Origin of the sequence: Achromobacter arsenitoxydans SY8 (assembly GCF_000236785.1) — a bacterium.
Taxonomy (GTDB): domain Bacteria; phylum Pseudomonadota; class Gammaproteobacteria; order Burkholderiales; family Burkholderiaceae_B; genus Achromobacter; species Achromobacter arsenitoxydans.
Map to the genome: position 1 here is coordinate 1 of NZ_AGUF01000043.1, position 55524 is coordinate 55524.

Annotated in this window: 54 protein-coding genes (1 of these 54 only partly in view); 35 read left to right on the forward strand and 19 right to left on the reverse strand. The window is 67.9% G+C overall.

What is annotated here, in order from left to right:
- From KYC_RS11415 to KYC_RS11435, 5 genes are all read left to right on the forward strand, one after another.
- Positions 1-364 (forward strand): helix-turn-helix domain-containing protein (locus KYC_RS11415; RefSeq protein WP_008162178.1); only part of this gene is annotated, 364 nt, incomplete at its 5' end.
- A 75-nt stretch (positions 365-439) separates the two neighbouring features.
- Positions 440-922 (forward strand): YbaK/prolyl-tRNA synthetase associated domain-containing protein, encoded by a 483-nt coding sequence (locus tag KYC_RS11420; RefSeq protein WP_008162180.1) that lies wholly within the window; start codon positions 440-442, stop codon positions 920-922.
- Between the two features lie 21 nt (positions 923-943).
- Positions 944-2701 (forward strand): FUSC family protein, encoded by a 1758-nt coding sequence (locus KYC_RS11425; RefSeq protein ID WP_008162182.1) that lies wholly within the window; start codon positions 944-946, stop codon positions 2699-2701.
- A 3-nt stretch (positions 2702-2704) separates the two neighbouring features.
- The gene (locus KYC_RS11430) at positions 2705-3520 is read left to right on the forward strand and encodes an NRDE family protein (protein WP_008162183.1); all 816 of its coding nucleotides are present in this window, start codon (positions 2705-2707) and stop codon (positions 3518-3520) included.
- A gap of 115 nt (positions 3521-3635) precedes the next feature.
- A complete protein-coding gene (locus KYC_RS11435) occupies positions 3636-4070 on the forward strand; it encodes a carboxypeptidase-like regulatory domain-containing protein (RefSeq protein ID WP_008162185.1) in 435 nt (144 codons plus the stop codon).
- 48 nt (positions 4071-4118) lie between these two features.
- Here KYC_RS11435 and KYC_RS11440 read toward each other — a convergent pair whose 3' ends face one another.
- A complete protein-coding gene (locus tag KYC_RS11440) occupies positions 4119-4493 on the reverse strand; it encodes an MAPEG family protein (RefSeq protein WP_008162187.1) in 375 nt (124 codons plus the stop codon).
- Positions 4494-4687: 194 nt separating this feature from the next.
- On the opposite strand from KYC_RS11440, the gene KYC_RS11445 reads away from it, so the two are divergent.
- Positions 4688-5530, forward strand: a complete 843-nt coding sequence (locus KYC_RS11445; protein WP_043518179.1) for a CPBP family intramembrane glutamic endopeptidase — start codon at positions 4688-4690, stop codon at positions 5528-5530.
- Here the strand turns inward: KYC_RS11445 and KYC_RS11450 are convergent.
- The 4 genes from KYC_RS11450 to arfB form a co-directional block, all read right to left on the reverse strand.
- Positions 5512-6564, reverse strand: a complete 1053-nt coding sequence (locus KYC_RS11450; protein WP_008162190.1) for an alkene reductase — start codon at positions 6562-6564, stop codon at positions 5512-5514. The two genes, KYC_RS11445 and KYC_RS11450, sit on opposite strands and share 19 nt — an antisense overlap.
- A 52-nt stretch (positions 6565-6616) precedes the next feature.
- Positions 6617-6964, reverse strand: coding sequence for an ArsR/SmtB family transcription factor (locus tag KYC_RS11455; protein ID WP_008162192.1), 348 nt, complete (start codon positions 6962-6964; stop codon positions 6617-6619).
- A gap of 75 nt (positions 6965-7039) precedes the next feature.
- Positions 7040-7723: a DUF2238 domain-containing protein gene (locus KYC_RS11460; protein WP_008162198.1), complete on the reverse strand. Its 684-nt coding sequence runs from the start codon at positions 7721-7723 to the stop codon at positions 7040-7042.
- Positions 7723-8139, reverse strand: coding sequence for an alternative ribosome rescue aminoacyl-tRNA hydrolase ArfB (arfB, locus tag KYC_RS11465; RefSeq protein WP_008162200.1), 417 nt, complete (start codon positions 8137-8139; stop codon positions 7723-7725). Before arfB ends, KYC_RS11460 begins: the two co-directional genes overlap by 1 nt.
- 177 nt (positions 8140-8316) lie before the next feature.
- Between arfB and queE the strand changes: the two genes are divergently transcribed.
- Both queE and queD read left to right on the forward strand, forming a co-directional pair.
- A complete protein-coding gene (queE, locus tag KYC_RS11470; protein WP_008162202.1) occupies positions 8317-8949 on the forward strand; it encodes a 7-carboxy-7-deazaguanine synthase in 633 nt (210 codons plus the stop codon).
- Between the two features lie 28 nt (positions 8950-8977).
- The gene (gene queD, locus KYC_RS11475; RefSeq protein ID WP_008162204.1) at positions 8978-9421 is read left to right on the forward strand and encodes a 6-carboxytetrahydropterin synthase QueD; all 444 of its coding nucleotides are present in this window, start codon (positions 8978-8980) and stop codon (positions 9419-9421) included.
- 72 nt (positions 9422-9493) lie between these two features.
- On the opposite strand, the gene KYC_RS11480 is transcribed toward queD, so the two are convergent.
- Complete coding sequence (locus tag KYC_RS11480) at positions 9494-10447, reverse strand: hypothetical protein (protein ID WP_008162206.1); 954 nt, start codon at positions 10445-10447, stop codon at positions 9494-9496.
- Between the two features lie 150 nt (positions 10448-10597).
- Between KYC_RS11480 and KYC_RS11485 the strand changes: the two genes are divergently transcribed.
- The 7 genes from KYC_RS11485 (at position 10598) to KYC_RS11515 (ending at position 22522) form a co-directional block, all read left to right on the forward strand.
- A complete protein-coding gene (locus KYC_RS11485; RefSeq protein ID WP_008162212.1) occupies positions 10598-11767 on the forward strand; it encodes an efflux RND transporter periplasmic adaptor subunit in 1170 nt (389 codons plus the stop codon).
- Positions 11768-11791: 24 nt separating this feature from the next.
- Positions 11792-14872, forward strand: a complete 3081-nt coding sequence (locus tag KYC_RS11490) for a multidrug efflux RND transporter permease subunit (RefSeq protein ID WP_008162215.1) — start codon at positions 11792-11794, stop codon at positions 14870-14872.
- Positions 14869-17976, forward strand: coding sequence for an efflux RND transporter permease subunit (locus tag KYC_RS11495; protein WP_008162216.1), 3108 nt, complete (start codon positions 14869-14871; stop codon positions 17974-17976). The genes KYC_RS11490 and KYC_RS11495 overlap by 4 nt, the downstream gene beginning before the upstream one ends.
- Before the next feature lie 263 nt (positions 17977-18239).
- Complete coding sequence (locus tag KYC_RS11500) at positions 18240-19796, forward strand: efflux transporter outer membrane subunit (protein ID WP_008162218.1); 1557 nt, start codon at positions 18240-18242, stop codon at positions 19794-19796.
- On the forward strand, positions 19793-20953 hold the full coding sequence (locus KYC_RS11505) for an HlyD family secretion protein (RefSeq protein ID WP_043518182.1): 1161 nt from the start codon (positions 19793-19795) through the stop codon (positions 20951-20953). The genes KYC_RS11500 and KYC_RS11505 overlap by 4 nt, the downstream gene beginning before the upstream one ends.
- Complete coding sequence (locus tag KYC_RS11510; RefSeq protein WP_008162221.1) at positions 20943-22028, forward strand: DUF2955 domain-containing protein; 1086 nt, start codon at positions 20943-20945, stop codon at positions 22026-22028. Before KYC_RS11505 ends, KYC_RS11510 begins: the two co-directional genes overlap by 11 nt.
- Positions 22025-22522, forward strand: a complete 498-nt coding sequence (locus KYC_RS11515) for a transporter suffix domain-containing protein (RefSeq protein ID WP_008162223.1) — start codon at positions 22025-22027, stop codon at positions 22520-22522. The genes KYC_RS11510 and KYC_RS11515 overlap by 4 nt, the downstream gene beginning before the upstream one ends.
- A 100-nt stretch (positions 22523-22622) precedes the next feature.
- On the opposite strand, the gene KYC_RS11520 is transcribed toward KYC_RS11515, so the two are convergent.
- Positions 22623-23543 carry a LysR family transcriptional regulator gene (locus KYC_RS11520; RefSeq protein ID WP_008162225.1) on the reverse strand — a complete coding sequence of 307 codons (921 nt, stop codon included), beginning with the start codon at positions 23541-23543 and terminating at the stop codon, positions 22623-22625.
- A 111-nt stretch (positions 23544-23654) separates the two neighbouring features.
- Between KYC_RS11520 and KYC_RS11525 the strand changes: the two genes are divergently transcribed.
- Positions 23655-25070, forward strand: coding sequence for a M20 family metallopeptidase (locus KYC_RS11525; protein WP_008162227.1), 1416 nt, complete (start codon positions 23655-23657; stop codon positions 25068-25070).
- 18 nt (positions 25071-25088) lie between these two features.
- Entirely contained in the window at positions 25089-26069 is a 981-nt protein-coding gene (locus KYC_RS11530) for a Bug family tripartite tricarboxylate transporter substrate binding protein (RefSeq protein ID WP_008162229.1), read from the forward strand.
- A gap of 25 nt (positions 26070-26094) precedes the next feature.
- Here the strand turns inward: KYC_RS11530 and KYC_RS11535 are convergent, their stop codons facing one another.
- Entirely contained in the window at positions 26095-28485 is a 2391-nt protein-coding gene (locus tag KYC_RS11535; RefSeq protein ID WP_008162231.1) for a catalase, read from the reverse strand.
- 10 nt (positions 28486-28495) lie between these two features.
- Positions 28496-29110: a hypothetical protein gene (locus KYC_RS11540; RefSeq protein WP_008162233.1), complete on the reverse strand. Its 615-nt coding sequence runs from the start codon at positions 29108-29110 to the stop codon at positions 28496-28498.
- A 292-nt stretch (positions 29111-29402) separates the two neighbouring features.
- Between KYC_RS11540 and KYC_RS11545 the strand changes: the two genes are divergently transcribed.
- From KYC_RS11545 to KYC_RS11560, 4 genes are all read left to right on the forward strand, one after another.
- Entirely contained in the window at positions 29403-29753 is a 351-nt protein-coding gene (locus KYC_RS11545) for a DUF3325 domain-containing protein (RefSeq protein WP_008162234.1), read from the forward strand.
- A gap of 174 nt (positions 29754-29927) precedes the next feature.
- Complete coding sequence (locus KYC_RS11550; protein WP_043518192.1) at positions 29928-31922, forward strand: ribonucleoside triphosphate reductase; 1995 nt, start codon at positions 29928-29930, stop codon at positions 31920-31922.
- 57 nt (positions 31923-31979) lie between these two features.
- The gene (nrdD, locus tag KYC_RS11555) at positions 31980-32162 is read left to right on the forward strand and encodes an anaerobic ribonucleoside-triphosphate reductase (RefSeq protein WP_008162238.1); all 183 of its coding nucleotides are present in this window, start codon (positions 31980-31982) and stop codon (positions 32160-32162) included.
- Positions 32128-32970, forward strand: a complete 843-nt coding sequence (locus tag KYC_RS11560) for an anaerobic ribonucleoside-triphosphate reductase activating protein (RefSeq protein WP_081478019.1) — start codon at positions 32128-32130, stop codon at positions 32968-32970. Before nrdD ends, KYC_RS11560 begins: the two co-directional genes overlap by 35 nt.
- Here the strand turns inward: KYC_RS11560 and KYC_RS11565 are convergent.
- Entirely contained in the window at positions 32961-34379 is a 1419-nt protein-coding gene (locus KYC_RS11565; RefSeq protein ID WP_043518196.1) for an aminotransferase-like domain-containing protein, read from the reverse strand. The genes KYC_RS11560 and KYC_RS11565 overlap by 10 nt on opposite strands.
- A 131-nt stretch (positions 34380-34510) precedes the next feature.
- Between KYC_RS11565 and KYC_RS11570 the strand changes: the two genes are divergently transcribed.
- From KYC_RS11570 to KYC_RS11585, 4 genes are all read left to right on the forward strand, one after another.
- The gene (locus tag KYC_RS11570; protein ID WP_043518198.1) at positions 34511-35800 is read left to right on the forward strand and encodes a hydroxymethylglutaryl-CoA reductase, degradative; all 1290 of its coding nucleotides are present in this window, start codon (positions 34511-34513) and stop codon (positions 35798-35800) included.
- Positions 35801-35869: 69 nt separating this feature from the next.
- The gene (locus KYC_RS11575; RefSeq protein WP_008162246.1) at positions 35870-36349 is read left to right on the forward strand and encodes a hypothetical protein; all 480 of its coding nucleotides are present in this window, start codon (positions 35870-35872) and stop codon (positions 36347-36349) included.
- Positions 36346-37734 carry a tripartite tricarboxylate transporter permease gene (locus KYC_RS11580; RefSeq protein WP_008162247.1) on the forward strand — a complete coding sequence of 463 codons (1389 nt, stop codon included), beginning with the start codon at positions 36346-36348 and terminating at the stop codon, positions 37732-37734. Before KYC_RS11575 ends, KYC_RS11580 begins: the two co-directional genes overlap by 4 nt.
- Before the next feature lie 127 nt (positions 37735-37861).
- Complete coding sequence (locus KYC_RS11585; protein WP_008162248.1) at positions 37862-39019, forward strand: NAD(P)H-dependent flavin oxidoreductase; 1158 nt, start codon at positions 37862-37864, stop codon at positions 39017-39019.
- Positions 39020-39064: 45 nt separating this feature from the next.
- On the opposite strand, the gene KYC_RS11590 is transcribed toward KYC_RS11585, so the two are convergent.
- Together KYC_RS11590 and KYC_RS11595 are read right to left on the reverse strand one after the other, a co-directional pair.
- The gene (locus KYC_RS11590; protein ID WP_008162249.1) at positions 39065-40543 is read right to left on the reverse strand and encodes a sensor histidine kinase; all 1479 of its coding nucleotides are present in this window, start codon (positions 40541-40543) and stop codon (positions 39065-39067) included.
- Entirely contained in the window at positions 40540-41259 is a 720-nt protein-coding gene (locus KYC_RS11595; protein WP_008162252.1) for a response regulator transcription factor, read from the reverse strand. The genes KYC_RS11590 and KYC_RS11595 overlap by 4 nt, the downstream gene beginning before the upstream one ends.
- Before the next feature lie 142 nt (positions 41260-41401).
- Between KYC_RS11595 and KYC_RS11600 the strand changes: the two genes are divergently transcribed.
- From KYC_RS11600 to msrA, 5 genes are read left to right on the forward strand one after another with little or no spacing between them, the layout of a single operon-like run.
- Positions 41402-42049 (forward strand): cytochrome b/b6 domain-containing protein, encoded by a 648-nt coding sequence (locus KYC_RS11600; RefSeq protein ID WP_008162254.1) that lies wholly within the window; start codon positions 41402-41404, stop codon positions 42047-42049.
- A 10-nt stretch (positions 42050-42059) separates the two neighbouring features.
- Complete coding sequence (locus KYC_RS11605) at positions 42060-42851, forward strand: molybdopterin-dependent oxidoreductase (protein WP_008162256.1); 792 nt, start codon at positions 42060-42062, stop codon at positions 42849-42851.
- 41 nt (positions 42852-42892) lie between these two features.
- Positions 42893-43249 carry a pentapeptide MXKDX repeat protein gene (locus tag KYC_RS11610; protein ID WP_008162258.1) on the forward strand — a complete coding sequence of 119 codons (357 nt, stop codon included), beginning with the start codon at positions 42893-42895 and terminating at the stop codon, positions 43247-43249.
- 56 nt (positions 43250-43305) lie between these two features.
- The gene (msrB, locus tag KYC_RS11615) at positions 43306-43806 is read left to right on the forward strand and encodes a peptide-methionine (R)-S-oxide reductase MsrB (protein WP_008162261.1); all 501 of its coding nucleotides are present in this window, start codon (positions 43306-43308) and stop codon (positions 43804-43806) included.
- Between the two features lie 34 nt (positions 43807-43840).
- On the forward strand, positions 43841-44557 hold the full coding sequence (msrA, locus tag KYC_RS11620; RefSeq protein WP_008162263.1) for a peptide-methionine (S)-S-oxide reductase MsrA: 717 nt from the start codon (positions 43841-43843) through the stop codon (positions 44555-44557).
- On the opposite strand, the gene KYC_RS11625 is transcribed toward msrA, so the two are convergent.
- Both KYC_RS11625 and KYC_RS11630 read right to left on the reverse strand, forming a co-directional pair.
- Complete coding sequence (locus KYC_RS11625) at positions 44554-45498, reverse strand: sensor domain-containing diguanylate cyclase (RefSeq protein WP_008162265.1); 945 nt, start codon at positions 45496-45498, stop codon at positions 44554-44556. The genes msrA and KYC_RS11625 overlap by 4 nt on opposite strands.
- A gap of 124 nt (positions 45499-45622) precedes the next feature.
- Positions 45623-46525 (reverse strand): LysR substrate-binding domain-containing protein, encoded by a 903-nt coding sequence (locus KYC_RS11630; protein ID WP_008162267.1) that lies wholly within the window; start codon positions 46523-46525, stop codon positions 45623-45625.
- Between the two features lie 149 nt (positions 46526-46674).
- Here KYC_RS11630 and KYC_RS11635 point away from each other — a divergent pair, with 149 nt between their 5' ends.
- Both KYC_RS11635 and KYC_RS11640 read left to right on the forward strand, forming a co-directional pair.
- Complete coding sequence (locus KYC_RS11635; protein ID WP_008162269.1) at positions 46675-47070, forward strand: RidA family protein; 396 nt, start codon at positions 46675-46677, stop codon at positions 47068-47070.
- A gap of 1 nt (position 47071) precedes the next feature.
- Positions 47072-48232: an oxidoreductase gene (locus KYC_RS11640; RefSeq protein ID WP_008162270.1), complete on the forward strand. Its 1161-nt coding sequence runs from the start codon at positions 47072-47074 to the stop codon at positions 48230-48232.
- Positions 48233-48242: 10 nt separating this feature from the next.
- Here the strand turns inward: KYC_RS11640 and KYC_RS11645 are convergent, their stop codons facing one another.
- Positions 48243-48764: a GNAT family N-acetyltransferase gene (locus KYC_RS11645; protein ID WP_008162272.1), complete on the reverse strand. Its 522-nt coding sequence runs from the start codon at positions 48762-48764 to the stop codon at positions 48243-48245.
- A gap of 84 nt (positions 48765-48848) precedes the next feature.
- Between KYC_RS11645 and KYC_RS11650 the strand changes: the two genes are divergently transcribed.
- On the forward strand, positions 48849-49400 hold the full coding sequence (locus KYC_RS11650) for a helix-turn-helix domain-containing protein (protein WP_008162275.1): 552 nt from the start codon (positions 48849-48851) through the stop codon (positions 49398-49400).
- 60 nt (positions 49401-49460) lie between these two features.
- Here the strand turns inward: KYC_RS11650 and KYC_RS11655 are convergent, their stop codons facing one another.
- Complete coding sequence (locus KYC_RS11655) at positions 49461-50234, reverse strand: hypothetical protein (RefSeq protein WP_008162277.1); 774 nt, start codon at positions 50232-50234, stop codon at positions 49461-49463.
- 154 nt (positions 50235-50388) lie between these two features.
- Between KYC_RS11655 and KYC_RS11660 the strand changes: the two genes are divergently transcribed.
- A complete protein-coding gene (locus KYC_RS11660; protein ID WP_008162280.1) occupies positions 50389-50889 on the forward strand; it encodes a hypothetical protein in 501 nt (166 codons plus the stop codon).
- Between the two features lie 63 nt (positions 50890-50952).
- Here KYC_RS11660 and KYC_RS11665 read toward each other — a convergent pair whose 3' ends face one another.
- Positions 50953-51504 carry a Dps family protein gene (locus KYC_RS11665; protein WP_008162282.1) on the reverse strand — a complete coding sequence of 184 codons (552 nt, stop codon included), beginning with the start codon at positions 51502-51504 and terminating at the stop codon, positions 50953-50955.
- Positions 51505-51666: 162 nt separating this feature from the next.
- On the opposite strand from KYC_RS11665, the gene KYC_RS11670 reads away from it, so the two are divergent.
- Entirely contained in the window at positions 51667-52845 is a 1179-nt protein-coding gene (locus KYC_RS11670; RefSeq protein WP_008162283.1) for an MFS transporter, read from the forward strand.
- 1220 nt (positions 52846-54065) lie between these two features.
- Here KYC_RS11670 and KYC_RS11675 read toward each other — a convergent pair.
- The gene (locus tag KYC_RS11675) at positions 54066-54278 is read right to left on the reverse strand and encodes a YbdD/YjiX family protein (protein ID WP_085945451.1); all 213 of its coding nucleotides are present in this window, start codon (positions 54276-54278) and stop codon (positions 54066-54068) included.
- 21 nt (positions 54279-54299) lie between these two features.
- Positions 54300-55524 carry the 3' portion of a carbon starvation CstA family protein gene (locus KYC_RS11680; protein ID WP_008162288.1) on the reverse strand. Its footprint extends 863 nt past the window's final position, so 1225 of the gene's 2088 nt are visible here — the last part of the coding sequence; its start codon lies off the right edge, out of view; it ends in the stop codon at positions 54300-54302.

Consider the following 55524-nt stretch of genomic DNA (forward strand, 5'->3'; position numbering starts at 1 on the left):
GCCGGCCGCCGGCCGCCGCGCGGCCGACGCCGATCCGCGGGCGCCGGCCGCCCCCGTTGCGGCCGGCGAGCCCACCGGCAAATGGCAATTCCTGGATGCGGCGTGGACGCTGCTCAGCCCGCAGGGCGCACGCCTGTCGCTCACGCAGGCGGAACGGGAGTTCCTGCTCAAGCTGACCGGCTCGCCCGACAAGCGGATGCCCCGCAGCGACCCGCCGGGCATCGACCCCCAAGCGGGGCGCGAATCCGTGCGCCGCACCGATGTCGTCGTCAGCCGCCTGCGGCGCAAGGCGCAGGACCTGAACATCGAGCTGCCGATCCGCACGGTCTGGGGCTGGGGCTACGCCTTCACCGGCGATATCTAGCGGGGCGCGCGGGCGTATCATTTCGCGTACGGGGCCGATTCCCGGCTCCCGCCCCCTTACGCCCGCCGCTGCCCCATGGAAGTCTTTGATCGCCTGCAAGCCCTGCTCAGCCAGAACCAGGCCCGCTACCGCCTGCTGGAACACGTCGCCGCCGGCCGTTCCGTCGAAGTCGCAGCCATACGCGGCACTGAAGTCAGCCAGGGCGCCAAGGCGCTGGTGTGCCGCGTCAAGATCTCGTCGAACCAGCGCAAGAACGTGCTTGCCGTGTTCCCGGCCGACAAGCAGGCCGACCTGGACGCGATCGCGCGGGCCGCGGGCGGCAAGAAGGCGTCCCTGGCGTCGCAGGACCTCGCGCGCGAGCTCACCGGCTGCGAAATCGGCGCCATTCCGCCCTTCAGCTTCAATCCCGACCTGTCGCTGCTGGTCGACCCCAGCCTGCGCGAACGCCACGACGAAATCGTGTTCAACGCCGGGCGCCTGGACGCTTCCATCCTGCTGAACACCGAAGACTACTTTCGCCTGGCCGCGCCCGAAGAAGCGCCGCTGATCAAGGCCTGACCGCCGCCCCATGAGGCCACCGTGTCCCGCCCATCGCTGAGCCGCGGCGCGCGCGCCTCCAACATGCGCTGGCTGATGAGCCTGGCGCACATGGAGCCCTCGCCCGTGAATCCCTGGGTGATGCTGCGCGCGGCGCTGGCCATCGGCCTGCCGTCGGCCGCGGGGCTGGCCCTGGACCAGAGCGCCGCCGCCGCGCTGGTGGCGCTGGGCGCGCTGCCGGCCATCACCGGCGACAACGGCGGCCCCTACCGCAACCGCGCGCTGTCGATCGGATCCACCGTGTTCGGCGGCGCGCTGGGCTACCTGCTGGGCAACCTGGCGGCGGGCCACGGGCTATGGACGTCGGCGGCCATGATGCTGCTGGTGCTGGCCGCCAGCCTGATCGGCACCTTCAACAACATCGCCGCCGTGGCCACGCTGCAGTTCGCCACCTACGTGATCGTCGGCTCCAGCCTGACCTCGCCCCTGCCCGCCTGGCTGCCGCCGGTGCTGGTGGGCGCGGGCGGCCTGTTCGGGCTGGCGCTGACCCTGTCCGGCTGGATCGTCAACCCGGTCGCGCCCGAACGCGCTGCCGTCGCGCAGGCCTACCGCAAGCTGGCCGCGATGTTCGCGGCCACCGGCACCTCGCGCGTCATGACCGCGCGCCGCGACATGGAAGCGGCCATGGCCGCCGCCTACGACGCCGTCCTGGCCGCCCGCGGCCGGGCGGCCGGCCCGTCGCCCCGGCTGGCGCGTCTGGCGGCGCAGTTGCAGGCCTGCACGCCGCTGACCAACGCCGCGCTGTCGCTGGCGCGGGCCGGACGCGTGCTGCCGGCCGAATGCGCCCGCGTCATGAATCGCCTGGCCGACCGGGTGGAGAACGACGCCGAGCCGGACGCGCGCGACGACATCGCCGCCCTGCGCGCGGCGGACATGCCGCGGTCCTATTGGGTACCGCTGATCGTCGTGGTCATTTTCAAACCCAACTTCGGATCGGTCTTCGCGCGCGCCCTGCAAAGCTGCGCGGGCAGCGTCGTGGGCGTGGCGATCAGCGCCACGGTGCTGGCGCTGGACAACGGCGGCATCGCCAGCCTGCTCACCGTGGCCGCGCTAGCCGCGCTGCTGCCGTGGTCGATACGCCGCAACTACGGCCTGTTCTCGGCCATCCTGCTGCCCATCCTGATGCTGCTGATCGGCGCCCTGCAGCCGGGCAGCTGGCCCATCGCGCTGGCCCGCCTGGTCGACGTGGGGGTCGCGGCGGCCATCGTGCTATTCGTGGGCTACCTGCCCTGGATACGCATCGAGCGCAACAACCTGGACCACGCCGTATCCGCCGCTATGACCACGCTGGCGGCCTACCTGAATACCGTCTTCCAGGCCGATCCCGCCAAGCGGCACGTCCTGCGCGTCCAGGCCTACGCCCGCCTGTCCGACCTGCGCATCGCCCTGCAGCGCGGGCTGTCCGAACCCCGGCTGGTCAGCCGCCGCGCGCTGGCGTGGTGGCCGGTCGAAGTGGCGCTGGAACGCGTGGCCAATGCGATATCGGACACGGCCTGGTCGATACCGGCCGGCCAGGCGGCCCCGGCCCCGGCGCAGGTGGCGCAACTGGCCGCCGCGCTGAGCGGCATCGCCCAGGCGGTCGACCAGGGCGTGCCCGTGCAGACGGACGCCATCGCCGCCCCGGCTCCCGCGCTGCAGGACGTGGCCGCCGAGATCGAATCCCTGCGCGCCGTGCTTGCCGGCCCTGATTTCACGGCGGCGCCGGGTCGCGCCGCCACCTCCACCCTTCACCAGGTCTGAACCATGTGTCTTGCCGTACTGGCCCTGCATGCCCTCCCGGGCATCCCCGTACTGATCGCCGCCAATCGCGACGAATTCCACCGGCGCCCCACCCTGCCGGCCGTGCAATGGGCCGACGCGGCCTCGGTCTACGCGGGCCGCGACGGCCAGGCGGGCGGCACCTGGATGGGCGTGACCGCCCAGGGGCGCTACGCGCTGGTGACCAATTTCCGCGAACCCGGCAGGCACCTGGACGATGCGCCGTCGCGCGGCGCGCTGGTCGAGGACTTCCTGCGCGGCGCCATGGCGCCGGCGGACTACCTGGCGGATGTGCATCGCGTGGACCAGGCCTATAACGGCTTCAACCTGATCGTGGGCGACATCCGGCAGGCCTGGTACCTGAGCAACCGCGACGGCGGCCCGCGCGCGCTGGCGCCGGGCGTCTACGCGCTGTCCAACCATCTGCTGGACACGCCCTGGCCCAAGCTGGCGCGCACCAAGGCGGCGTTCACGGCGGTGCTGCGAGGCCGTCCGCAGCCGGATCTGCCCGCCCTGTACGCGGCGCTGGCCGACCGCAACCCTGCGGACGACGCCGACCTGCCCGCCACCGGCCTGCCCCTGGACCGCGAGCGTCTGCTGAGCAGCCCCTTCATCGTCAGCCCCGACTACGGCACCCGCAGCTCCAGCATCATGGCGCTGCACGACGGCGGCGCCGGCGAGCTGCATGAAAGGCGTTTCGCCCCGGACGGCGCTGTCAGCGGCGAAAGCCGGCTGACGTTTTCCTGGCGCGCATCGGACGGCGGCGATATCCTGCCCAAGGCGCCTGAAACAACCGGTTGATTTCCGAGGCGCACGGACGCGAACTTCGCTCCCGCGCGCGGATCGAACGGGTTGCTATCGTCCGCGTAGGGCCGACTTAGTGGGCCCCGGGCGTACGCCTGGTAAGGAGAATTCCATGAATAAGCGAATCGAACGCTGCACGATGGCCGCGGCCATGGCCCTGGGCAGCATGGCCATCGCCGGCGTGCTGTCGACGGCGCAGGCCGGCATGCCGCCGGTCAAGCATCAGGGATCGGTGGAGTATGTCAGCGGCGGCATCGGCCTGGACGAATCCGAAGCCATGAAGGCCGCGGCCAGCAACTATCCATTGGCGCTCACATTCGCCGCGCAGCGCGGCGGCAAGGCCGATTACGTGGCCGACGTCGCCGTCGTCATCCGCGACGCGCAGGGCAAGCCGGTGCTGCAGACCACGGCCGAAGGCCCTTACATGCTGGTGAAGCTGCCGGCGGGCAACTACAAAATATCCGCGACCTTCGACGGCAAGGCGCAGGAACGCGACGTGGCCGTGCAAAGCAGCGGCACCGCGCGCGCCATGTTCGAATGGAAGTGAAGCGGGCCGCCCGGCGTGGTCAGGGCTGAAGCAATCCGGGGGCCGGAATCAGAGACCGGCGAACAGGATCGCGATCACGAAGCCCATTCCGGCCGTCCAGACCAGCGAGCGCAGCGCGCCCCAGTTCGCCAGGTACATGGCCAGATACCCTAGCCGCGTGCCCAGCCAGCAGGCCATGAGGGTCGCGACGTGCGCAGCGGGCGCCTGGTTGTAAAGCGCAAACAGCACGGCGGCGAAGAAGAACGGCAGCGCCTCGAAGGTGTTGGCCTGCGCCGCGTTGGCCCGCGCGCGCCAGCCCTCCTGGCGCGATAGCCATGCGCGCGGGTCATTGTTGTCGAACCGGCTGCCGCCGGCCTTGGCCACGATCGTCGATACGAATGGCAGCAGCGCCGCCGCAAGCATCAGCCACGCGATTGTCTTCATTCCTGGCTCCTGTGCGGGCGGGCCGCGGCCCGCCGGATGCGCGGGGCATGCGCCGCCGCAGCCGCATGGTCGCCCGAAAGCCGGCGCAGGGAAAGCCCCCGCCTAGGCGCGCTGGCTGAAACACCTTGCTTGATGCGGTCGCGCCGCAGCGAGGCGCTTACACTCTGCGCTTTGCGTCGCCACCCTTGCCGCCCATGCCGCACTACCTGCCCTGGTCCGCCCTGTTCCTGGCCGCCGCCATGTTGTGGCCGCCCGCCACCCGCCGCTGGGCGCTTGCGCCTTTGGCGGCCGCCTGGGCCTGGGCCCTGGCCGATGGCGTGATCGACCCGGTCGCGCTGGCCTGGCCCGCATTGCTGGCGCTGGCGGCGGCGCTGGTCCGCCGCCGAACGCAAGCCCTGGGCAACGCCGCAGGGCACACCCTGTTTCTCGTTCTTGCCGCGCTGCTCTTCCTGCATCTGCTGCCCGGTTTCCACAATCCGCAGGTGATCGCGCCCGCGCCCCTGAGTCCCGGCGCGGCGCCTTTCGGCATGTACCTGAATCTGGACAAGCCGCTGGTCGCGTTCTGGGTCGTGCTGGCGCTGGCGCCGCCGATGGCGGCGGCCCGTCTGTGCACCACCCTGTTCGCCGCGCTGCTCGCGTGCGCGGCCGCGGTGGCGGCATGCCTGGGCGCCGCGCTGGCGATGGGGGTGGTGGAATGGGCGCCCAAATGGCCGGCGTCCGGCTGGATCTGGCTGCTCAACAATGCCCTGCTGGTCACGTTGGCGGAAGAGGCGCTGTTCCGCGGCTATGTGCAGCAGCGGCTGGCTGATTGCTGGCGCAGCCGCGCCTGGGGCGCCTGGGCGGCGCTGGCGGTGTCAGCCGTGCTGTTCGGACTGGCCCATTACGCGGGCGGCTGGCAATGGATGCTGCTGGCCGGCCTGGCGGGCGCGGCCTACGGCGCCGCCTACCGCTACGGCGGGCTGGGCGCCGCGGTGCTGGCCCACCTGGGCCTGAACGCGGCGCACTTCGGCTTGTTCACCTATCCCAGCGCCGGGTAGTCCGTATAGCCTTGCGCGCCCGAAGCGTAGAACGTCGCCGGATTCGGCGTGTTCAGCGGCGCGTTGCGATGCAGCCGCTCGGCCAGGTCCGGGGTGGCGATGTACGGCACGCCGAACGCCACTGCATCGGCCTTGCCCGCGGCCACGGCGGCCTCGGCGGATTCCCGCGTGTAGCCTTCGTTGGCGATGTAGACGCCGCCGAATTCGGCCTTCAGCGCCGGCCCCAGGCTGTCTGCGCCTTCGCGCTCACGCACGCACAGAAAGGCGATGCCGCGCTTGCCGAGTTCCCGCGCGACGTAGCTGAAGGTGCCAGCCAGATCCGAGTCGCCCATGGTGTGGATGTCGCCGCGCGGCGACAGGTGCACGCCCACGCGGCCCGCGCCCCAGACCGACACGCAGGCGTCGACCACTTCCAGCAGCAGGCGCGCCCGGTTTTCCAGCGAACCGCCGTACTGGTCGCTGCGGTGATTGGTGCTGTCCTGCAGGAACTGGTCCAGCAGATAGCCGTTGGCGGCATGCACTTCGACGCCGTCAAAGCCGGCTTCCATTGCCATCTGCGCGCCGTGGCGGTAGGCCTCGACCACGCCGGGGATCTCGGCCGTTTCCAGCGCGCGGGGCGTCACATAGGCGCGCTTGGGGCGCACGTGGCTGACGTGGCCCTGGGCGGCGATGGCGCTGGGCGCGACGGGCAGCTCGCCATCCAGAAAGATCGGGTCCGAAATCCGGCCCACATGCCAGAGCTGCGCCACGATCAGGCTGCCCTTGTCGTGGACGGCGGAGGTGACCTTGCGCCAGCCCTTGACCTGCTCGGGCGACCACAGGCCCGGGGTGTCGGCATAGCCGACGCCCTGGGGCGTGACCGCCGTGGCTTCCGTGAGGATCATGCCGGCGCCGGCGCGCTGGGTGTAGTACTCGACCATCAGGTCGTTGGGCACGCGGCCGGCGCTGGCGCGCTGGCGGGTCAGGGGCGCCATGACGACGCGGTTGCGCAGGGTCAGGTCGCCGACCTTCAGGGGTTCAAACAGGGGGTTCATGCAAAATCCTTTCGCCCCGGGCAACGGGGCGCATGGCGGGTCAGGCAGGCAGCTACATGTCCTGATTCAACTGCCGCAAAAATGCGGCAATCACGGGTTCATTGCGACGGAAGAACACCCACTGCCCCACCTTCGTGGTCGAGATCAGGCCCGCGCGCTGCAAGACGGCCAGGTGCGAGGACACGGTCGACTGGGACAGGCCGCAGCGGTCGTCGATGTGGCCCGCGCACACCCCATGCTCAAAGGTGTGCCCCGGACGTTCCTCGAAAAACGCGTGCGGCGTCTTCAGCCAGGCCAGGATGTCGCGGCGCACCGGATTGGCCAGCGCCTTGAGGATGGCGTCGGCGTCAATATCGGGTTGCGCGCCCGTCTGATCGGGGGATGAGGAAGCTGCGTTCATATCGGTATATCGCAATTTATCGAATCATATATCGGATTTATCCGATATATCCTTATGCCCCCGCGGGTTTTGGGGCTATCGGTCCCGCCGCTGCCCCGGTTTGAGGCTGTCCGCCCAGTCCCGGGCCAGGTCCCGCCGCGCCTTGCGGTTGACCAGCGCGGTCACGGCCATGGCGATGACCGCCCCCAGCCCTGCCAGCGCCATGTCCTTCTGCGCGTCCCAGATGTCGCCCTGCGTGCCCAGGTAGGCCGCGCCCAGTTCGCCGCCGAAGAACTCGGCGGCGCCCCACTCCATCAGTTCGTACAGCGCGGACGTGGACAGGGTCACGTCCATGGGCAGGAAGTAGGCCCAGAAGCCGCGCACCTCGGCCACCCGCAGGAAGATCTCGCGGATGGGATAGGCCAGCAGCAATCCGTAGGAAAAGTGCACGACGCGGTCGAAGTTGTTGCGCTCCCAGCCCAGCAGGCTGTTCAGGCTGCGCCCGGTCAAGGCGCGCCACCAGTCGTCATAGGGCACCAGGGAATAGGTGTAGTGCGCGCCGATGGCGTGCAGGCACAGGTACAGGAAGATCAGCGTGTAGGACACGCGCGAAAAGACGAACCAGCGCCGCGTGAAAAACAGCGCGCCGCCAAAGGCCAGCACCAGCGCGTTTTCCAGCGCCCAGTCCGCGCGGTCGTGCGGATTGATCGCCAGCGCGATCCAGATGACCGCGAACACGGCGGCCAGCGTGAACAGGTGGCGGCGGCGCGCGTCCGCCATCAGTCGCCCTGCACGCGGCCGCGCAGGCGCTTGACCTCGCCGTGCTGCACCTTGCGCTGCACGCGGCGGCGCTGCGAGGATCGGGTGGGCTTGGTCGGGCGGCGCGGCTTGTCGACCTGGATCGCGGACCGCACCATGGCGAGCAGGCGTTCGATGGCTTCGGCGCGGTTCTTTTCCTGGCTGCGGAACGACTGCGACTTGATGACGATCACGCCCTCTTTCGAGATGCGGTGGTCATTCACGGCGCACAGCGCGTCCTGGACCTCTGGCGGCAGGCTGGACGCGCGCACGTCGAAGCGCAGGTGGACGGCGCTGGACACCTTGTTGACGTTCTGCCCGCCGGCGCCCTGGGCGCGGATCATGGTGAACGTCAGGTCGCGCTCGTCGACGTAAAGAGAATCTTGGATGTGAAACATAGGCGGGAAGTCTACAGGGCCGCCACGCTTCCTGCACGGCCCGACAGACCGGCCGAATCGAAGCCTCGGCCCCGCCAATACCGCCTGCCCGCGGGGTCTTTAGGCGCATATCCGCCGCGCCAAGTAAAATAGTGCGCTTTTGCTCGAAATGCGCGGCGCCCTGCCGCCCGCTCTCCTATGACCTACTCCGCCAAAGAAATCTTCAAGACCCTGCAAGGCGAAGGCGCCCACGCAGGCCGCGCGGCGGTGTTCTGCCGGTTCGCGGGCTGTAATCTCTGGACCGGCCGCGAAAGCGACCGCGCCAGCGCCGCCTGCACGTTCTGCGACACCGATTTCATCGGCACCGACGGCGACGGCGGCGGCAAGTTCGCTTCGGCCGAACTGCTGGCCGACGCCATCGCAGCGGCCTGGGGCCCGGGCCTAGAAAACCGCTACGTGGTGTTCACCGGCGGCGAACCGCTGCTGCAGCTGGATGCGCCGCTCCTGGCCGCCATCCACGCCCGCGGCTTCACTGTTGCCATCGAAACCAACGGCACGATCAAGCCGCCGGCGGGCATAGACTGGATCTGCGTCAGCCCCAAGGGCACGGCGCCGGTCGTGATCGAACGCGGCAACGAGCTCAAGCTGGTCTACCCGCAGCTCAACGCGCTGCCCGAAACGTTCGCGGGGCTGGATTTCGAGCACTTCTTCCTGCAACCCATGGACGGCCCGGCACGCGCGGCCAACACCGAACAGGCCGTCCAGTACTGTATGCAGCATCCGCAATGGCGGCTTAGCCTGCAGACCCACAAATACATAGGCATTCCATGATTTACCCCCACGCCTTGCGGAGCGCACGATGATTTCCGTGACCCGCAGGCTCGAGTTCGACGCCGGCCACCGCATCCCCGATCACCGCAGCCAGTGCCGCAATCTGCATGGCCACCGCTACGTGCTGGAGATCACCCTGACCGGCGACATCGTGCAGGCCGCCGGCGAGTCCGACAACGGCATGCTGATGGACTTCTCCGAGATCAAGCACATCGCCAAGACCCACATCGTGGACGTCTGGGACCACGCGTTCCTGGTGTTTGAAGGCGACGCCGCCGTGCGCGGCTTCCTGGACAGCCTGCCCGGCCACAAGACCGTCGTGCTGGACCGCATTCCCACGGCGGAAAACCTGGCCGCCATCGTCTTCGAAACGCTGGCGCCGCATTACCACGGCCATTACGGCGCGGACCTGCGCCTGACGCGCGTGCGCCTGTACGAAACGCCTAATTGCTGGGCCGACTGCAACGGCTGATGCCTTGCGGGAAAAGCGCGTTCCCCGGGTCTCTGACACCGGCCGCGCAAGCGCGGCCGGCCCCTAAAAGCTTCAGCCCCGCCCTTCCCGGCGTTCAATCGACGCCACTTCCCGGCGCATCGCCTTGAGCCAGGCCTTGAGCAGGGACTCATCCGAAAACTGCATCACCTCGTGTTCGAGTTCGCGGATGTATTCCTGGATGTCGACGATATCGGCGTCCAGTTCCTCGATCACCGTCTCCGGGTCGAATGACGCGAACGGGTCCAGGTCATAGCGCAGCTTGAAGCCTTCTTCCGCATGGCTGGCCTGGGCCAGGACTTCGTCGAGCTGCCTGGCCAGGACGGCGTTGGCCTTGTCCAGCGCGTCGCCGCTCAGCCCTTCGGCCGCCACGGCGGTCTGTAGCGCCGGATCCCGCGCGGACTCGGCCAGGCGCTCGCGTTCGGCGTCCTGCAGCGCCTGCCACGCCGCTTCGTTCGTCACGGCCGGGCGCAGGGCCTGCCGCGCCTCTTCCAGCAGTTCTTCGGCCTCTTCGTCTTCGAACTGGTCAGAGATGAGCTGCAGCAGCTGGATCGGCGTGTAAGCGCCCAGCTCGCCGGCGTCCAGTTCCAGAGCCTCGGCCAGATACGCCTTCGCCTCTTCGGTGTCTTCAGCGACATCCGCGTCGTAATCGGAACCGCCGTGCTTCTTGTACAGGGTTTTCAGCCGCGCGGCGTCGCAGCCGGCAGGCAGGTCGCTCTTGGCGCCCAACCCCAGCAATTCTTCCGAGAATTCCGTGACCAGCTCGGACACGAACTGGCGTTCGGCCTTGGACAGGCCCATGTTCTTGTAGGCGTGGTCAAAGCACAGCACCAGCTTGTAGCGCAGCGAATTCAGCTTTTCTTCGAGCGGTCGCAGGTCCTGCGTGTACTTGCGCTGGTAGTCGGCTTCGATTGCCTGCCAGCCCGCCAGCCGGGCGCGTTCGGCCTCGATCCTTGCCTGCAGCCGCTCGAACAGCTCCTGCGGACTTTCCAGGGAAGATTCACCCATGACCCACTCCTTGCTAAACCAGGTATTAAAAACAGCCGCCACTCTAAACGATACGCGCAAACCCTTCTTGAAAATTCCTTTCAATAACGCTAATCATTATTATTAATATAGAATCTCGGCTGTCCGCTATCCCCTCGCCTGGCAGCCCCGATGTTCCTGCGCTCCCTTGCGGGTCCCACCCCCTCACGCAAACGCCTGATCCTGATCGGCGCCGTCCTGGCGCTGGCCCTCCTGGTCGGTACGGCTGTCTGGCTGGCGGGCGATAAGGGTCCCGCCGTTCCGCCCCCGCCCAATTACGGGAAGATCCCTGTCGCCGTGAGCGTCGCCGCCGCGCGCACCGGTCCGCTGCAGCGCGATCTGCACGCCCTGGGCACCATCACGCCGCTGGCGCAAGTAACCCTGCGCAGCCAAGTCGATGGCGAACTGCTCAGACTGCACTACACCGAGGGCCAGGCCGTCGCCCGGGGCCAACTGCTGGCGGAGATTGATCCTCGTCCCTACCTGGCCGCGCTGGCCTCCGCCGAAGGCGAACTGGCGCAGACCCAGGCGCTGCTGGACAACGCGCAGGCCGACCTGCAGCGCTACCGCAAGCTGGCGCGGCAGGAAGCCGTGGCCGGCCAGCAACTGGATACCGCCGAGGCCCAGGCGCGCATGTACGCCGCGCAGCGGCAGAGAAACCTGGCGCAGGTGGCCGACGCCAGGCGCCTGCTGGACCACACCCGCATCGTCGCGCCGCACGCGGGCCGGATCGGGCTGCGCCGCATCGACGCCGGCAATCACGTGCGCGCGGACGACGCCAACGGCCTGACCACGCTGGTGCAGACCAAGCCCATCTCGGCCCTCTTCAGCATTTCCGAGACCCGGCTGGACATCCTGCGCCAGGCCCAGGCCAGGAATCCCGTGCTGCGCGTGCAGGCGTGGGACGCCGAAGACCGCCGCGTCCTGGCCGAGGGCACGCTGGAAGCGCTGGACAACCGCATCCAGGCCGCCAGCGGCACCGTGCGCCTGCGGGCCCGCTTCGACAATGCCGACGAATCGCTGTTTCCCAACCAGTTTGTGAACATCCGGCTGGCCGTGGTGCAGCAGGACAACGTCGTGACCATTCCGACCGCCGCCGTGCAGTACGGCTCGGAGGGCGCCTTCGTATTCGTGATCGACAAGGATGCGCGGGCGGCCCGCCGCGTCCTGCAGCTGGGCCCGGCCAACGCCGGACGCATTGTGGTGCTGGCCGGCCTGGCCCAGGACGAGCGCGTGGTCGTGGAAGGCGTGGACCGCCTGCACGACGGACGCGACGTGCAGATCGTCGACCAGCAAGGCTAGCGCCGGCATCCAAAGGAATTCAGCATGAGCCTGTCACGCCCCTTCATCCTGCGTCCGGTCGCCACGTCATTCCTGATGATCGCCCTGCTGCTGTCCGGCATCCTGGCATGGCGCATGCTGCCCGTGGCGGCGCTGCCGCAGGTCGATTACCCCATCATCCAGGTGACCACGCAGTACCCGGGCGCCAGCCCCAACGTGACCGCGCGCGCCGTGACCGCCCCGCTGGAGCGGCGCTTCGGACAGATTCCCGGCCTGAAGCAGATGTCTTCCACCAGCGGCAGCGGCATCTCGGTCATCACGCTGCAGTTCGCGCTGGACGTGCCGCTGGGCGTGGCCGAACAGGAGGTCCAGGCCGCCATCAGCGCCAGCGATTCGCTGCTGCCCAACGACCTGCCCACCCCGCCCGTCTACCGCAAGGTCAATCCGGCGGACGTGCCCATCCTGACGCTGGCCGTAACGTCGGATTCCCTGCCCTTGCCCACGGTCTACGACCTGGTCGACACGCGCATGACCCAGCGGCTGTCGCAGCTGTCGGGCGTCGGCATGGTCAGCCTGGCCGGCGGCCAGCGGCCCGCCGTGCGCGTGCAGGTCAACCCGATGGCGCTGGCCGCGCGCGGGCTGCAGCTGTCCGACGTGCAGGAGGCCATCGCCAAGGCGAACTCCAACCAGCCCAAGGGCAGCTTCGATGGTCCGGTGCGTTCCGTCATCATGGACGCCAATGACCAGCTCCAGAGCGCCGCGGAATACCGCGAACTGATCGTGGCCTGGAAGAATGGCGCGCCGGTGCGGCTGGGGCAGATCGCCACGGTGGAGGACGGGGCCGAAGACCGCTACCTGGCCGCGTGGGTCGACAAGCAGCCCGCCGTGCTGGTGAACATCCAGCGCCAGCCGGGCGCCAACGTCATCGCGGTGGCCGACCAGGTCAAGGCGCTGCTGCCCCAGCTGACGGCCAGCCTGCCCGCCGCTGCACAGGTGCGCATCCTGACCGACCGCACCGAAAGCATCCGCGCGTCGGTGCGCGGGGTGCAGTGGGAACTGGCCTTCGCCGTGGGTCTGGTGGTGCTGGTGACGTTCCTGTTCCTGCGCAACCTGCCCGCCACCCTGATCCCCAGCCTGGCCGTGCCGCTATCCCTGATCGGCACCTTCGGCTTCATGCACCTGGCCGGGTTTTCCACCAACAACCTCACGCTGATGGCGCTGACCATCGGCGCGGGCTTCGTGGTGGACGACGCCATCGTCATGCTGGAGAACATTGCCCGCTACCGCGAACAAGGCCATAGCCCCATGTCCGCGGCGCTCAAGGGCGCGGGCCAGATCGGCTTCACGCTGGTGTCGCTGACCCTGTCGCTGATCGCGGTGCTGATCCCACTGCTGTTCATGGAAGACGTGGTGGGCCGGCTGTTCCGCGAGTTCGCCGTGACGCTAGCCGTCGCCATCCTGATATCGCTGGCCGTGTCGCTGACCCTCACCCCCATGATGTGCGCGCGGCTGCTGCCGGCGCATGCGCCGTCCAAACCGGGCCTGCTGGACCGCGTGCAGGCCCGCTACGCCGGCTGGCTTGACGTGACGCTGCGCCACCAGCGCCTGACCCTGCTGGCGATGCTGGCGACCGTGGCGCTGACCGGCCTGCTGTACCTGGCGGTGCCCAAGGGCTTCTTCCCGGCGCAGGACGGCGGCGTGCTGCAGGGCGTGACCCAGTCGTCGCAAAGCACGTCGTTCGACGCCATGTCGCGCCGCCAGCAGGCGGTGGCCCAAAGCCTGCTGGCCGATCCCGACGTGGCCAGCCTGTCATCCTTCATCGGCATCGACGGCATGAACGCCACGCTGAACACCGGCCGCCTGCTCATCAACCTGAAGCCCTGGGGCGAGCGCAGCGCGCCGCTGGCGGACATCATGGCGCGGCTGGATGCGCGGGCCCGCGAGGTGCAGGGCATTTCGCTGTACCTGCAGCCTGTGCAGGAACTCAATATCGAAGACCGCGTCAGCCGCGGCCAGTACCAGTTCAGCCTGACCTCGCCCGACAGCGCGCTGCTGTCGCGCTGGACCGGCGAGCTGATGCAGCGCCTGGCGCAAGCCCCGGAACTGGCCGATATATCGTCCGACCTGCAGGGCGACGGCCGTCAGGCCTACCTGGAAGTGTCGCGCGACGCCGCTGCGCGCCTGGGCGTGACCATGGACGACGTGGCGCAGACGCTGTACAACGCCTTCGGCCAGCGCCAGGTCGCCACCCTGTTCACGCAGTCGAACCAGTACCGCGTGGTGCTGGAAGTGGACCGGACCCTGGCCATGAGTCCCGACGCGCTGGAACGCATCCATCTGCAGACCGCGGACGGGCAGGCGATCCCCCTGTCGGCCCTGGCCACGGTCAGCGAGCGCGCGGTCCCGCTGGCGGTCAACCACCTGTCGCAATTCCCCGCAGTGAACCTGTCGTTCAACCTGCCGCCCGGCGGCTCGCTGGGCGAGGCCATCGCCGCCATCGAGGCTGCCCGTCAGGCCATCGGCATGCCCGAGAGCGTCGAATTGCGGCTGCAGGGCGCGGCCTCGGCGTTCCAGGCATCGCTGTCCAACACGCTGTGGCTGATGCTGGCCGCCGTGGTCACCATGTACCTGGTGCTCGGCATGCTGTACGAAAGCGCCATCCATCCCGTCACCATCCTGTCCACCCTGCCCTCGGCCACGGTCGGCGCGCTGCTGGCGCTGCTGCTTACCGGCCGGCCGCTGGACCTGATCGCCGTCATCGGCATCATTTTGCTGATCGGGCTGGTCAAGAAGAACGGCATCATGATGGTGGACTTTGCGCTGGAGGCCGAGCGCACGCGCGGCCTGTCGCCGCGGGACGCCATCCGCGAGGCCGCGCTGCTGCGCCTGCGCCCCATCCTGATGACCACGCTGGCCGCGCTGTTCGGCGCGCTGCCGCTGATGCTGGCGACGGGCTCTGGCGCCGAACTGCGCCAGCCGCTAGGCTGGGTCATGGTCGGCGGGCTGCTGGTAAGCCAGGTGCTGACGCTGTTCACTACCCCCGCCGTCTATCTGTTCTTCCATCGCCTGGGACAGCGGCGCGCCGCCCCTGCGAACGCGCCCGGCGCTGAAGGCCCGGCACGATGATCCGGGCCCTGCTGCACCGGCCCGTCGCCTGCATTTTCCTGGCGCTGGCGCTGACCCTGCTGGGCGCTGTGGCGTGGCGCCTGCTGCCGGTGGCGCCGCTGCCCCAGGTGGACTTTCCCACCATCGAGGTGCGGGCCGACCTGCCCGGCGCCAGCCCGGAAAGCATGGCCAGCACGGTGGCAGCGCCGCTGGAACGCGCGCTGGGCGCCATCGCGGGCGTCAGTTCCATGACTTCGTCCAGCAACCAGGGCGCGACGCGGGTGCAGTTGCAGTTCGACCTGGACCGCGACATCAACGAAGCCGCGCGCGACGTGCAGGCCGCGATCAACGCCGCCCGCGCGGAATTGCCCGCCGGCATGCCCGGCAACCCCAGCTACCGCAAGGTCAATCCTTCGCAGGCGCCCATCATGGCGCTGGCGATCAGTTCCGGCACCCGGCCCGCCGGCCAGCTCTACGACATTGCGTCGACGGTGCTGGCGCAGAAGATCTCGCAGATCAGCGGCGTGGGCGAAGTGACCCTGGGCGGCAGCTCGCTGCCCGCCGTGCGGGTGCAGGTCAATCCCAACGCGCTGGCGCACTACGGCGTGGCGCTGGACGACGTGCGCCAGGCGATCTCCGACGCCGCGCCCATGGGGCCGCAGGGCCAGTTCGACTCGGAAGGCCGGCGCTGGGAGGTCGGCACGCCGGAACAGCCGCGCAGCGCGCACGACTACAACAGCCTGATCGTGCGCTACAAGGACGGCGCGGTGATCCGGCTGTCGCAGGTGGCGCGCGTAAGCGATTCGGTGGAAAACCGCTACAGCAGCGGCTTTCACAACCGCAACCCGGCCGTGGTGCTGACCATCAGCCGCCAGCCAGGCTCCAACATCATCGAGACCATCGCCGCCATCAACCAGGCCCTGCCCGGCCTGCGCGCGCTGATGCCCGCCGACGTCGACCTGACCGTGGCGCTGGACCGCTCGCCCGGCATCAAGGCCACGCTGCGCGAAGCGCACATCACGCTGGCGCTGGCGGCCGGGCTGGTGATCCTGGTCGTCTGGCTGTTCCTGGGCAACGCCCGGGCCGCCGCGATTCCCAGCGTCGCCATCCCGGTCTGCCTGATCGCCACCTTCGCCGTCATGTACGCCTGGGGCTTTTCGCTGAACAACCTGTCGCTGATGGCCCTGATCGTGGCGGCCGGGCTGGTGGTGGACGACGCAATCGTGGTGCTCGAGAACATCTCCCGCCACATCGAGCGCGGCCTGACGCCCGCCCGGGCCGCCTTGCGCGGCGTGCGCGAAGTGGGCTTCACCCTGGTCGCCATGACCCTGGCGCTGAGCGTGGTGTTCGTTTCCATCCTGTTCATGGGCGGGCTGGTCGAGCGGCTATTCCGCGAGTTTTCGATCACGCTGGTGGCCGCCACCGTGATTTCACTGGTGGTGTCGGTGGCCATCATCCCCGCCTTGTGCGCCCGCTGGCTCAAGCCGGCCGGGCACACGGCGGCCGCTACCGCGGCGGCCGCTGCCCCGCCCCCGCCTTCGCGCATGCGGGCCGCCTTCGCCCGCGTGCACGAGTGGTACGGCGCGTCGCTGGCCCGCGTGCTGGGCCACGCCCGCCTGACGCTGCTGCTGCTGGCCGGCGTGGTCGGCCTGAATGTCTATCTGTATGTGCAAGCCCCCAAGGGCTTCCTGCCCGTGCAGGACACGGGGCAACTGATGGGCTTCGTGCGCGGCGACGACGGCTTTTCGTTCCAGGTCATGCAGCCCAAGATCAACCAATACCGCCAACTGGTGCTGAAGCACCCGGCCGTGCAGGACGTGATCGGCTACAACGGCGGCGGCCTGGGCATCAGCAATTCGCTGTTCCTGATCCGCCTGAAGCCCGCCGCCGAACGCGGGGAATCCTCCACGGAAGTCATCAACTGGCTGCGCACGAACGCGCCGGCGGTGCCGGGCGGCATGTTCTTCCTGAACGTGGACCAGGACCTGCGCATGCCCGGCGGCTTCGGCAATTCGGGCGACCACGAACTGGCCATCATGGCCAGCGACGTCCCGTCGCTGCGGGAATGGTCGCGCAAGATCTCCAAGGCCATGCAGGACATCCCCGAACTGCGCGACGTGGACGCCCAGGGCGACGGCGCCACGCAGCAGGTCGTCATCGACATCGACCGCAGCGCCGCCCAGCGCCTGGGCGTGGACATGGACACCATCAGCAGCGTGCTGAGCAATTCGTTCAGCCAGCGCCAGGTGGCCACTCTGTACGACGCCATGAACCAGTATCGCGTGGTGCTGGAACTGGATCCGCGCTACACCGAGGACCCCGAGGTGCTGGAACAGGTGTACGTGGTGGCGGCCGACGGCAACCGCGTGCCGCTGACCGCGTTCGCGACCTACGACAACGGACTCGTCAACGACCGGGTGTTCCACGAAGGCCTGTTCGCGTCCGTGTGGGTGGGCTTTTCACTGGCGCCCGGCGTGTCGCTGGAACAGGGCCTGGCCGCCATCGACGCCGCCATGGCCAAGCTGATGGTGCCGTCCCACATCCAGACGCGGCTGGGCGGCGACGCGCGCAACTTCCAGCAGAGCCTGCAGGACCAGCCCTGGCTGATCCTGGCGGTGCTGATCGCCATCTACCTGGTGCTGGGCATCCTGTACGAAAGCCCGCTGCATCCCCTGACCATCCTGTCCACCCTGCCGTCCGCCGGCGTGGGCGCGCTGCTGGCGCTGCGGCTGGCGGGCATCGAATTCACCCTGATCGCGCTGCTTGGCCTGTTCCTGCTGGTGGGCATCGTCATGAAAAACGCGATCCTGATGATCGACTTCGCCATCAGCCTGGAACGGCGGGAAAACCTGACGCCCGAACAGGCCATCCACCGGGCCGCCATGCTGCGCCTGCGCCCCATCGTCATGACCAACCTGGCCGGCCTGCTGGGCGCCCTGCCCCTGGTGCTGGGCATGGGCGAGGGCTCGGAGCTGCGCCGTCCGCTGGGCATCGCCATCGTCGGCGGACTGATGATCAGCCAGTTCCTGACCCTGTATACGACGCCGATCGTGTATCTGGCGCTGGAACGGCTGCGGCGGCGGGTAAAGACTGCCCGCCACGCAACCGCCCGCAGCCCGGACTAGCGCTTTTGGGCGAACGCGATTTCGCTGGCCTGCTCTAGCCTGAACCCGAAAAGCTCAATAGAATCAATCGGCATGCTGAAGCACGCCCGTCCAGCCCGGCACAGCGCGACAGCCGCGCGTTTCCGGAGACGGCTTGGTGCTTACGCTGCCGGCGCGGGCGCCAGATAGCGCCGGCGTCAGGCACTTCGGCGTTCATGGTGCGCGGCAACATCGGGCCGCCGCCTGGACCGTTGCGGTTAGGCTCTTCACAGACCTGGTGCCCAATGCGGCCGATGACTTGTCCGAAACTGCTGCTGCTGACCGGCGTCCTCTGCCTCAGCGGCTGCGTACAGGTGGGGCCGGACTTCGAGCCCCAGCGCGTCGCTTGGTCCGAACAATGGAGCACGCAGGCGCTGCGCCAGGCCAGCGCCGCAGGCGCCGCCCCGGACGCCCGCCTGTGGTGGCGCGTCTTCGACGACCCTGTGCTGGACGCCCTGATCGTCCAGGCCGACGCGCACAATCCCGGCGTGCAGGTGGCCGGGCTGCAGATCATGGAGGCGCGCGCGCAGCTTGGCATCGCCCGCAGCGGCGGCTACCCCCAATCCCAGGTCATCGGCGCCGACGCGCTCTACCAGACCCGGTCGTCGCGTTCCGCGGAAGGCAATCCGCGGCCCAGCAGCTTCTGGCAGTACAGCGCCGGTTTCAACATCGGCTGGGAGCTGGATTTCTGGGGCCGCTTCAGCCGCGCCATCGAATCCGCGGACGCCGCCTATTTTGCGGCCGAGGCCAACCGCGAGGACGTGCTGGTGCTGCTGCATGCCCAGATGGCCGAAAGCTATTACGCGCTGCGCACGGCCGAGGCCCGGCTGCGCATCGCCCGCGATAACGCCGCCCTCCAGAAGCGCAGCTACGAAATCACCGAGCGTCTGTTCAACAGCGGCGAGACCGACGAACTGGACCTGCAGCAGGCGCGCACGCAGTACCTCGGCACCCTCAGCACCATCCCCGAATTCGAAAGCCAGATCGCGCGTACCCGCAACGCGCTGGCCGTCCTGATCGGCAGGCCGCCCGGGCCCATGCCGGAATTACCGGACATCAGCGCCAAAGAGGCGGTCATCCCGCTGATCGACCGCGCCGTGCTGCAGGACGTCCCCGCCAACCTGCTGCTGCGCCGGCCAGATATCCGTGCCGCGGAACTGCGGATTGCGGCGCAATCGGCGCAGATCGGCGTGGCCCAGGCGGATCTGTATCCCTCGCTGACCCTGCTGGGCAGCATCGTCTGGACGGCGACGTCGCTGGCGGGAACATCCGGCGGCGCGGCGCTGCTCGCCGGCCCCACGCTGAACTGGAACGTATTCGACCACGGCCGCCTGACCAACGCCGTGCGGGTGCAGGACGCCCGCCTGCAGCAGCTCATCGTCATCTACCAGGACGCGGTGCGCCAGGCGGCGCGCGAAGCCGACGACGCGGCCACCGGCCTGGTCAAGTCCCTGGAGCGCGACGGCATCCTGTACGACTCCGCGCTGGCGGCCAAGCGGTCGCTGACGCTGGCCAATGCGCTGTATCGCGAGGGCTACTCCGACTTCCAGCGCGTGCTGGACGCCCAGCGCGCCCTGGCCAGCCAGCAGGACGCCTACCTGGTGAACCGGGGCAACGCGGTGCGCGACCTGATCGCCCTGTACAAGGCGCTGGGCGGCGGCTGGCACAGCGATCAGCCCGTGCTCGACCCGGCCACGCGCGACCAGATGCAGCAGCGCACCAACTGGGGCAACCTGCTGTCCGACGCCGCCCGGCCCGCCGCAGTCTCCGCGATTCCCAAGCAAAAAGGGGCGAACCGATGAACAGTTCCAGGCCCTCGGCTCCCCCGCCCCGGCCGGCCGCGCCGCCGCCGCCGCCACCGCCGCCCGCGCCGCCGCCCGCTCCCGCCCCGGACCCTTCCAGGAAAGGCGTCGGCCTGGTGCTCCTGGTGATCGTGCTTAGCCTGGTCTGGTATCTGCTGGCCGACCGCTACACCCCCTACACACAGCAGGCGCGGGTCGAGGCGTTCGTGGTGCCCGTGGCGTCGGAAGTGTCCGGACGCGTCGTCAAGGTCCATGTGCGCAACAACCAGGACGTGCCTGCCGGCGCTGTGCTGTTCGACGTCGATCCGGAGCACTACCGGATCGCCGTGGACCGCGCCCGCGCCGACCTGGACGCGATGCGCCGCCAGATCGGCGCCAGCACCGCCGGCATTGATTCCGCGCAGGCGTCGCTGCGCGCCGCCCAGGCCAACGAAGTCAGGGCCCGCCAGGACAGTTCGCGGCTCGAACGCCTGTACCGCGAGGACCGAGGCACGATCTCGCTGCGAAGGCTGGAGATCGCGCGCGCGAACCTGGCGCAGGCGGTGGCCCAGGTCGCGGCGGCGCGCGCCGAAGTACAGCGGGCGCGCGAACAGGAAGGCGGCAGCGAGGACGACAACGCCAAGCTGCGCAGCGCAGCCGCCGCCCTGGAAAAAGCCGAACTCGACCTGGCCAACACGCAGGTTCGGGCGCGCACGGCGGGACTGGTCACCGATCTGCGGACCGACGCGGGCCAGTTCGCCGCCGCGGGCAAGCCGGTCATGACGCTGATCGCCATCCACGACGTCTGGATCAACGCCGAGATGACCGAGAACAACCTGGGCCACGTCGAGCCCGGCACGCCGGTGTCCATCATCCTGGACGCCCTGCCCGGCCGCATTTTCGAAGGCCGGGTGCGCAGCGTGGGCTATGGCGTCAGCGTCGGGCCCGGCACGCCGCCGGGCAGCCTGCCCAGCGTGCAGAACAGCCGCGACTGGCTGCGCCCCGCCCAGCGCTTTCCGGTCGCCATCGACATCGCCCCCGGCGAACTGCCCTCGCTGCGGGGCGTGCGCGTGGGCGGCCAGGCGGAAGTCATGGCGTTCCCCAGCGCGGGCAACCCTCTTAATCTGCTGGGGCGTGCCTACCTGCGCCTGATGAGCTGGCTGTCCTATGCCTACTGACGCCGCGCCCGCCAGCCGCGACCCCCGCGGCCATCGCGCCCTGCGCCTGGGCGTGGGTACGGCCCTGTGCCTGGCGATCAGCTTCGGGATGGACATGCCTATTCCCATGGTCGCACCGGTGCTGGGCGTGTTCCTGCTCGCGTCCATGAACCGGCCGCTGTCGGTCAAGGCGGGGCTGGGGCTGGCGCTGGTGGCGATGCTGGCCACGGGCAGCGGCCTGGCGCTGATCCCGCTGCTGCGCTATTACCCCGGCGCCGGCGTGCTGCTCATTGCGCTGTGCCTGTTCCTGGCCTTCCGCCATGGCCTGCGCGGCGGCAACAACCTGCTGTCCACCTTCCTGATCATCGGCCTGACGATGATCTCGGCGGCCGGCACCTTCGACTTCGGACTGGCCGTCACCGTGATCGAGGCCCTGGGCAAGGGCCTGCTCCTGGCCGCCCTGGTGCTGGGCGTCTGCCACTGGCTGTTCCCGGAGCCGCCCGGCACGCCCGCGCCGCCGCCGCCCCCCGTCCTGCCGCCGGCAGAGGCCAGCCGGATGGCGCTGCGCGCGGCGCTGGTCGTGCTGCCGGCCTTTCTGCTGGCGCTGACCGATCCCCTGGCCTACATGCCCATCATCCTCAAGGCGGTCAGCCTGGGCCGCCAGAGCTGCGTGACCGCGGCGCACGGGGCGGCGCGCGAGATCATCGGATCCACGCTGCTGGCCGGCATCCTGGCCGTGCTGTTCTGGCTTGGCCTGCGGCCCTTTCCCAGCCTGTGGATGTACTTCCTGTGGATGCTGCTGTTCGCCCTGGTGGTTGCGCGCAAGCTCTATCGCCTGAGCCCGACGCCGCATCCGCCCAGCTTCTGGCTCAACACGCTGGTGACGCTCATCATCCTGCTGGGCCAATCGGTGCAGGACAGCATCGCCGGCAAGGACGTCTACACCGCGTTCGCGGTGCGCATGGGGCTGTTCATCGCCGTCACGCTCTATGCCTGCCTGATGCTGCAACTGCTCGAACCTCGCCCGCGCGCGCCACGCAGGCCCGGATTCTTCACCCGCCATCCGATCGGACGACTCAAAAGGAGCCCGCCATGAACGCCCCAGACTCGCAGCCCAACGCCGTCCCCGCCGCGGGATGGCGGTTCAAGTGCGGCATCGGCCTTTTCATCCTGGCCTTCGCCCTGTGGTTCCTGATCCCGATCGCTGCCGCCGTGGACGCGCCGGGCTCGCGCATTGCCGCGTTGACCGGCGCGATCTTCATCGCCAACAAGGTGCTCTTGATCACCTGCATCGCGGTCATGGGGAAAGAAGGCTTCCAGCAGCTCAAGTCCATCGTTTTCGGCCACGCCAAGAAGCTGGCGCCCGCGAAGAAGGTGGGCCCGGTCCGCCACGCCATCGGCCTGGTCATGTTCATCCTGCCTCTGCTGACGTCGATGCTGGAACCGTATGTGGACCAGATCTGGCCTGGCTTTCGGCCCCGCATGTGGCAGGCGCAACTGGGTGGCGACGTGATGCTGGTCGCCAGTTTCTTCGTGCTGGGCGGAGACTTCTGGAACAAGCTGCGCGCGCTGTTCATCCGCTCGGTGTAGGCAGCTGGATTGTGCGGACCGTCTTCAATCGTTAGATGCCTGACACCCACGTGAGACGACCCGGGCTCCAAGACCGTGCCACGGGGGTATCAGACACCGGTCAGGCCGGGTTCGCCTCCGGCGCCCGCGGCGCGGCCGTCAGACGGCGCGCCATGAACTCCAGGAACTCCCTGGCCAGGGGCGGCAGGGTCCTGCCCTGCAGCGTCAGCGCCTGAATGCTGCGCTGGCGCATTTCCGGATTGCTGAACGGCACCGCCACCAACCCGGCGCCTTCCAGATAGCCCATCACCGTCAGATAGCCCGATAGCGCCACGATCGGGCTGCCGGGCAGCATGGGCAGGAAGACCGCGGAATGGTTGGACACATAGGCCGGCTCGATATGCAGGCCCGCATTGGCGCAGGCGGCGTCGAACAATTGCCGGACCGTCGTGCCGTGGTCGCCCAATGACAGCGGCACGTCCACGAGGTCGCGCATGGCGATCGCGCGCCGGGCCGCCAGCGGATGGTGGCGGCACATGACCGCGTATACGGGCGCGCGCGTCAGCAGTTCGGTTTTCAGGCGATCGTCCTGGGCCACCGTGTAGCGCAGCGCGATCTGCGACAGGCCTTCCAGAATGTGGCGGCTGACCTCTTCCGGACGCTCCACGCGCAAGTGAAAGCGCGCCTCGGGGCGAACCTGCTTGAAATCCGCCATGCACATCGGCAGGAAACGGTGTGCGAAGCCTTCCGTGCAGGCCAGCCGGATCGTAACGTCGCCCAGCATGCCGCGCTGGCGGATTTCTGTCGCGATGCGTTCGGCCTCCAGCGCGGCCGCGTTGGCGTAGGCGGCCAGTTGGCGGCCGGCTTCGCTCAATTCCATGCCGCGCGCCTGGCGTTCGAACAGCGCGATGCCCAGGCTGTCTTCCAGCTTGGAAATCTGGCGGCTGACGGCGGAAGCCGCCACATGCTGCGCGGATGCGGCGCCCGCGATCGAGCCGCAGCGCGCGACCTCCAGGAAGTACCTCAAGCCCAGGGAAATCATGGATGGCTCCGTCAAGCATGCCTAAATGGCAATGCTTAGATGCTAATTATCTAATTGTGGCACGGTAAGAAGCGTAATAACTTTGTGCCTCCCTACCGCATGAGGCCCGCCGTGAGCCGCGAACAAGCCATCCTCCAAGCCGTACAAGCCTTCGATAGCGGCGCCCTGCAGGCCGCGCTGGCGCGCCGGGTCGCCTACGCCACCGAAAGCGAGACGCCCGAACAGGCCCCGGCCCAGCACGCCTACCTGAACGAGGACCTGGTTCCGCTGCTGACCGGACTGGGTTTCACCTGTGAAATCCACCCCAATCCGGCGGGCGTGGACCTGCCCATCCTGGTAGCGCGGCGCGTCGAACAGCCGGAGCTGCCCACCGTCCTGATGTACGGTCATGGCGACGTGGTGCGCGGCAACGCCGCCAAATGGGAGCCCGGACGCGACCCCTGGCGCCTGCAGGTCGAAGGCGACCGCTGGTACGGACGCGGCACGGCCGACAACAAAGGTCAGCACTCGATCAACCTGGAAGCGCTGCGCCAGGCGATCGCCGCGCGCGGCGGCGTGCTCGGCTTCAACACCACCTGGCTGATCGAGACCGGCGAGGAAGCCGGTTCGCCCGGCCTGGCCGCCTTCTGCGCGGCGCAGCGTGAAACGCTGGCGGCCGACGTCTTCATCGCCAGCGACGGCCCGCGCCTGCACGCCGCCCGTCCGACGCTCTTCATGGGCTCGCGCGGGGCCGTCAACTTCGAGCTTAAGCTGCGGGCGCGCGAGCGCGGCTACCACTCCGGCAACTGGGGCGGGCTGCTGTCCAACCCGGCCATCCGCCTGATGCACGCCATCGGCTCGCTGGTCGACGCGAACGGCCGGATCACCGTGCCCGGCCTGCGCCCTCCTCCCATTCCCGCGGCCGTCGCGGCCGCGCTGGCCGACCTGGAAGTGGGCGGCGGAGAAGACGATCCCGACATCAACGCGTGGTGGGGCGAGCCCGGCCTGTCGGCGCCCGAAAAGGTGTTCGGCTGGAACAGCCTGGACGTCCTGACCTTCGGCGCAGGCGACCCCGCCAAGCCGGTCAACGCCATTCCGCCGGAAGCGGTGGCGTGGTGCCAGTTGCGCTTCGTGGTCGGCACCGACTGGCGCGCGCTGGAGACGCATGTGCGCGAGCACCTGCGCCAGGGCGGCTTCGACGACGTCCAGGTGCGCGTGGGCATGCAGGCCGGGGCCACCCGCCTGTCGCCCGACAGCCCCTGGGTACGCTGGGCCGCCGCGTCGCTGGAACGCACCACGGGCAAGCGGCCCGCGCTGCTGCCCAATCTGGGCGGTTCCCTGCCCAACGACATCTTCGCCGACCAGCTTGGCCTGCCGACCCTGTGGGTGCCCCACTCCTATCCCGCCTGCGCGCAGCACGCGCCCAACGAGCACCTGCTGGGCAGCGTCGCCCGCGAAGGCCTGGCCATCATGGCCGCACTGTTCTGGGACCTGGGCGACCAGGGCGACGCGCTGCGCCAGGCCGCTGCGACCGCTACTCCTGCCTGATCCCCACCGAGACCCGCCATGACCGCCACATTCCGCGCCGCCCTGCTGGCGCTTCCCCTTGCCTTCGCCGCCCACGCGGGCGCCGCCCATGCCGCCTATCCCGACCAGGCGATCAAGATCGTCGTGCCGTTCACGCCGGGCGGCGCCACGGACGCCGTCGCTCGGCTGCTCGCCAACAAGCTTTCCGGCAAGCTGGGCCAGCCGGTCATCGTCGAAAACCGCCCCGGCGCTTCAACCGTCATCGGCGCAGACACGGTGGCGCGCGCCCAGCCCGACGGCTACACGCTGATGCTTTCGGGCAGCACCACCTACACGGTGCTGCCGGCGCTCAAGCCGTCTTTGCCCTACGATCCGCTGCGCAGCTATGAGCACATCGGCATCGTCGCCATGGCGCCGGTGGTACTGCTGGCGCAGACCGGCCTGGCGGCGACGACCGTGCAGGAAGCCGCCGCGCTGGCCCGCCAGCAGAGCAACAAGGGCGGGCTGATGTATGGCACCTTCGGCCCCGGCTCGGCGCCCCACCTGGCCGGCGAAATGTTCGCCGAAGCCGCGGGCGCCAAGATGATGCCGGTGCCCTACAAAGGCAGCGCGCAGCTGATCACCGCCATGATCGGCGGCGAAGTCGCGCTGGGCGTGGACACCGTGTCCTCGGCCGCGCCGCAGGCGCGCGCCGGCAAGGTGCGCGCGCTGGCGGTCACGGGCGAGCGCCGCATGCCGCAGCTGCCCGACGTGCCCACGTTTGCCGAGGCCGGCATGGCGGACGTGTCCTTCGTCGGCTGGTACGGCCTGGTCGCACCCGCCCGCACGCCCGCCACGGTCGTGGAAACGCTGAACCGGGCCGTGTCGGACATCATGCAGGACCCGCAGGTGCGCAAGTCCGTGGCCGACCTGGCGCTGGACCCGGTGTACCTGCCAGCGCCGGCGTTCCAGGCGCAGATCAAACAGGAACTGCGCACCTTCGGCGACGTGGCCAAGCGCGCCGACATCACGCTGGAATGACGCCCGGGCCGGCCTGCCGGTGCTGTCAGACCTTGGGCGGCGCGGACTCTCTTTCGGGGTGACGGTGCTTGCCCAGCGCTTCGATGAACGCGGCGGCGGACTTGCCCGCCGCGCCATCCGCCAGCAGCAGGCCCCCGTCGTCCGGATCCGGGGCGATGCCGGCGGCCTCGAACACCCGCGCGCCCTCGCCCATCCCCATCAGCGTCTTGCCATGGCGATACGCATCGCGCAAAAACTCCAGCGCCCGCCCGTCGGCGCTCAGGCGCTCGGCGGCCGCCGCACCGCCGGGCACCACGGCGCCGTCGAACACTCCCGAAGGGTGGTTGTCGAGCGATGCGTCGGCGTCCAGCGCGCCGCCATCATCGGACTGCAGCGGACCGATGCGCTGCCCCACCAGCCGCACCACCGCGCCCGCCTTGATCAAGGCGTCGGCCACGGCCGACACCGCCTTGCCGTCCACGCCTTCAGCCGCCAGGATGGCGACCTTGCGCGTCGCCACGCCCCCATCGCCGGGCCTTGCGGTCAGCGATAGCGCGGGCGACATCGCCACCTCGGGCTTGGGCGGATTCGGCATCGCGCGCGGCAAGGGGTCCGGCAGCGGCATGCCCAGCTGGTCCGCCACCGCCTGCGCCAGCTCGTCGGACACGTTGCGCAGGGACGCCACCATGCGCTGACGGATGGGCGGCACCGTCAGCTTGCTCAGTTCGAACGCAAACGCGTTGATGATGTGGCGGCGTTCCCAGGCGGTCTGGCTGTCGTAGAACAGCGTGGCCTGGTTGTAGTGCTCGGCGAACCGTTCCGGGTGCCCGCGCAGCTCGTCGCCTTCGACGGGCTCGGGGAACGGCACGAAGCCGTCCATGCCCGCCTGGAACGGACAGCCGCCCGCCAGCGAGTTCGGCTCATAGGACACGCGGCCTCGATGGATCGCCTGCCGGTGCATGCCGTCGCGCTGGTTGTTGTGCACGGGCGCCAGCGGCGCATTAATGGGAATCTCGTGGAAATTCGGGCCGCCCAGGCGCGATATCTGCGTGTCCACGTAAGAATGGATGCGGCCGGCCAACAGCGGATCATTGGTGAAATCCACCCCGGGCACTACATGCGCCGTACAGAAGGCCACCTGCTCGGTCTCGGCAAAGAAGTTGTCGGGATTGCGGTCCAGCACCATCCGGCCGATGGGTGTCACGGGCACCAGTTCCTCGGGCACGATCTTGGTGGCGTCCAGCACGTCAAAGCTGAACCCTTCGGCCTGGTCTTCGGTGAAAACCTGCACCCCCAATTCCCATTGCGGCCCGTTGCCCGCGTCGATCGCTTCCCACAGGTCGCGCCGATGGAAATCCGGGTCCGCCCCCGACACCTTGACGGCCTCGTCCCACACTTGCGAGTGCGTGCCCAGCACCGGGTTCCAATGGAACTTCACCAGTTTGGAATCGCCCTTGGCGTTGACGAAGCGATAGGTGTGCACGCCGAAGCCCTGCATCATCCGGTAGCTGCGCGGGATGCCCCGGTCCGACATCACCCACATCAGCATGTGCGTAGATTCGGGCATCAGCGACACGAAGTCCCAAAAGGTATCGTGGGCCGAGGCGGCCTGCGGCATGCCGTGATGCGGCTCGGCCTTGACCGCGTGCACCAGGTCCGGGAACTTCATGGCGTCCTGGATGAAGAAGACCGGGATGTTGTTGCCCACCAGGTCCCAGTTGCCCTGGTCCGTGTAGAACTTGACGGCAAAGCCCCGGACATCGCGCGCCGTGTCCTTGGAACCGCGTTCGCCGGCCACCGTGGAAAACCGCACGAACACCGGGGTGCGCTTGCCCTTCTCGGCGAACAGCGACGCAGCGGTCAGGTCCGTCAGCGGCTCGTAGCACTCGAAGTAGCCGTGCGCGGCCGAGCCCCGTGCATGCACGATGCGCTCTGGAATCCGTTCGTGGTCGAAGTGCGTGATCTTCTCGCGCAGGATGAAGTCCTTCAGCAAGGCCGGGCCGCGAACGCCTGCCTTGAGCGTATGCTGGTTGTCGCCCACCGGCACGCCCTGGTTGGTGGTCAGCGCCTGGCCGCCGCCGTCCGCGCGCACGCGGGCCAGGCGGCCGTCGACCTCGTTCACACCGGGCTCCGCGGCGCCGCCGGTCTTATCCGAGGACTCGCTTTCGGACAGGGAGCTGGCGCCCACGGACGGATCGACTGCTCCCACATGAACGCCTGCAACCGGACAGCGCGCGGCCTCTGCGCCGTACTCGGCGGCCTTGTTGGCATTGTGGGGAATGGCCGCCGCGGTGGCGCCGACCGCCTCCGCGCGCTTGAGCGCCGGGTGCGCCGCCTTGCCCGCGGGCCCTGCCGCCGGACCGCTGTCCGTATTCAGGTAGGCGGTGTCCAGCGCAGCGCCGGGCGGCTTCGTCTTGCCGGGTTTCTTGCTTGCCATGAGCGTCTCCTTAATGCGTCAGCAGCGAATCGCGCGCCTGTTCGGCCCGGGACGCGCCGATGGCGGATTCCACCTTCTTGATCTCTTCGGGTGGCGGCAGCACCGCGGGAAAGCCCAGCGACTCAATCCACAGCTCCCGCGACCAGCCTTGCGTGTGATAGAGGTGATGGTCCTCGTCGGTCGCCACCGCGTCGTAGGCCTGCTTCAGAATCTTGGCCTCCTCGCCTGAATGCTTGTCGGCGATCAGCCCGATCAGCGCCCAATTCGCGTGATCCTTGGTTTCGGCCAGCACCACGCATTCGGTGGCCACCAATTGCGCGGCATCCGCATCGCCGGCGCTGATCGCCATCTTCATCGCCCGGACCAGCGACTCGCCCAGGTGGCGCACGACGTCGCGGCCCGGCGACTTGGCCTGCGGATCCAGCTTCAGTTGTTCAAACACGGTCAGCAGCACGCGGCGATGCGTGCGGGTTTCTTCCAGGTAGCCCAGCCATTCCTTCTTCAGGTCGTCGTTCACGGCGCAGGACACCGCGGTTTCGTAGATGGCGAGGCCCCCGATCTCGGTTTCCAGGGCCTGGTACAGCAGCTCCTTGATCTGGCGGGCGTTTCCGGCTTTGCGTTTCATGGGTAGTCTCCTGGTCGCGGGTCTTGGCATGGCGCTCGGACGGCGCTCATCCGGTGGGAAAGGCATGAAGGCGCCAACCCAGCAATCGCCATGCCCGCGCAGCGCCCTCCCGTCCGCCCGGCGGATGCCGCGCCGCCGCCCGGCCGCGCCTGAGCCCCGCGTGGAAAAAATACAAGCCGCCCGCGCCGGATTACGGCCCCATTTACCTTTAGAATTGAGGGCACTCTTACAACGGCGCACCGCCCCGCGCCAGGTCCTGCCTGGCGGCACTGGCAAGCTGAATCGCTGCCGCATGAACATGAACGACATCTTCGCCATCGCAATGGCCCTGCTGCTGACGTACGCCGGCATGGCCTGCCTGGGCCTGGCGAAGCCCCGCCACTACGACGAGGTCTGGGGACGCGACCCCCACGCGGGCCACACGCGCGTGCTGCGCGGCGCCGGCGTGCTGCTGCTGGGACTGGCCATCCTTCCCTGCGTGGGTCTGTGGGGCAACATCCTGGGTCTGGTGGTGTGGCTGGGCTGGCTCTGCGCCGGCGCCCTGCTCTGGATCGGCATGCTGTCCTGGGCGCCCCGCCCGGCGGCCGGCACCGCCGCGCTGGCCATGGCCATCTCTCTGCTGGGCTTGAGCATGGGCTTCTAGCCCGGACACCGACCGCCGGCCGCCGGACCGCCGGCCGCCGGATTGCGCGATTTCGCCGCCGGCTTTGCGCGGTTGACGCGCATCAAGCCGACACCAGATCCCTAGCGTTTTGCGCCCCATTGGCACCATATGTGGTGGTAGAGTTTTTCCACTCCACTACATATGGTGCCAAACATGGAAATCCAACACATCCTCAAACGCGACGGCCGCGTCGTTGCATTCGATAGCGACAAGATCGCTCAAGCCATGGCGGCGGCGGGCCAGAGCACCGGGGAGTTGGACCTGGCGGGCGCGCGGACCCTGACAAGCGCGGTGGTCGCCGCCCTGGACGGCAACCTCTGCCCCGGCGTCGAAACCATCCAGAACCGCGTAGAAGAAGCGCTGGTGCAGGCCGGCCACTGGCGCACCGCGCGCGCCTACATCGTCTACCGCGAACAGCACGCTCGCCTGCGTTCACTGCGCCACACGCTGGTTGACGTGGAAAGCGCAATGGAAGAGTACCTGGACCAGCGCGACTGGCGCGTCAACGCCAATGCGAACCAGGGCTACAGCCTGGGCGGCCTGATCCTGAACGTGGCCGGCAAGGTCACCGCCAACTACTGGCTGTCCAATGTCTTCGCGCCCGAGGCCGGACAGGCCCACCGCGAAGGCGACATCCACATTCACGATCTGGACATGCTCAGCGGCTATTGCGCGGGCTGGTCGCTGCGGCAACTGCTGACCGAAGGCTTCAACGGCATTCCCGGCAAGGTCGAATCGACGCCACCCAAGCACATGTCGGCCGCCATCGGGCAGATCGTGAACTTCCTGGGCACGCTGCAGAACGAATGGGCCGGCGCGCAGGCCTTCAGTTCCTTCGACACCTACATGGCGCCCTTCATCCGCCGCGACGCCATGACCTACGCGGACGTGAAGCAGTCGATCCAGGAACTGATCTTCAACCTGAACGTGCCCAGCCGCTGGGGCACGCAGACGCCCTTCACCAACCTGACCTTCGACTGGACCTGCCCGGCCGACCTGAAAGACCAGATCCCTTACGTGGGCGGCGAGGAAATGCCCTTCTCCTACGGCGACCTGCAGGCCGAGATGGACATGATCAACCGCGCATACATCGAAGTCATGATGGCGGGCGACGCCAAGGGCCGCGTGTTCACGTTCCCGATTCCCACGTACAACATCACCCCCGATTTCGACTGGGACCATCCCAACACCGAGCGCCTGTTCGAAATGACCGCGCGCTACGGCCTGCCCTATTTCCAGAACTTCCTGAATTCGGACCTGGAACCGCACATGGTGCGCTCCATGTGCTGCCGCCTGCAGCTGGACCTGCGCGAACTGCTCAAGCGCGGCAATGGCCTGTTCGGCTCGGCTGAGCAAACCGGCTCGGTCGGCGTCGTGACCGTGAACTGCGCGCGCCTGGGCTACACCTGCCGCGGCGACGAGGCAAAGCTGATGGAACGTCTGGACTACCTGCTGGGCCTGGGCCGCGACGTGCTCGAAACCAAGCGCAAGGTGGTGCAGCGCTACATCGACCAGGGGCTGTATCCCTACACCCGCCGCTACCTGGGCACGCTGCGCAACCACTTCAGCACGCTGGGCGTGAACGGCATCAACGAGATGATCCGCAACTTCACCGATGACGCCGACGACATCACCACGCCCGAGGGCCTGGCGTTTGCTGTGCGGCTGCTGGACCGGGTGCGCCAGCGCATGACCGAATTCCAGGAAGAAACCGGCCATCTCTACAACCTGGAAGCCACCCCCGCCGAAGGCACCACCTACCGCTTCGCACGCGAAGACCGCAAGCGCTGCCCCGGCATCCTGCAGGCGGGCACCGACGCGCAGCCCTACTACACCAATTCCAGCCAGCTCCCCGTGGGCTACACCGACGATCCCTTCCAGGCGCTGGAACTCCAGGAAACGCTGCAAGGCAAGTACACCGGCGGCACCGTGCTGCACCTGTACATGAACGAAGCGGTGTCGTCGGCCGACGCGTGCAAACAGCTGGTGCGCCGCGCGCTGACCAACTTCCGCCTGCCGTACATCACGGTCACGCCCACGTTCTCGATCTGCCCCAACCACGGTTACCTGGCCGGGCATCACGAGTTCTGCCCGAAATGCGACGCCGAACTGCTGGCCAGGCAGACGGCGTGCTGCACCCCGGCCTAGACCGCCGGCCCCGTCCCCGCCGGGCATCCGCCCGGCACCCACTTACAAGGAAATCCTATGCAAACCTTGACCGCCCCCGTCGCCACGTCCGCTCCCGCCGTCCAGCTGGACGACAGCCAGCGCGTGCGCTGCGAAGTCTGGACCCGGGTAATGGGCTACCACCGCCCGGTTTCTTCTTTCAACACCGGCAAACAGGGCGAATTCAATGAACGCCGCTTCTTCGTCGAACACCGCGCCTGAGGGCGCGACACCCAGGGGCGCCCCGGCAACGGGCGCGCCGCAGCCAGCCGGAGCCGGCGCGCCGGCCTGCCAAGACGTACGCAGGCTGGCCGACCGGCCGGCCTACGCGGCGCCGCCGCAGCCCGTCATCCAGCCCCTGCCCAGGCATTCGCCCGCCGTGGGCGGGCTGGTGCCGTTTTCCACCGTGGACTGGCCGGGCCAGCTTGCCGCGGTGGTGTTCATCGCCGGCTGCCCGTGGCGCTGCCACTACTGCCACAACACCGAACTGCAGACCCGCGCCGCCCGCTACGACTGGCACGAAGTCCGCGCCTTCCTGGAAACCCGCAAGGGCCTGCTGGACGCCGTGGTGTTTTCCGGCGGCGAACCCCTCAGCGAGCCGCGCCTGCCTTCCATGATCCGCGACGTCAGGCGCATGGGCTACCGGGTGGGGCTGCATACCGCCGGCATCTATCCGTTGCGCCTGGCCGACGTGCTGCGGCACCTGGATTGGGTGGGCATGGACATCAAGGCCGACGCCAAGGGCTACGACGACATCACCGGACGGCGCGATTCGCAGCGCCCGGCGCTGGCTTGCCTGACGCAGCTGCTGTCGGCGGGTCCGGATTTCGAATGCCGCATCACCTGGCACCCCGACTGGCTGGACGAAGCCCGCCTTCTTGCCCTGGCGCGCGAGCTTGCGCGCCGCGGCGTGCAGCGCTTCGCCGTGCAGGCGGCGCGCTCGGCGCCCGGCACGCCGGTCGGACGCGCCCTAAGCGCGCAGGCGCAGGCGGAACTGCGGCACTCGTTCCAGGAATTTGCCTATCGCTGAGACAGGTGCGCCTTCAGGGTGGCCAGGAACCGGGGCGACTCCACCGCCCCGACATTGCAGCGCGACCACGGCGACACCGCCGTGGGATCCACGCTGAACACGCGCCCAGGCGCCATGATGACCTTCTGCGGCATCAGCGCCGCCGCCAGGGTCAGGGAATCGTCCACGCCCGGAAAAGCCGACCACAGGTACAGCGAACTGGTCGGCCGGGCAAAAACCTCCGCCCCCAGCGCATCCAGCACCTGCAGCGCGTGGCCGGTGGCCGCCTCCAGCCGCTGGCGCAGCCGCACCAGATGCCGCTCGTAGTGGCCTTCGCGCAGCATCACGTCGACCATGCGCTCGCAGTATTCGGAACTGCTGACATGCACCAGCGCCTTCAGGTCGGCCAGGTCGCTTGCCAGCGCCGCATTGCAGGCGATGAAGCCCACGCGCAACGCCGCGGAAAACGACTTCGAAAAACTGCCGATGTAGATCGTGCGCTCAAGCTGGTCCAGCGCCGACAGGCGCACGGCCGACGTGGGCTTGAAGTCGGCCAGCGGATCGTTTTCCACCACCATCAGGTTGTAGCGCTCGGACAGTTGCAGCACCTTGTAAGCCTTGGCGGGAGAGATATCCGAACCCGTCGGGTTGTGCGCCAGCGACTGCGTGAAAAACAGGCGCGGCTTTTCGCGCTGCAGCAAGGCCTCAAGCGCCGCCAAGTCAGGCCCGTCCGGCAGGCGCGGAACGCCCAGCATCCGCACGCCGGCCAGCTTCAGTTTGCCGAACAGCGGGTAATAGCCCGGGTTGTCCACCAGCACGGTCGAGCCCGGAGGCAGGAAATAGCGGATCACCAGATCCATCGCCTCGTTTGCGCCGTGCGTCAGCACCAACTGCGACGGCGCTGCGCTGATGCCCACGTCGCCCAGCTTGCGCACCAGACTTTCGCGCAGCGGCGCGTAGCCGAAGCGGCTGCCGTACCGGAACAAGGCGCCCAGGCCCGTGCGCACCACCTTCTGGTGATAGCGGTCCATCCGCATATCCGCCAGCCACTCCACCGGCGGAAAGCCGTCGCCCACCGCAACCGCGTCGGGCTGGGTCTTGAGCTGCTCGCGCATGAGCCACACGATATCCATTGCGCGACTCAATTGCCCGGGTTCCTCGTCCGCGGGCGGACGCGCGTGGTCCACGTCCAGCACATAGAAGCCCGAACCGCGGCGCGGCTCCACCAGCCCGCGCGCCACCAGCATCTCAAACGCCACCACCACCGTGTTCTTCGCATAGCGGTGCAATTGCGCCAGTTCGCGCAGGGACGGCAGTTTGTCGCCCGCACGGTAGACGCCGTCGGCGATCTGCTGGCCGATCAGCCTGGCCAGGCTTTCGGCGATGGGCGCGGCCCGCTGTGGCCTGCCGGAGGGATTTGCGTCGTCCACGCTGGGGATTCCCACTGAATCGTTGCCGGAATTGGTGCAGTGCAATGGTACTGTTTGCCCAAACTGTACCTCTGAATAGCGGTACAGTTTACCTAGAATCAGGCCACTCGATTCTTATACGGAGACACGCCATCGTGGCCGATTCACGCCTGCCCAACTTCCGGGCCCTTACCCCCGCCCAACGCCTTGCCGCCATCGCCGACGCGGCCGGGCTCACCGCCGAAGAGCGTCAGATGCTGGCCGAGCCTGGCGCGCTGGGCCTCGCCCGCGCCGACGGCATGATCGAAAACGTCATTGGCGCCTTCGAACTGCCGCTGGGCGTGGCGGGCAACTTCCAGGTCAACGGCCGCGACGTGCTGGTGCCGATGGCCGTAGAAGAGCCGTCGGTGGTCGCCGCCGCGTCGTTCATGGCCAAGCTGGCGCGCGAATGCGGCGGCTTCGAAACGTCCAGCACCCGCCCGCTGATGCGCGCCCAGGTCCAGGTGCTAGGCCTGACCGACCCGCACGGCGCGCGCCTGGCCCTGCTGCGCGAACGCGAGCGCATCCTGACGCTGGCCAACAGCCGCGACAAGGTGCTGATCGAACTGGGCGGCGGCTGCCAGGACATCGAGGTCCACGTCTTCCCGGATACGCCGCGCGGACCGATGATCGTGATGCACCTCATCGTCGACGTGCGCGACGCCATGGGCGCCAACACCGTCAACACCATGGCCGAAGCCGTGGCGCCGCTGGTCGAAGAGATCGTCGGCGGGTCCGTGCGCCTGCGCATCCTGTCCAACCTGGCGGACCTGCGCCTGGCCCGCGCACGAGTGCGACTGACGCCGCAGGTGCTGGACACCAAGGAACGCAGCGGCGCGGAAATCATCGAGGGCGTGCTGGACGCCTATACCTTCGCCGCCATCGACCCCTACCGCGCCGCGACGCATAACAAGGGCATCATGAACGGCATCGACCCGGTCATCGTCGCCACCGGCAACGACTGGCGCGCGGTCGAGGCCGGCGCGCACGCCTACGCCAGCCGTTCGGGCCGCTACACCTCCCTCACCCACTGGGAAAAGGACACCTCCGGCGCGCTGGTCGGCTCAATCGAAATGCCCATGCCGGTGGGCCTGGTGGGCGGCGCGACCAAGACCCATCCGCTGGCGCGGCTGGCGCTCAAGATCATGGACGTGCGCTCGGCGCAGGAACTGGGCGAAGTAGCCGTGGCCGTGGGCCTGGCGCAGAATCTGGGCGCGCTGCGCGCGCTGGCCACCGAAGGCATCCAGCGCGGCCACATGGCGCTGCATGCCCGCAACATTGCGCTGGTGGCCGGCGCGACTGGCGCGGAGATCGACGCGGTCGCCAAGCGCATGGCGGCGGAAAAGGACGTCCGCACCGACCGCGCGCTGGCCTTGCTGGAGGAAATGCGCGCTTCCCGATAACCCCTGCAGGACTAGAACCCGAGGCGGCGCCGGCCAGGTCCGCGCGCCGCCCGACCACAGGAGAGAGACATGAAACACAGCCCCCCGGCGCCCTCCACGCGCCTGGCCGAAGTCTGGAGCGACACCGTGGACCTCAGGCACCTTGCCTGGGCCATCGGCATCGGCATCACGATCAGCGTGGCGGGCTTCTTTGCCGCCAGCCGCTGGCTGCGCGGCATGGTGGCCTCGCCCGAACTGGCCCACGCCTACGCCATGCTGGCCGGCCTGGCCGGCTGCGTGCTGGCTGGCGTCATCTGCGCCCGCCTGTTCCCGCCCAAGCGCGAAGTCATCGAACACAGCTCCACGCATGATCCGGCGTGGCGCGCCGAGGTGCTGGCCGAACTGGCCGAGCAGCCCGGCGGGCTGGGCACGCTGGCCGACCTGCCCGAACCCGTGGTCCGCGAACTCAAGGAACTGGACCTGTACGACCTGTTCGCCGAACCGGCGGGCAAGACCGCCGCCGCCGCACCCGACGCGCGGCCCGGCGCCGCCAGGGAGGCGCTGGCATGAGCGATCCCATCCTTCTTGAACAGATCATGGTGGCCGCCGGCATGGGGCTGCTGGGCGCGGTGGTGTTCGCCGCCATCGGCCTGGTGTCAGGCACCGACGAGACCACCACGCTGGCCCCGCTGACCCTGCTGGTGGTGCTGCTGGGCGTGCCGCCCGCCGGCGTCTTCACCTTCTTTTTGGCGGGCGCGGTGGCCAAGCACATGACGCACGCCGTGCCCACCGCGCTGCTAGGCATCCCCGGCGACACCCTGGCCACGCCGCTGCTGCAGGACGCGAACATGCTACGCAAGCTGGGCGTGCCGCACATCGCCCTGCGCAAAATGGTGTCCGGCGCCATCGTCGCGGCATTTGTGGCGGTGCCGCTGGCCGTGCTGTTCGCCGTCCTGCTGGCGCCGTTCGGCGCAACGATCACCAAGTCCGCCCCCTGGATCTTCCTGGCCGCGGCCGTGCTGATCGCCTACTTCTCGGCCGGACGCTGGGCCGCGGTGGCGCTGCTGGTGCCGTTCGTCATGATCATCATCGCGCTGCAAAGCCTGACGGCCAAATACGGCGTCAAGCTCAGCATCAGCTACTTCCTGGGCATCGCCATCGGACCGCTGATCGCCGACCTGTTCACCGTGATCTCGCCGCAGGGCCGCAGCAAGATGCTGCGCGACAAGGTGCGCACGTTTTCGCTGGCGCCGGACGTCAAGGGCTGGTCGGGCTACTTCCCGAACCCGCTGAAGGTGATGGACCGCGTGCAGACGCGCTGGACGCTGGCCACCGCCGCGGTTTCCAGCGCCACCTTCGTGTTCAGCCCGGTCGCCATGACCGTGGTGCTGGGCGAGCTGGTGGGTTCGCGCGTCAAGCACGCCTACCATCGCCTGACCACTGTGCTCAGCGCGCGCAACGGCGTCACTGAAGCCACCTACATCGCCGAGGCCCTGATTCCGCTGATCGCATTCGGGCTGCCCCTGAGCCCGGTGGCGGCAGGCCCGGCGGCGCCGCTCTTCAACGCGCCGCCGCGCTTCACAGTGGACGCGGCGACCGGCCAGACGCACAACCTGCACAACCTGCTGAACCACTGGGAATTCCTGGGGTACGGCATGCTGGCGGTGCTGCTGGCGGCGGTGGTGTCCTACCCCTTCGCCATGAACTTCGCCCGCCGCGCCGCGCTGTTCGTGTCGCGCAGGGTCAGCCACGAAGCCATCATCGCCACGTTCGTAGGCCTGATCATCGTGATCAGCGTCTGGGAAGGCCAGTTCCTGGGCCTGCTCGTCATCCTGACCATGGGCCTCATCGGCGGCCTGCTGTCGCGCCTGTTCGGCTTCAACACCGGCGTGCAGTTCATGGGCTACTACACCGCGGTGCTGTCGGTGCCGGCGATCGTCAAACTGTTTGGATAAAGCGTGACGCATGGGCGGGGCAAGCGGCTCCGCCCCCCCCATTACCCCGTCACTTGATCCCGCGCAAGGCGGCGCGCCCCCCCTTGCTCTAGCCTCTGCTCTCTTGACCAGAGGAAAGACTCATATCATGACGTGGTTCAAATCACTCACCCTCGCCGGACGCGAGTTGCTGCCCATCGTTCAGGGCGGCATGGGCGTGGGCGTATCCGCCCATCGCCTGGCCGGCGCGGTTGCCAGCCAGAACGGCGTGGGCACCATCGCCAGCGTCGATTTGCGCCATCACCACGCCGATCTCGTGGAAAAGACCGATAAATGCAATGATCGCGACACGATCGACACCGCCAACCGCGAGGCCCTGCACCGCGAAGTGCGCGCCGCGCTGGACACCGCGCAGGGGCGCGGCCTGGTGGCCGTGAACGTCATGAAGGCCGTGCGCGATCACCAGGCCCTGGTGCGCCAGGCCTGCGAAAGCGGCGCGGAAGCCATCGTCATGGGCGCGGGCCTGCCCCTGGACCTGCCGGAAATGACGGCGGACTTCCCCAAGGTGGCGCTGGTGCCCATCCTGTCGGAAGCACGCGGCGTGGCCGCCGTGCTGAAAAAATGGATGAAAAAGGGCCGGCTGGCCGACGCCGTGGTCATCGAACACCCGGGCTACGCCGGCGGCCACCTGGGCGCGGCGCGGCTGGACGACCTGCACAGCGAACGCTTCGACTTCAAGCGCGTGCTGGCCGATTGCCACGCGCTCTTCAGCGAATTGCAGTTGGGCCGCGACGCGCCCCGGCTGATCGTCGCCGGCGGCGTGGGCAGCCATGAACAGGTGCGCCACTGGCTCACCAACGGCGCCGACGGCGTGCAGGTAGGCACCGCCTTCGCCGTCACCCAGGAAGGCGACGCGCACGAAAACTTCAAGCGCGTGCTGATCGACGCAGACCCCACCCAGCTTGCCGAATTCACCAGCGTGGCCGGCCTGCCGGCGCGCGCCGTCGCCACGCCGTGGCTCACGCGCTACCTGCGCCAGGAAGGCACCCTGCAGGCCAACACCCGCGCCGACCCGCGCCGCTGCAGCCAGCGCATGGACTGCCTGACGCAATGCGGCCTGCGCGACGGCATCGCCAAATTCGGCCAGTTTTGCATCGACCTCAAGCTGGCCGCCGCCATGCGCGGCGAAGTCAGCCGCGGCCTGTTCTTCCGCGGCGCGTCCAAGCTTCCGTTCGGCAACGCCATGCGCTCGGTGCGCGAGCTGATGGACTACCTGCTGCACGGGGAAATGCCCGCCGCCGCATAGGTGCGCAAGCCCTCGCGGGCGCGTCCGCCAGGTTCGGCAGGCCAGCTACGGCTGGCCCGCCGCCGCCAGGTCGAACTGAAACACCGCGCCGGCGCCCGCCTGCTCCACCAGCCGGATCTCGCTCTGGTGCAACTGCAGGATGCGCTGCACGATCACCAGCCCCAGCCCGCCGCTGTCGCCGGGCCCCCGGTTCAGCGCCGACGCGCGGGTAAACAGCCCCGCACGCAGTTCCTTAGGTATGCCGCTGCCGGTATCGCTTACCTGCACCTGCACGCGGTTGCTGGCCAGCCCCAGCTGCAGCTCGATGCGTCCACCCGGCGGGCTGTGGCGGATGGCGTTGTCCAGCAGGTTCGTCAACACGCGTTCGATCAGCCCCAGGTCCGCGCGCACCGGCGGCAGCGCCTGCGGGAAGTCCGTGGTCAGCCGCTGGCGGCGGGCCTCGGCGGCCAGTTCGAACTTCTGCATCACATCCTGCACCAGTTCGGGCAGCGAAAAGGTTTCGGGCTCCAGCCGCACCAGCCCGGATTCCAGCCGCGCCAGCTCGAACAATTCCTGCGCCAGGCGGCCCACCTTGCGGCTCTGCGCCAGCGCGATATCCAGGTAGCGGCGGCGTTCGCCGGGGTCCAGGGTCTCGTCCTTGAGCCGCAGCGTCTCCAGATAGCCGTGCAGCGACGTCAGCGGCGTGCGCAGGTCGTGCGAGATATTGGCGACCAGATCGCGGCGCTGCTGGTCCTGGCGCGTAAGCTCGCGCCACTGCTCCGAAATACGTCGCCCCATCTGCGCAAACGTGCGCCGCAGCACCGCGATCTCGTCGCCGTTGCGCGCAGCCGCATCCCCGGGCCGCTCCAGCGCGGCCAGCGCCTGGCCATCGTCGCCTTCGAAGGCCCGCACGGCCCGCGTCAGGCCGCGCAACGGCCGCGTGATTAGCGCGAAGGCGGCCAAGCCGGCCACCAGCCCCAGCAGCGCCACCAGCGCGATCGACCAGAGCGTGGTCCGCAGCACCGAGCTGCGCGACACATCCATGGCCAGCGCGTCGTGCGCCTGGCCCTGCAACACCACATAGACATAGCCCTGCTCGCGGCCGTCCACGCGCACGGGCGCGGCGCTGAACACCTTTTGCGCGTCCGCGCTGCGCGGATCGTCGCCGGTGATGGGCAGCATCCCGCCCGCCAGCAGGCGCTTGACCGGCCCCAGGTCCACGCGGTCGCGCTTGATCTGTCCGGGCGGCGCGGCGTCGCCCACGATGCGGCCATCGTTGGACAGCAGGTAAACCTCCACCGCCGGATTCACCGTCATCAGCATGTCGAACATCGAGCGAACCGCGTCGGGCTTCCAGCCGCCCGCGTCCATGAGTTCGGTGGAACCCGCGATGTGCTGCGCGAGCCCGCTGGACAGGCGTTGCACGACTTCCTGCTCGTAGCGCGAATTGGCGGCGATCTGCAGCCAGGCCGACGCGCCGCAGCAGGCCAGCAGCAGCAACGCGAACACCGCGGACAGGCGCTGGGTCAAGGTCAAACGCTTCATGTCTGCCCTCCGGGCGTCGCCGCGAACTTGTAGCCCTTGCCCCAGACGGTAAGGATGCGCTGCGGGTTGGACGGGTCGGCCTCGATCTTGGTGCGCAGACGATTGATGTGCGTGTTGACCGTGTGCTCGTAGCCTTCGTGCTGGTAACCCCAGACCTGGTTCAGCAGGTCCAGGCGCGAAAACACCTTGTCCGGATGGCGCGCGAAGAAATGCAGCAGGTCGAACTCGCGGGGCGTGAGGTCCAGGCGCCGCGCATCGACGTCGACCGTGCGCGCGATCGGGTCGATCAGCACGCCATGCACGGCCAGGCTGCCCGCGTCGATGCGCGCATTGCGCTCAATGGCGTCGCTGCGGCGCAGCAGGGCCCGCACCCGCGCCACCAGCTCCAGCATCGAAAACGGCTTGGCCAGGTAGTCGTCCGCCCCCAGTTCCAGGCCCAGGATGCGATGCACCTCGCTGGACCGGGCGCTGGTGATGATGATGGGCGTGTAGCGCGCCATGGCCCGCGCCCGCTTGCAGATTTCAAGGCCGTCGATGCCGGGCAGCATCAGGTCCAGCACCAGCGCATCCCAGCCGCCCTCTTCCAACCGGCGCATGCCCTCGTTGCCGTCGGCGGCATGCTCGACGGCGTAGCCCTCGTCCCGCAGGTGCAGGCGCAGCAGTTCGGCAATGTGGGCGTCGTCTTCAACGATGAGGACGCGGCGGGGCGTATCCATGGGGCACTCTGAGGCAGGGTCGATGCGCCTATTGTCGCCAATCCGCGGGGGCCAGAGTTCACATTTAATTTAACTTTGCGTGAGGACTTCGGTATCGGCCCGGGGCAAGAATGCCTCCAACAACAGCCCCCCGGAGACCGCCATGTTGGCCCGCCCCGCCTTGAACGACACGCCGCCCGCGCCGCATCCCGCCGCGCCTGCGCCGGCCGGCGCCATCCACCCCGGCTGGCTGCGCATCACGCACTGGCTGAACGCATTGGCCGTGGTCATCATGACCATGAGCGGCTGGCGCATCTACAACGCCTCGCCCTTCTTTGATTTCACCTTTCCCAACGGCATCACCCTGGGCGGCTGGCTGGGCGGAGCCCTGCAGTGGCACTTCGCCGGCATGTGGCTGCTGTTCGGCAACGGCCTGCTGTACCTGGCGCTGAACCTGGCCACCGGACGCCTGTGGCGCAAGTTCCTCCCCGTCAGTCCGCGCGGCGTCGTGCGGGACCTGGGCGCAGCGCTGCGCGGCAGGCTGTCCCACGCCGATCCGCGCCGATACAACCAGGTGCAGCGCCTGGCCTACCTGTTCGTCATGGCCGATATCGCCGTGCTGATCCTGTCCGGCCTGGTGCTCTGGAAGTCCGTGCAATTCGACCTGCTGCGCGAACTGATGGGCGGCTACGAGGCCGCCCGCCGCGTCCACTTCTTTGCCATGGCGCTGCTGGCGGGCTTTGTCGCCGTCCATCTGCTGATGGTGGCGCTGGTGCCCCGCAGCCTGATCGCCATGATCCGCGGCAAATAAGGAGCCCCTCATGACCGAAGAACGACGCATCTCGCCGCCCGCCCTGGACGGCCCCGCCATCCTGAAGGAAGCCGGAAAACTGCTGGACCGGCGTGTGGCGGAGCCCTCGCGCCGCGCCTTCCTGCGCCGCGGCCTGACCCTGGGCGGCGTGGCCATGCTGTCCGGCTGCTCGCTGTCCGACGATGAACACGTCGAAAAGGCCCTGGCCGCCGTATCCCGCTTCAACGACCGCGTGCAGGGCTGGATCTTCGACCCGAACAAGCTGGCGCCGACCTATCCGGAATCCATGATTACCCGGCCCTTCCCCTTCAATGCCTATTACGGCATCGACGAAGTGCGCCACGTGGACGAGGAATCGTTCCGGCTGGAAGTCACCGGCCTGGTGGCCGACAAGCGCCGCTGGCGGCTCGACGAACTGCGCGCCATGGCGCAGATCGACCAGGTGACGCGGCATATCTGCGTCGAAGGCTGGAGCGCCATCGGCAAATGGGGCGGCGTGCCGTTCTCGACCTTCCTCAAGCGCGTGGGCGCCGACCTGGGCGCCAAGTACGTCGGCTTCAAGTGCGCGGACGACTACTACACCAGCATTGACATGCCCACTGCACTGCACCCGCAGACCATCCTGGCGCTGACCTACGACGGCCGCACGCTACCCCCCGAATACGGCTTCCCCATGAAGCTGCGCATGCCCACCAAGCTTGGCTACAAAAACCCCAAGCATATCCAGGCGATTTTCGTCACCAACACCTACCCGGGCGGTTACTGGGAGGACCAGGGCTACAACTGGTTCGGCGGCAGCTAGGTGGATTCCTGTCTTTTCCCACCCCTCAAAAGGAACGCATCATGAAGAAACTCACCACCGCCGCACTGTCCCTGTGCCTGGCCTTTGGCGCCGCGGCAGCGCACGCCGCCGACACCATGGGCAAGGAAGGCATGAGCAAAGACGGCATGAGCAAGAGCAGCATGTCCAAGGACGGAATGTCCCAGGACGGCATGAAGAAGGACGGAATGTCCCACGACGGCATGTCCAAGGGAGCGATGTCGAAGGACGGCATGAGCAAGGATTCCATGTCCAAAGGCTCGATGTCCAAGGACGGCATGAGCAAGGACTCCATGTCCAAAGGCTCGATGTCCAAGGACGGCATGAGCAAGGACTCCATGTCCAAAGGCTCGATGTCCAAGGACGGCATGAGCAAGTAAGCCCGCTCGGGGCCCGCACCCGCGGGCGCCCGGTACGCCCCCTTCCGGAGCACGCCATGAGAATCAACCGCAGACACTTCCTGGGCCTGGGCGGCGCGGCCGCGGCGGCAGCCGGCCTGGCGCCGCTGCTGGCCGCCCGCAGCGGCCCCGCGGCAGCGGCCGGGTCTTTCCCCTACACGCTCACCGATGCGCAGTGGCGCGAAAGGCTGACGCGCGAACAGTACCAGGTGCTGCGCCGCGACGGCACGGAACGCCCCTACAGCAGCCCGCTCAACGACGAACACCGCAAGGGCACGTTCGCCTGCGCCGGCTGCGAACATCCCCTGTTCTCCTCATCCACCAAGTTCGACAGCGGCACCGGCTGGCCCAGCTTCTGGCAGCCCCTGCCCGCCGGCGTGGGTGAAACCCGCGACCGCAGCTTCGGCATGACCCGCACCGCCGTGCATTGCGCCAACTGCGGCGGCCATCTGGGCCACGTCTTCGACGACGGCCCGCGCCCCACCGGCCTGCGCTACTGCATGAACGGCGTGGCCATGACCTTCGCCCCGCAGGCCTGAGCCGCGGCCCGCCCGACCACCAGGACCCGACACCATGTCCAAGCATTCCACGATCCGCAGGCTTTGCGCCGCGCTTGCCGCCGCCGGCGGCCTGCTGGGCTCGGCCGCCGCCCCGGCCGCCGAGCGCGCCTTCATCATCCCGCCCCCCGCCGCGGACCAGCCCGCCGCCGCCACCCAGGAAAAGGCCGTCATCGCAGGCGGCTGCTTCTGGGGCGTGCAAGCCGTGTTCCAGCACGTCAAGGGCGTGAGCAACGCCGTCTCGGGCTACGCCGGCGGCCAGGCCTCCACCGCCAATTACAACGCCGTCAGCGGCGGACGTAGCGGCCATGCCGAAGCCGTCGAAATCACCTACGACCCGCGCCAGGTCACCTACGGCCAACTGCTGCAGATCTATTTCTCGGTCGCGCACGACCCCACCCAGCTAAACCGCCAGGGACCGGACCACGGCACCCAATACCGCTCCGCCGTCTTCCCCTCCAACGATAGCCAGCGCAAGGTCGCCGAAGCCTACATCGCCCAGCTCGACAAGGCCGGCGTCTACCCGAAGGCGTTGGCCACCAAGGTCGAACCGCTGCAGGCCTTCTACCCCGCCGAGGACTACCACCAGGACTATCTGGTGCGCAATCCGAACAGCCTGTACATCGTGATCAACGACATTCCTAAAGTGGAAAACCTGGCCAAGACGTTTCCGGAGCGGTATCGGGACAAGCCGGTGCTGGTTGGCGGGGAGAAGAGCCCGGGCCGTCCCTAAGCCTCCAACCGCACATGCTCGATGCGGTCCCGACCGTTGTTCTTGGCCACATACAGCTGCTCGTCCACGGCCTTGATGAAGTCGGCGGCCTGCGCCTGCCCGCCCGGCACGACCGTGCCCGCCCCGATGCTGACGGTAACGCGCCGGCCATGGGGCGACAGCGCATGCAGGATGGACTTCTTCTGCAGCAGGCGCTGGCAGCGTTCGGCGACTTTCAGGGCCGTGCCGGCGTCGGCGTCGGGCAGCAGCACGACAAATTCTTCACCGCCGTAGCGCGCGACCAGGTCGCGCGGGCCATCCAGCGCCAGACTCAGCGTCTGGGCGATTTCGACCAGGCATTTGTCGCCCTGAGTGTGGCCATACAAGTCGTTGTATTGCTTGAAGAAATCAACGTCGAACAGCAGGACGGACAGCGGCCGGCGTTCGTTGCCGGCACGCTCCCACTCCAGCTCAAAGCTGCTGTCAAAACGGCGTCGGTTGGCGATATTCGTCAGGCCATCCTTGAAGGACAGCACCTCCAGTTCTTTCTGCAGGTTCAGCAGCTTTTCCTCGGCCTTCTTGCGTTCGGTGATGTCGAACATGAAGCCGATCAGCGCTTCCGCTTCGCCGTTGGCATTGCGCACCACGTGCACCACGTCGCGAATCCAGACATAGCCGTTGTCCTTGGTCAGCGCCCGGTAGTCCGCTTCGTGGTCCACGCCGGCCTGGGATTGGGTGACGCAGAAATTCACCACGTATTCGCGGTCCTCGGGGTGCATGCGCATGGCCCAGTCTTCCACGCTGACCCAGCTATCGGCGGTCCAGCCCAATAAGGCCACGATCTGAGGCCCGATATAGGCGAATTTCATCGTGGCCCAATCAATCTTCCAAGGGATCGCCTTGGTCGACTCCAGCAGCGTTCTGTACATCGCATTGTCGTTGGGCGCACTTACATCGGGCATGCTCACAATCCCTCCTGGATCCATACGAACGAGCCACTGTAGCCTGCAGCCGCCGGCCACGGGAAAAAACCCGAACGCCCCTGCAGGCCGGGTTGCGGCGGAACCACAGCCCAGCGCCTTCCTTTCACATAGGCTCGCGGCCTTCGCGAGCCGCCTGCGCGCACAGCCAGTCCGCCACGGCCTGAACCGCCGCAGACGGCAGCCGCCCCGCGTAGGTCGCCAGGTGATAGGTGTGCCCGTCGATTGCAGGCCCGAATGGCTGCACCAGATGGCCGGCCTCCAGCTCGTCCTTGATCAGCGCCAGGCTGACCAGCGCGATGCCGTGGCCTGCGACGGCCGCCTGGATGGCATGGCCTTCGTCGGAAAATCGCAGCTGGCTGGCTTGCTGCGGCTGGGACCGCCCGGCGACCGCGAACCAGCGCTCCCAAGTCGGATTGTCGGGCTGGGGCCGCTTCCAGTCGAAGCGGATCAAGGGCACGCGCGCCAGGTCTTCCGGCGACGCGACGCCCAGGCGCGGATTCGCCACGGGTGCGAACCGGTCGGTGAACAGCGGCTTGGTCGCAAGACCAGGATATGGGCCCCGGCCATAGCGGATGGCAATGTCGACCGTCGTCGAACGCAGATCGACGAGATCGTCGCTGGCCTGAAGCTGCAGGTCGATATCCGGGTGCTGGCGCCGGAAATCGGCCATGCGCGGCACCAGCCATTTCACCGTGAAGGCATTGGTGGCCGAGATGCTCACCTGCGCCCGCGTCCGCTGTTGTATCAGCCGCGCCAGGGTCGCCTCGAACGTATCGAACCCGTCGCGCAGCACAGGATAAAGCTGCATCCCCGCGTCCGTGAGCGACACCTTGCGCACCTGGCGATCGAATAGCGCCAACCCCGTGGCGGCCTCCAGACCGCGGATCTGATGGCTGACGGCGGTCGGCGTGACGGCCAGTTCCAGGGCGGCGGCCTTGAAGCTGCCCAGGCGCGCGGCGGCCTCGAATGCGCGCAGCGCGGAAAGCGGAAGGGATCGGCGTTGCATAGCGTCGATAGATTTATAGATGAGTTTTTCTCGTCTTATAGCTGACAAATGAACCTTTGTCACCAGATCCCGGCAATCCTACATTTGAGTCACGGATCGGCCACCAACCCTCTCCCTCCAGGCCGGTTATAGATGAAGGAATTCGCACCATGCTTACGCAAGTCAAAACCCAGCCCGACAACTACGCGCCCTTTCTGCTGTCGCAGGGCATCCAGTTCGGGAACCTGCTTTTCATCTCGGGCCAGGCCGGCGCCGACGACACCGGAAAGATTGTCGACGGAGGCTTTCTTGCCCAGGGCGAGCAAGCATTCTCGAATCTGCGCCGCGCCCTGGAAGCCGGCGGCTCCAGTTTGAAAGACGTGATCAAGGTCACCATCTTCGTCACCGACATGGGACATTTCGAGGACGTGGTGGCGCTGCGCCGCCGCTTCTTTTCGGCCCCCTACCCGGCCGACACCATCGCCGAGATCAAGGCGCTGTACGACCCCGCCGCCATGATCGAGATCGAGGCCATCGCGGCCATCCCCCAGCCGGAGGCCCGCTGATATGAACATGCTCGCCGATCGACTGGAACGCGATGCGCAAGCCGCCCACGCCACGCTGTTCGCGCCGCTGCGGGTGGGGGACCTGAGCTTGCCCAATCGCCTCGCGGTTGCGCCCATGACCCGGGTCAGCGCCACCGCCGACGGCCGCGCCACGGCGCAGATGGCCGACTACTACGAGGCCTTCGCCGTCGGCGGCTTCGGGCTGGTGATCACCGAAGGCGTCTACACGGACAAGGCCCATGCGCAGGGCTACCTGTTCCAGCCCGGCTTGGCCGACGACGCGCAGCGCGATGCATGGCGGCCCGTGGTGGACCGCGTGCATGCGCATGGCGGACGCATCCTCGCGCAGCTCATGCACGCCGGCGCGCTGTCGCAGGGCAATCCCCATCGCCAGACGACGAAGGGGCCTTCGGCCGTATTGCCGGCGGGACAGCAGATGACCTTCTATCGGGGAGAAGGACGCTACCGCATGCCCGAGGCCATGACGACCGATGAAATCGCCGAAGCCATCGAGGGCTTTGCGCAAGCGGCGCGCCGGGCGCAAGAGGCGGGTTTCGACGGTGTCGAGATACACGGCGCCAACGGGTATCTGCTGGACCAGTTCCTTACTGCGCACACCAATCTGCGCGACGATCGCTACGGCGGCAGTCTGGACAACCGCCTGCGCCTGACCGTCGAAGTCATCCAGGCGGTCCGGCAATCGACCTCGAACCGCTTTGTGGTGGGCGTGCGGTCATCGCAAGGCAAGGTCAACGACTTCATGCATAAGTGGGAAGGCGGCCAGACCGACGCGGCGCAGATTTACGCCACCCTGGGCCAGCAGCCCATCAACTACCTGCACACGACCGAGTACGAGGCCTGGCGTCCCGCCTTCGGCGAAGACGGCCCCAGCCTTGCGGCGCTGGCGCGCCGTCACGTGGCGGTGCCGGTGCTGGCTAACGGTTCGCTGCACGATGCGGTGCAGGCCGAAGGCGTACTGGCACGGCAGGAGGCGGACTTCATTTCGCTGGGCCGCGGCGCCCTCGCCCATGCCGACTGGCCGGCCAGGCTGCGCGCCGGCGAGCCGCGCGAGGAATTCGACCGGGGGCTGCTTGCGCCGATCGCCGATCTGGAGAATGCGGGGCGCCATAAACGGGAACGCGCAGCCGCCAACTGCCTTTGACGCCGCCCCCTCAATCCTCAGTCGGCCGGGCGGGCGTGCTGAGGATTTTTTGATAGAACGCCAGATCCAGCCAATTGCCGAACTTGTACGCCGCTTCTTTGATGACGCCTGCGGACTGGAAGCCAAGCCGCTCATGAAGGACGATGCTTGCCTGATTGGCAAGATCAATGGCGCCCACCATCGTGTGGACATCCCTGGCTTTGGCCTCGTCTATCAATTCGGTCAGCAGGCGCCTGCCCAGCCCCATGCCGCGGCTTTCGTGATGGATATAAATCGAGTGCTCGACGCTGTACTTGTACGCGGGCCACGCGCGGAACGTGCCATAGGATGCAAAGCCCAGCAGTTTGCCCTGCGCGTCCTCCATGCCGATAACCGGAAAGCCGTTCCTGCGCTTCGTCTCGAACCACGCCGCCATGGCTTCAAACGGGCGAGGCTTGTAGTCGTATAGCGCGGTGGAGTGAACAATCGCATGGTTGAAGATTTCCAGAATCGAAGCCGCGTGACGGTCTTCAGTGCATTGGACGAGTTGCATGGTGGCCTCAGATACGTTTACAGTCAGTTCACGATAGAATACGATTCGTCTACTATATGAGACTTTGTAGAGAAAGGAAAGCGCATGGACATTGATGAGGTCATCGCGCAACGTGTGGTGGACCTGCGCACGTCGCAGCGATTGAGCCTGGCCCAATTGGCGGAGCGGTCCGGAGTCAGCAAAGCCATGATTTCGAAGATCGAACGGCGGGACAGCAGCCCGACCGCGACGGTGCTGGGGCGCCTGGCGGCCGGCCTGGGCGTATCGCTGACCGAGTTGCTGGCGGAGTCCGCGTCCATCGGCGGCGGCGCCCCGCGCCAGCGCGGCGACCAGGCCGCCTGGCGCGATCCCGCAAGCGGCTATGTACGACGGCAAGTCGCTGATCTTGACGAACAAAGCGGCAGCGAGCTCGTGGAAATCGAACTGCCCGCCAACGCGCGGATCGACTATCCGCAATGGCATTCACGGCCGTACCGGCAGCGGCTATGGATGTTGAAGGGAGTGCTGGTGCTGACTTACGGCGATGAAAAACACAGGCTGGTCGAGGGCGACCAACTGGATTTTTCCGTGGATAAGCCGGTTAGTTACGCGGCAAGCGAAGACTGCCGCTACCTGCTGAACGTGCTCCACAAGTGAATCACCGCCAACGGGCGCTGACCGCGAACCGGCCTGCCCGCGCGGCACTGACCGGGCGCTTCAGCGCTTTTTGACCGGCTTGTCCACCGACGGCATATCGCAGGTGGTCTCGGCGGACGAGCACACCCCGCGGAACCACGCCCGCCCCCGCGCGCGATCCTTGGGTTCCAGCGGCTGCCAGTCGGCGCTATTGCGCATTTCGTAATCCAACAGCAGCCATTCGCCCTGGCAGGCCGCGATGCCGCGCAATGTGGCTCTTTCGGTCAGCCAGTCGTCCCCCAGGTCAAGCAGTCTCTCGCTGTCCGCGTCCGGGCGGGCATATCCGCGCGCCGACTGGATGCCGACCTGCGCATCCGCGGCCTCGATCCAGCCTTCGCCCCGGTACACAGGCCGCGGCCGGCTGACCTCGCCGCCGGTCATGTCGTCGCTGGCGTTTTGGATTCTGAGCCAGCCGTCGCGCGCCTCGGTCACGTCGAAGGTGACGCTGTAGTAGTCGATGTCGGGATCGGGGCTCTCGCCGCGCGTCGTGGGCAGGCTGCCCGCCACCGCCGCCTGGGCGGACGCCGCCACGCGCACCGTGATCGCGGGCTTCTCGTTGGTCGTCCAGCCAGAGAAGCTGCAGGCCGTCGGACCCGCAGGCGCCCAGGCGGCAACGTTGGAAGCGGTTTGGGCGTTAAGCGAGGAAGACAGCGCCAAGGCGGCGAGGACCAGGAAAATCCGGCTTACAGTCATTGGCTTGATCGCGTCGTCGATGGGGGAGCGATGCGACGCTGGCGCGTCGGCAGGAATGGCGCGCGACTTCAGTCCGAAGCGTGCGCGTTGAAGGTGATGCATGCGAACCGGTCAGAGCGTACCACGGCGCACTGTGCCGATTCCGACCGCCCCAGGCCAGGAATATGCCCGGGCATTAGGCTACAGTGCTGTACCGCCGCAATGGCAGCCCGCAGCCGCGCGGCTGCGCGCGCACGCATCCAGGAGCAGTAAAGCAGTGAATGACACCGATCAGCCGGACACCGGTATCGCCGAAGAACGCAAGGAACAGGAAGCCAGGCTTTGGCGCGACGACGGGTGGACCGCCCGGATCATCAAGAACGAGGACGACGACGGCTGGGCCGTCGAGATGACCCTGGACGGGCAAGCCGAGCCGGCGCTGGTGGGCCCGTGGACCATGGGCCGCGACAAGAAGAACCCCAAGCCGATGGACGCACCCGCGTTCTCCACCCTGGTCAAGACGGCGAATGAAGTGCTTCGCCGCCACGAACAACAATTGCACGCGATGCTGCACAAGAGCGTGAAGGTCGATGCCGCCGAGGGCCGCCTGACCATCAAGCTGGACATCGTTCCCGACGAGGACGAGCCCTACGCCGTGCTGAGCGCCTACGATGAATATGGCGAGCAACTGGCCCAGACCCATGTCGCGCCGACGTACAAGCTGAACGTGCAACGCGCATCGGAGTGGGCGAGCGGCGGTTTTCCGAAGCACGGCTGACGCCCGGCCAGCCATGCTGCGGCATTCCAGTGCGCGGCAAGCAGCGCCGGCGGACCGGCCGGCCTAGTGCCCCGTCGAATCGCCCTGGCGGCTGGCCTCGAACAGGAACCAGGTGCGCCGCTCGGTCTCGTCGATCCAGTTTTCGATCAGGCTGGAACTGGCGATGTCGCGGTGCTCGTCGGTGACGTTGTGGGCTTCGCGCAGCGTTGCGGCCAGCACCTTGTTGTCTTCGCGCAGTTCGGCCAGCATGTCCAGCGGCTGCACATAGTCGGCGTCGTTGTCGGAGATGCGCTGCGTCCGCGAGATATGCCCGATGGACCGGAGGGTGGTGCCGCCGATTTTGCGGATGCGTTCGGCGATGGGATCCGTCATGGCGAAGAGCTGGTCGCCCTGCTCGTCCAGCAGCAGATGGTAGTCCCGGAAATGCGGGCCGCTGACGTGCCAATGGAAGTTCTTGGTCTTCAGATATAGCGCGAACACGTCGGCCAATATCTGGTTGAGCGCCCCTGAAATATCCCGGGTGGCGGCGGCCGCCAGGTCGGTGGGCGTCGCCAGGGGCGCCTTGCGCCGCGCTTTCAACGCGTTGGTGGTCTTCTCATTCAGTTTCTTGGCCATGAATCACAGCTCCTGGATATGAATCGGAAAACTCGGCCGCGGCGCGAACGGAATCTGGCCGCGAGGCACCAGCGTAAATCCGGATACGCGCTTTGCCAATGGGCGCGGGTCAACTAAGGAGTATGCTACGCCGCTTCGTATCTGCATGATCCACACATCTCCATGCGCGGCAATCCCGACGCCAGGCAAGGCGCCATCGCGTTGCACGGGTTCTACTTCCTGTATTACGGCCTGCAGGGCGTCAGCATCCCGTTTTTGCCGCTGTGGTTCGCCAGCCGCGGGCTGGACCCGGCCCTGATCGGGCTGATCGTCGCCACGTCTTTCCTGCCCAAGATTCTGTCCACCCCGGTGGTCGCCCACGTGGCGGACCAGACGGGCCGGGCGCACGCCCTGATTGCTTCGGCGCTGGCCGCATCCCTGGTGATGTTCGTGTGCTATCCGTTCAGCCAGACGTCAGCCTGGCTGCTGGCCATCACGTTGCTCCTGAACGCCGTTTTTCCGGCCGTGCTGCCGCTGATGGACCGCATGGCCATCGCCAGCGGCCGCGGGCAGGGCAATTCCTATACGGTGATGCGCGCCTGCGGGTCGCTGGGGTTTGCGGCGGTGACTGTGGCGGGGGGATATCTGATCAAGACGTTCGACACCGACTGGGTGATCTGGCTGTCGATCGTGCTGATCCTGGCCTGCCTGGCCTGCGTGCGCCTTTTGCCCCAGGCCGCCCGCCCCGCGGCCGACGAGGCGCCCATGGAGCGCGTGCGCCTGCCGATGCGGGAGGTCCTGCGGGACCGCCCGCTATTGATGTGTATCGCGGCAGCTTCGCTGGTGCAGGCCAGCAATGGTTTCCTGTATTCCTATTCGACCCTGTACTGGACCGCCAGCGGGCTGTCCACGGCGCTGATTTCCCTGCTGTGGGTGGTGGGCGTGGCCAGCGAGGTGCTGTTCTTCTTCCTGGCCCCGCGCATCCTGGCCCGCACGGGCGCCCAATGGCTGATCCTGGCCAGCGCGGTGATGACCGCGATCCGCTGGACCGGCCTGTCGGCCACCACTGACCCCACGCTGATCGCGGCACTGCAGCTGCTGCAGTGCTTCACCCTGGCCGGCAACAACGCGGCCATCATGTGGTACATCACCCGCCGCGTCCCGGCCGCCTGCAAGACTTCGGCCATCGCCCTGTACGCGATGCTCTCCGGCGGCGTGTTCATGTTCGCGAGCATCCAGCTGGGCGGCGCGCTCTATCGGAGCTTTGCGCCCGGTGGGTTTTTGGTGATGGCGCTGTGTGCGGTGGGGGCCGTGCCGTTGGTGGTGTATTCGGAGCGGTTACGGCGGCGGCAGAAGTCGTGAGCGTGGATTATCTCGTTAGAGGTTTTTTTTATCTACTAATGTGATTTCTGCGTCATTGCGTTTGAAGATGATGGGGTAGCTTTGTTGGATGGGCTTGGGCTTGCCGAGAAGTGAGTTCTTAAGACGCCCGGCGCGGCGTGGGCCTGGGGTGGGCGGGGCTCCGATTGCGGTCCGGAGCCTTCGCTCCGGACTATCCCGTGCTCATCCTCGTTGCCGCCTCCGGCGGCTGCCTTCGGATTCCGCCGGGCGCATCTAAACGCCCCGCCCACCCCAGGCCCACGCCACACCGGGCTCTGTGGTTGGATCTTTACGGGCGCAGGGGCGACCTGGGTTCTTAAGGTTCTTGGCAGCACCGGGTGGGTGGGAAGCGTCTTGCGGGGCCCGCTCCCGGCCGGCCGCGCGGGCGGCCTTTGGGAGCTTACGCGGCGTCTGGCGTCGGGACGATGACGCTTCGCGCCTGGCGGCTTTGGGGCTTTCTTGCCGCCGCATATAGCCCTTCGCCAAGGTGACTACTCGCCAAGGTGTCTGACACCCAGGAGAGATAAAGGTCAGGCTACGGCCGTGCCGCAAGGGTGTCAGACACCCACCAGCGAACGTCCGCCCAGCCTGCAACACGCACACCCGCGACTAATCGTCACGTCAACCCCAGTGCCGGATGGGCGGCGCGTACAGGTCGGCAAGTTGCAGCCGCCCGTCGCCGCGCCGCCCATCACCGTTCTCCCCCAACCGGAGAGGCCCCATCAGCAAATTACTCCCCGCATACGCGCAAGCGCACATCGCCCCGACGACCAGCCTCCCATATGCCGGGTTGCCGCCGCCCGGGCGGCAGCAACCCGGCGACCCCGCACATCCCCTGCCCTGACCACAGCTCTTGTAGCGCCACGATCCAAGACTTTCGTAGCACGGCGTCGCGGGCGCCGGGGATGCGAGCAACCTCGATGCGCCCGAGGGAATCTGAAGGCAGTCGCCGAAGGCGACAACGAAGATGACGAAGGGGGGGCCGCCTAGGCAAGTCCGGAGCGAAGGCTCCGGACCGCAATCGTGGGCGCTCGCATCCCCGGCGTCCGCGGCGTCGGGCGGCCTACGAAGCACCAGAAACCTACGAAGCACCAGAAACCTACGAAGCGCCCAAGACCGACAAAGCTCCGCACCGACCACCAACGAATACACCGCCCAAAAAGAAAAAAGGCCTCGCACCAGCAAAGCCTTCCCAAACCAACTCAGCAGCACCCGATCCGCTTCTTCCCCCCGTAGCGCGCCTCCTGCCGCTCCCGGAAGAAATCCTCGTAGCTCATCGGCTCCTGGTCAGGATGCGTACGCCGCATATGCTCGACGTACGTCTCGTAATCCGGCACCCCGACCATCAGCCGGAGCGTCTGCCCCAGGTAGCGGCCGGCGGCGCCGGCCGCCGAAGTCATGTTGCTGAACAGCATGCGGCGTCTCCCGTCTCAGGGTCAGTCTGCGCCGGCCGCCGCCGTCGCCGGCAGCACCTCGTACGGCGTCTCGCGGGCCGTCGGCTTGTTCTCGTTGCGAGCGCGCTGGACCGACTTCAGCCCGAACACCACGATGCTCACCACCACGAAGATGAAGATCGCGCACAGTCCGGCGTTGATGTAGTCGTTCAGCACCACGCGAGACATCTCGCCCAGCGACTTGGCCGGCGCCAGCACCTTGCCCTCGGCGATTGCCGCGTTGTACTTGTCGGCATGCGCCAGGAAGCTCACGCGCGGATCCGAGTGGAACAGCTTCTGCAGGCCGGCCGTCAGCGTGCAAGCCAGCAGCCAGAGCGTCGGCAGCACCGTCACCCACGCGTAGCGGTCGCGTTTCATCTTGAACAAGACCACGGTGCCCAGCGTCAGCGCGATCGCGGCCAGCATCTGGTTGGCGATGCCGAAGAGCGGCCACAGCGTGTTGATGCCGCCCAGCGGATCCACCACGCCCTGGTACAGGAAGTAGCCCCACGCCGCCACGCACAGGCCGGTCGCGATCAAGTTGGCGGGCAGCGAATCCGTGCGCTTGAGCGACGGGGCGAATGTGCCCAGCAGGTCTTGGAGCATAAAGCGGCCGGCGCGCGTGCCCGCGTCCACCGCCGTCAGGATGAAGAGCGCTTCGAACAGGATCGCGAAGTGGTACCAGAAGGCCATCATGCCCGGACCGCCCATCGCCTGGTGCAGGATGTGCGCCATGCCGACGGCCAGCGTCGGCGCGCCGCCCGCGCGCGAGATGATGGTGCTTTCGCCGACGTCCTTGGCCGTCTGGACCAGGTCGGCCGGACTGATCACGAAGCCCCAGCTCGACACCACTTGGGCCACCTGCTCGGGCGTCGTGCCGATCACGGCCGCCGGGCTGTTCATGGCGTAGTAGATGCCCGGCTCGATCACGCAAGCCGCCACCAGCGCCATGATGGCCACGAAGGATTCCATCAGCATGCCGCCGTAGCCGATGTAGCGGGCCTGGGTTTCGTTTTCGATCAGCTTGGGCGTGGTGCCCGAGGAGATCAGGGCATGGAAGCCCGACACCGCGCCGCAGGCGATGGTGATGAAGAGGAACGGGAACAGGTTGCCCGACCACACGGGGCCGGTGCCGTCCACGAACTGGGTCAGCGCGGGCATTTTCAGCTCGGGCGCCACGACCACGATGCCGATCGCCAGGCCGACGATGGTGCCGATCTTCAGGAAG

What these genes read in the sequence shown, in the direction of transcription:
- KYC_RS11420 (WP_008162180.1), top strand. Translation starts at nt 440, where the DNA reads ATGGAAGTCTTTGATCGCCTGCAAGCCCTGCTCAGCCAGAACCAGGCC.
- KYC_RS11430 (WP_008162183.1), top strand. Translation starts at nt 2,705, where the DNA reads ATGTGTCTTGCCGTACTGGCCCTGCATGCCCTCCCGGGCATCCCCGTA.
- KYC_RS11435 (WP_008162185.1), top strand. Translation starts at nt 3,636, where the DNA reads ATGAATAAGCGAATCGAACGCTGCACGATGGCCGCGGCCATGGCCCTG.
- KYC_RS11440 (WP_008162187.1), bottom strand. Translation starts at nt 4,493, where the DNA reads ATGAAGACAATCGCGTGGCTGATGCTTGCGGCGGCGCTGCTGCCATTC.
- KYC_RS11445 (WP_043518179.1), top strand. Translation starts at nt 4,688, where the DNA reads ATGCCGCACTACCTGCCCTGGTCCGCCCTGTTCCTGGCCGCCGCCATG.
- KYC_RS11450 (WP_008162190.1), bottom strand. Translation starts at nt 6,564, where the DNA reads ATGAACCCCCTGTTTGAACCCCTGAAGGTCGGCGACCTGACCCTGCGC.
- KYC_RS11455 (WP_008162192.1), bottom strand. Translation starts at nt 6,964, where the DNA reads ATGAACGCAGCTTCCTCATCCCCCGATCAGACGGGCGCGCAACCCGAT.
- KYC_RS11460 (WP_008162198.1), bottom strand. Translation starts at nt 7,723, where the DNA reads ATGGCGGACGCGCGCCGCCGCCACCTGTTCACGCTGGCCGCCGTGTTC.
- arfB (WP_008162200.1), bottom strand. Translation starts at nt 8,139, where the DNA reads ATGTTTCACATCCAAGATTCTCTTTACGTCGACGAGCGCGACCTGACG.
- queE (WP_008162202.1), top strand. Translation starts at nt 8,317, where the DNA reads ATGACCTACTCCGCCAAAGAAATCTTCAAGACCCTGCAAGGCGAAGGC.
- queD (WP_008162204.1), top strand. Translation starts at nt 8,978, where the DNA reads ATGATTTCCGTGACCCGCAGGCTCGAGTTCGACGCCGGCCACCGCATC.
- KYC_RS11480 (WP_008162206.1), bottom strand. Translation starts at nt 10,447, where the DNA reads ATGGGTGAATCTTCCCTGGAAAGTCCGCAGGAGCTGTTCGAGCGGCTG.
- KYC_RS11485 (WP_008162212.1), top strand. Translation starts at nt 10,598, where the DNA reads ATGTTCCTGCGCTCCCTTGCGGGTCCCACCCCCTCACGCAAACGCCTG.
- KYC_RS11490 (WP_008162215.1), top strand. Translation starts at nt 11,792, where the DNA reads ATGAGCCTGTCACGCCCCTTCATCCTGCGTCCGGTCGCCACGTCATTC.
- KYC_RS11495 (WP_008162216.1), top strand. Translation starts at nt 14,869, where the DNA reads ATGATCCGGGCCCTGCTGCACCGGCCCGTCGCCTGCATTTTCCTGGCG.
- KYC_RS11500 (WP_008162218.1), top strand. Translation starts at nt 18,240, where the DNA reads ATGCGGCCGATGACTTGTCCGAAACTGCTGCTGCTGACCGGCGTCCTC.
- KYC_RS11505 (WP_043518182.1), top strand. Translation starts at nt 19,793, where the DNA reads ATGAACAGTTCCAGGCCCTCGGCTCCCCCGCCCCGGCCGGCCGCGCCG.
- KYC_RS11510 (WP_008162221.1), top strand. Translation starts at nt 20,943, where the DNA reads ATGCCTACTGACGCCGCGCCCGCCAGCCGCGACCCCCGCGGCCATCGC.
- KYC_RS11515 (WP_008162223.1), top strand. Translation starts at nt 22,025, where the DNA reads ATGAACGCCCCAGACTCGCAGCCCAACGCCGTCCCCGCCGCGGGATGG.
- KYC_RS11520 (WP_008162225.1), bottom strand. Translation starts at nt 23,543, where the DNA reads ATGATTTCCCTGGGCTTGAGGTACTTCCTGGAGGTCGCGCGCTGCGGC.
- KYC_RS11530 (WP_008162229.1), top strand. Translation starts at nt 25,089, where the DNA reads ATGACCGCCACATTCCGCGCCGCCCTGCTGGCGCTTCCCCTTGCCTTC.
- KYC_RS11535 (WP_008162231.1), bottom strand. Translation starts at nt 28,485, where the DNA reads ATGGCAAGCAAGAAACCCGGCAAGACGAAGCCGCCCGGCGCTGCGCTG.
- KYC_RS11540 (WP_008162233.1), bottom strand. Translation starts at nt 29,110, where the DNA reads ATGAAACGCAAAGCCGGAAACGCCCGCCAGATCAAGGAGCTGCTGTAC.
- KYC_RS11545 (WP_008162234.1), top strand. Translation starts at nt 29,403, where the DNA reads ATGAACATGAACGACATCTTCGCCATCGCAATGGCCCTGCTGCTGACG.
- KYC_RS11550 (WP_043518192.1), top strand. Translation starts at nt 29,928, where the DNA reads ATGGAAATCCAACACATCCTCAAACGCGACGGCCGCGTCGTTGCATTC.
- nrdD (WP_008162238.1), top strand. Translation starts at nt 31,980, where the DNA reads ATGCAAACCTTGACCGCCCCCGTCGCCACGTCCGCTCCCGCCGTCCAG.
- KYC_RS11560 (WP_081478019.1), top strand. Translation starts at nt 32,128, where the DNA reads ATGAACGCCGCTTCTTCGTCGAACACCGCGCCTGAGGGCGCGACACCC.
- KYC_RS11575 (WP_008162246.1), top strand. Translation starts at nt 35,870, where the DNA reads ATGAAACACAGCCCCCCGGCGCCCTCCACGCGCCTGGCCGAAGTCTGG.
- KYC_RS11580 (WP_008162247.1), top strand. Translation starts at nt 36,346, where the DNA reads ATGAGCGATCCCATCCTTCTTGAACAGATCATGGTGGCCGCCGGCATG.
- KYC_RS11585 (WP_008162248.1), top strand. Translation starts at nt 37,862, where the DNA reads ATGACGTGGTTCAAATCACTCACCCTCGCCGGACGCGAGTTGCTGCCC.
- KYC_RS11590 (WP_008162249.1), bottom strand. Translation starts at nt 40,543, where the DNA reads ATGAAGCGTTTGACCTTGACCCAGCGCCTGTCCGCGGTGTTCGCGTTG.
- KYC_RS11595 (WP_008162252.1), bottom strand. Translation starts at nt 41,259, where the DNA reads ATGGATACGCCCCGCCGCGTCCTCATCGTTGAAGACGACGCCCACATT.
- KYC_RS11600 (WP_008162254.1), top strand. Translation starts at nt 41,402, where the DNA reads ATGTTGGCCCGCCCCGCCTTGAACGACACGCCGCCCGCGCCGCATCCC.
- KYC_RS11605 (WP_008162256.1), top strand. Translation starts at nt 42,060, where the DNA reads ATGACCGAAGAACGACGCATCTCGCCGCCCGCCCTGGACGGCCCCGCC.
- KYC_RS11610 (WP_008162258.1), top strand. Translation starts at nt 42,893, where the DNA reads ATGAAGAAACTCACCACCGCCGCACTGTCCCTGTGCCTGGCCTTTGGC.
- msrB (WP_008162261.1), top strand. Translation starts at nt 43,306, where the DNA reads ATGAGAATCAACCGCAGACACTTCCTGGGCCTGGGCGGCGCGGCCGCG.
- msrA (WP_008162263.1), top strand. Translation starts at nt 43,841, where the DNA reads ATGTCCAAGCATTCCACGATCCGCAGGCTTTGCGCCGCGCTTGCCGCC.
- KYC_RS11625 (WP_008162265.1), bottom strand. Translation starts at nt 45,498, where the DNA reads ATGCCCGATGTAAGTGCGCCCAACGACAATGCGATGTACAGAACGCTG.
- KYC_RS11630 (WP_008162267.1), bottom strand. Translation starts at nt 46,525, where the DNA reads ATGCAACGCCGATCCCTTCCGCTTTCCGCGCTGCGCGCATTCGAGGCC.
- KYC_RS11635 (WP_008162269.1), top strand. Translation starts at nt 46,675, where the DNA reads ATGCTTACGCAAGTCAAAACCCAGCCCGACAACTACGCGCCCTTTCTG.
- KYC_RS11640 (WP_008162270.1), top strand. Translation starts at nt 47,072, where the DNA reads ATGAACATGCTCGCCGATCGACTGGAACGCGATGCGCAAGCCGCCCAC.
- KYC_RS11645 (WP_008162272.1), bottom strand. Translation starts at nt 48,764, where the DNA reads ATGCAACTCGTCCAATGCACTGAAGACCGTCACGCGGCTTCGATTCTG.
- KYC_RS11650 (WP_008162275.1), top strand. Translation starts at nt 48,849, where the DNA reads ATGGACATTGATGAGGTCATCGCGCAACGTGTGGTGGACCTGCGCACG.
- KYC_RS11655 (WP_008162277.1), bottom strand. Translation starts at nt 50,234, where the DNA reads ATGCATCACCTTCAACGCGCACGCTTCGGACTGAAGTCGCGCGCCATT.
- KYC_RS11665 (WP_008162282.1), bottom strand. Translation starts at nt 51,504, where the DNA reads ATGGCCAAGAAACTGAATGAGAAGACCACCAACGCGTTGAAAGCGCGG.
- KYC_RS11670 (WP_008162283.1), top strand. Translation starts at nt 51,667, where the DNA reads ATGCGCGGCAATCCCGACGCCAGGCAAGGCGCCATCGCGTTGCACGGG.
- KYC_RS11675 (WP_085945451.1), bottom strand. Translation starts at nt 54,278, where the DNA reads ATGCTGTTCAGCAACATGACTTCGGCGGCCGGCGCCGCCGGCCGCTAC.